The sequence below is a fragment of the Streptomyces sp. B1866 genome, from assembly GCF_031932565.1.
GTDB lineage: Bacteria > Actinomycetota > Actinomycetes > Streptomycetales > Streptomycetaceae > Streptomyces.
The window spans coordinates 1-50,120 of record NZ_JAVSCF010000014.1; the positions used below are offsets into that span (position 1 = coordinate 1).

The window sequence follows — 50,120 nt, forward strand, 5'->3', positions numbered from 1 at the left end:
TCAACGGAACAGACGGCATTCCCAGCGCAACAGCGGTCATGACGCCGACCGGCTTCCGCCGACCGTCTCGCGGGCGGCGCGCAGCGATTCCTTGAGGGAGTCCATGGTGGCCAGGACGGCGGTCGGCTCGTAGCCGCAGTGCGCCATGCAGTTGTCGCAGCGCGGGTCCTTGCCGCGGCCGTACTTGTCCCAGTCGGTGTCCTCCACCAGCTGGCGGTAGGTGGGCACGTAGCCGTCGCTCATCAGGTAGCAGGGGCGCTGCCAGCCGAAGAGGGAGTAGTTGGGGATGCCCCAGGCGGTGCACGGGAAGTCGGCCTTGCCCTCCAGGAAGTCCAGGAAGAGCGGGCTGTGGTTGAGCCGCCAGCGGCGGCGGTTGCCGCCGGCGAACGCCTTCTTGAACAGCTCGCGGGTCTGCTCGACGCCGAGGAAGTGCTCCTGGTCGGGCGCCTTCTCGTAGGCGAAGGCGGGCGAGACCATCATCTCGTCCACCTGGAGGTCGTCGTTGAGGTAGTCGAGCACCTCGATGATGGTCTGCGGGGTGTCGGTGTTGAAGAAGGTGGAGTTGGTGGTGACCCGGAAGCCGCGCCGCTTGGCCTCCTTGATCGCCTCCACGGCCTCGTCGAACACGCCCTCCTTGGCCACCGACTCGTCATGCCGCTCGCGCAGCCCGTCGATGTGCACCGTGAAGGCGAAATACGGGGAAGGCGTGAACTTGTCCAGCTTCTTGCGCAGCAGCACGGCGTTGGTGCACAGGAACACGAACTTCTTCCGCTCCACCAACTGCCGCACGATCTCGTCGATCTGCGGGTGCATCAGCGGCTCGCCGCCCGCGATGGAGACCATGGGCGCGCCGGACTCCAGCACCGCGCCCACCGCCTGGGCGACCGGCATGCGCTGCTTCAGCACGCCGGCCGGGTGCTGGATCTTGCCGCATCCCTCGCACTTGAGGTTGCACGCGAAGAGCGGTTCGAGTTCCACGATCAGCGGGAACTTGTCGCGCTTGCGGACTACTTTCTGGTTGAAGAGATACGTCGCGACCCGGATGGTCTGACGAAGCGGCATGGCCATCTAGCTCACCTCCTGGGGAGCGGCAGGGAACGGTGCCAGTGGACAAGGGCGGGAAGCACTGCGCGTAGCACCCGAAAGGCGGATATACCGCCGCGCAGTGTTCCGATACGGATAAGTTCATGTTCAGGAGCGTCCACGACCACCCGGACGGCCGCAACCCGGCGGGCGCCGGCTGCCACGGCCGTACGGAGCACCACGGCGGACTCCATGTCCACCGCGAGCGCGCCGGTGGCCCGCAGCGCCGCCCGCTCGGCGCCCCGTACGACGTGGTCGGAGCAGGCCAGCGGACCAGTGTGGACGGTCCCGCCGGGACGGGCGCGCGCCACGCCGGACAGGGCCTCGGCCAGCACGTCACCGCCCGTGCAGGGGGTGGCGCCCACGGCGTCCCGGGTCTCCGCGGCGACCACCAGGTCGCCCGGGCGCATGCCCGGGTCCAGCCCGGCGCAGAAGCCGGTGGCGACGACGTCCGGGACGGGTCCCGGCGCGGCCGCCGGGTCCAGCGTGCGGGTCACGGCCCGCTGCGCCGCTCGGGGGCCCATGCCGGTGCGCAGCACGGTCACGCCGCCTCCGGCGGGACCGGGGCCGGGGCCGCCGCGCAGGGCCAGCCGCTCGATGCCGAGCGCGCAGGTGATCAGCAGCGGTGGGAGGGTGCCGGGGTGCGGGCGTGGTGCCTGGGGCATTCAAGCGCTCCGCGGCGCGGTCGCCGCCGCCGGCTCGCCGTGGACGTACCGTCCCAGCGCCGTGACGGGGAAGACCTGCCGGTACAGGTGGTAGTTCAGGGAGAAGTCCCACGGGAAGCCGGTGCCGGTGAAGTACGGCTCGTCCCAGGAGCCGTCCGGCTGCTGGGTCTCCACCAGCCAGGCGACGCCGCGCTCGACCGCCTTGCCGTCCCGCTCCCCCGCCGCCAGCAGCGCCATCAGCGCCCACGCGGTCTGGGAGGCGGTGGAGGCGCCGCGGCCGGCCCACTCCCGGTCGGGGTAGGAGCGCTGGTCCTCGCCCCAGCCGCCGTCCTCGTTCTGCACGCTCTCCAGCCAGGCGACGGCGCGGCGGACCGCCGGGGAGGCGGGCGAGATACCGGCCGCGACCAGGGCGGGCACCACGGCTCCGGTGCCGTAGACGTAGTTGGTGCCCCAGCGGCCGAACCAGGCCCCGCCGGGCTCCTGCTCGTCCAGCAGCCAGGCCACCCCGCGCCGGGTGCGCGGGTCCAGCGACCGGCCCTCGTAGGCGAGCATCTCGACCACGTGGGCGGTGACGTCGGCGGACGGCGGGTCGATGACCTCGCCGAAGTCGCAGAAGGGCAGCCGGTTGGGCAGCGGGCTGGTGTTCTCCGCGTCGAAGGCGGCCCAGGCGCCGTTCTTCGACTGCATGCCCAGCGTCCAGCGCACCCCGCGGGCCACGGCCTCGTCCACCCGCGCGGAGTCGGGGTGGCGCACCCGGCGCAGCGCGAGGATGACCTCGGCGGTGTCGTCGATGTCGGGGTAGTTGTCGTTGTGGAACTCGAAGGCCCAGCCGCCCGGCGGCAGGTCCGGCCGGCGCACCGCCCAGTCCCCGGGCCGCCGCACCTCCTCGGCCAGCAGCCAGTCCGCGGCCTTCACCAGCGCCGGGTGGTCGGGCTCGACGCCGGCGTCGGCGAGCGCGACGGCCGCGAGGCAGGTGTCCCAGACCGGGGACTGGCAGGCCTCGATCATGCGGCTGCCGTCCTCGCGCCAGACCGCGTACCGGTCCAGGGACGCAAGGCCCTCCCGCAGCACGGGGTGGTCCAGGTCGTACCCCAGCAGGTGCAGGGCGATGATCGAGTAGACGGCGGGCGGCTGGATGCCGCCCCAGCAGCCGTCGTTCTCCTGCCGCTCGATGATCCAGCGCGCGCAGGACTTCAGCGCGGCGCGGCGCAGCGGGCGGATCGCGACGCCGCGGTAGGCGCGCAGCGCCTTGTCCAGCCGCTGGAAGGCGCCGTCCCAGGTGGCGGCGGGCGCGAGCGGACGCGGCGGGTTCGGCCGCGCCGGGTCGGCGTGCAGCTCGTCCAGGGTGAAGGGGGCGGGGCGCACCGGGCGCTTCGCGGAGACGACGGTGAGCGGCACGATGGTCTGGCGGGCCCAGCATCCGAAGTCGTAGATGTTGAGCGGGAACCACGGGGGCAGGAAGATCAGCTCGGGCGGCAGCTCGGGCGTGTCGTCCCACTTCCACCAGCCGAACAGGGCCAGCCAGATCCGGGTGAAGACGCGGGCGGCGGCGATGCCGCCCTGCTCGCGCACCCACGCGGCGGCCGGGGCCATGTGCGGGGCGTCCGGCGCGTCCCCGGCGAGCCGCAGGGCCGCGTACGCCTCGACGGTGGCGGACAGCTCGGGCGGGCCGCCGTAGAAGGTGGCCCAGGTGCCGTCCGGGCGCTGCCGGGAGCGGATGTGGCGGGCGGCGGCGTCGAACGTGGCGGGGTCGCGCAGGCCGAGGAACTGACGGAGCATCAGGTCCTCGGCGTCCATGGTGACGTTGGTCTCCAGATCGCCCTTCCACCAGCCCTGCTCGTCCTGGCGGGACAGCAGGTGGTCGACGGCGCGCGCCGTCGCCTCGCGGGCCGCGTCGAGCGTGCCGGTTCCGTGCGGCTCGGAGGGTCCGACAGCGGTTACTGCCATGTCCTGCCCTTCTGCGGTGTCGCGTGCCTACCGTCGTCGGGTGCGTCTGCCGGCCGGGCGCCCGCGCGGGGCACGCCGGCGAGCCGGACGCGGTGGAGCGGGGACGTCGGCGCCTCACCTCTCCCGTACGACGACGAAGTCGGCCAGCGCCACGAAGCGGTCCCGGACGTCGGACGGCATGTCCACCTCCTGAAGCGCCGCGACGGCGGTCGCGTACTGGCGGCGGGCCTCCTGGGAGGTCCAGTCCCGGCCGCCCGCCTTCTCGATCAACGCCGCGCGGGTGGCGAACTCTTCCTCGTCGAAGTCGGCGAATTCGGCCTCGGTCTTGCCGGCGTCGTCGGCGAGCAGCCGGGCGAGCTGGTCGGAGGCGGCGCCGCCCGCGGCGAGCGCGGCCACCACGGGCAGCGACTTCTTGCGCTGCCGCAGGTCGCTCCAGGCCTGCTTGCCGGTGGCCACCGGGTCGCCCCAGATGCCGAGCGCGTCGTCCACCGCCTGGAAGGCCAGGCCCAGGTGGTAGCCGTAGCGCTCCAGGGTGTCGGCGGTGGCGTCGTCGGCGCCGCCGAGCACCGCGCCGATGGAGGCGGCGCAGGCCAGCAGCGCGCCGGTCTTGTTGCCCTCCATCTCCAGACACTCCTCGACGGTGACCCGCTCGCGGTGCTCGTAGGAGATGTCCTGGGCCTGGCCGTCGATGAGCTTGCGGGTGGCCGTGGTCAGGCGGCGGGCGGCGCGCCCGGCCTCCACCGTGCCCAGCTCCAGCAGCACCTCGTTGGCCAGCGCGAACAGGGCGTCGCCGACGAGGATGGCCTGGGCGGGGCCGTGCACCTTCCAGACGGTGTCCCGGTGCCGGCGCTGCTCGTCGCCGTCCATCAGGTCGTCGTGGAGCAGGGAGAAGTTGTGCACCAGTTCGACGGCGACCGCTCCGGGCACGCCGGTGTCGGGGGCGCGGCCCGCGGCCTCGGCGGACAGCAGGGCCAGCGCGGGCCGTACGGCCTTGCCGCCGTCGCCGGCGACGGGGCGGCCCTGGGCGTCGACCCAGCCGAAGTGGTAGGCCGCGACGGCGTCCATGGGCGGCGCGAGCCTGCTCACGGCGGCGCGCAGCACCGGCGTGGCGAGCGTGCGCCCTCGCTCCAGCAGGGCGGTGACGCCTGCGGTGTCCAGAGCTGGGATCGCCGGGGTCACAGTCTCTCCTCTGTTCTTGGTGATGCTGCTCATGCCGTCGTCTCCTGGAGCGGATCGTGGTGCGGGCGGCCGAGGCGGGCGAGTGCCGCGCCGGCCGCGGACAGGCCGCTGCGCACGGCGCCCTCCATGGTCGCGGGCCAGCCGGTGGCGGTCCACGCGCCGGCCAGGTACAGGCCGGGCGCCCGGGTGGCGGCCTCGGGCCGCAGCCGTCCGACGCCCGGGGTGGGGGCGAACGTCGCGGTGCGCTCCCGGGTGACGAAGAAGTCCCGCACGGCCGCGCCGCGGGCCCGCGGCAGCAGCCGCTCCAGCTCGGGCAGGTAGCGGGCGCGCAGCTCGGCGACCGGCCGGTCGATGTCGTCGTACGCGGCGGACTGGGAGACGGCCAGGTACTGGCTGCCGCCCGCGCCGGGCAGGTCCGCGAGGCCGGAGGCGCCGGTGCGGTCGAAGACCCACTGGACGGGGGTGCCGAGCGCGGCGAAGAACGGGCGGCGCAGCACCGTGCGGTCGTAGACGACGTGCAGGTTCAGGATCGGCGCGGTGCCGATGCGGGTCAGCCGTTCGGGGTCGGCGAGCGCGCCGGCGGGCAGCAGCCCGTGCGCCTCGCGCTGCGGCACGGCCAGGACGACGGTGCGGGCGGTCAGCGGCCCGCCCTCGCCCGGCGCGCCGTCGACGGCGACGCTCCAGCGGCCGTCCGGGCCGCGCGCGAGGGAGGTGGCGCGGGCGCGCAGGGCGCAGGTCACCCCGGCCTTGGTGAGCGCGGCGCGGGCGAGGGTGTCGTGCAGCTCGCCGAGCGGGGCGTGCGCCCAGCCGATGTCGGCGGCGCCGGAGGAGGACAGCAGCCCGGTCTTGAAGACCATGGCGGCCAGGCCCAGCGACACCTCGGGCGCGCGCGCGTTGAGCGTGGCGACGCCGACGAGGTCCCACAGCGCCTCCACGGCGCGCGGTGACTGGCCGTGGCGGCGCAGCCAGCTGGCGAAGTCCACGTCGTCGAGCGCGGGGTCGGCGGGGTCGAGGCGGCCCAGCGCGAGTGCGGCGCGGCCCACCAGGGTCCGCTCGGCCAGCGACAGGTGCGGGTAGGCGGCCAGGCTGCGGCCGAGGTGCAGCGGCGCGGGCCAGGCGGTGCGGCTCAGCCGGCCCAGGCGCCGCCCGGCCGGCGCGTCCGCGTCCAGTACGGGCACGTCGAGCCGGTCCTGCAGCGGGGCGAGGGCGGCGGCGCCCACGCGGTCGAGGAACCACTGGTAGGCGGTGCAGCAGCGCAGGTAGACGTGCTGGCCGTTGTCGACCGACAGGGAGCCGACCGGGGAGGCGCGGCGGAAGGAGAAGGCGAGGCCGCCCAGCCGGGGCCGCCCTTCCAGCAGCGTCACGCGCAGCCCGGCGTCGGCGAGGGCCAGCGCCGCGGCGGTGCCCGCGAGGCCGCCGCCGACGACGACGGCCGCCTCGCCCGGACGGCCTGCCGCGCCGGTGTGCGGGTCGCGGTGGGTGGTGGACGCCGTCACGCGACCGCCTCCCGGGCGGGCGGCGGCCCGGCGGCCGGGCGGCGGGGCGCCCGCGGGGGCGGGGCAGCGGTCCGCGGTGTCACGCGGTCCCCCTCACGGTCGGCGCGGCGGCCTGCCGGGACACGCCGCGGGCGTCGAGCCCGGTGAGGCCGCGCACGGCGACGTACGCCTTCTCGTGGCCGGGCAGCGAGACCCGGCCGCGCAGGACGGCCTCGGGGTCGCGGGCGATGCGGTCCAGGAGTCTGCGGTAGATGCCGGCCATGGCCGCCACGCAGGCGCCGCTGCGCCGGTCCAGCATGGGCAGCAGCCGGAAGCCCTCCTCGAACAGGCCCCGGGCGCGCCGCACCTCGAAGTGCACCAGGCCGGTGAAGTCGGCCTCGGCCGGGACGGTGGCGGCGCCGAAGCCGGCGGAGCAGCCGAACTTGGCGAGGTCGTCGGCCGGCAGGTAGACGCGCCCTGACGCGGCGTCCTCCCGGACGTCCCGGAGGATGTTGGTGAGCTGGAGCGCGAGCCCGAGCGTATCAGCGTACTCAGGGGCGCGCGCGGCGTCGCGCGCGCCGGGTACGGTACCGAACACGCCCAGCGACAGCCGGCCGATGGCGCCCGCCACGCACCGGCAGTACCCGCTCAGGTCGTCCCAGGTCTCGTACGTCCGGCCGGCGACGTCCATCAGCACGCCGTCGATCAGCTCGTCCAGCCCTCCGAGGGGGATCGGGAAGTGCCGCGCCGCGTGCGCCAGGGCGACGGCCACCGGGTCGGTGTCGTCCTCCTCGACCTCGCCGGCGCGGATCCGGTCGAGCAGGGCGCGGGTGGCCGCGAGCCGGGCCCGCTTGGCGTCGGCGCCCAGCGGGCCGTCGCCGATGTCGTCCACGCGGCGCGAGAAGGCGTAGAGCGCCGACATCGCGTGGCGCTTGCCGGTCGGCAGCAGCCTGATGCCGTAGGCGAAGTTGCGGGCCTGCTGCCCGGTCACGGCCTCGCAGTATCGGTACGCCGCGAGCACGGGCGCGGACGCGTACGGAGTGACGTCCACGGTCGGCTCACCCCTCTCTTCGCAGTGTCGCCCCCACCTCGCGCAGCAGGCTGAGCTTGGTGGGCTTGGGCGGTCCGGGGAGTACGTCGTGTCCTGCGGCCGCGATCGCCCGGAGCGCGGCCCGCCCTCCGGCCACGAATCCGGCGAGCAGCAGTCTCAGCCTGCCGTGGACGCTACCCACCAGGGGGGTGCCGTCATTCAGCAGGTCGCGGGCGCGTTCGGCCTCGAACGCGATCAGGGCGCGGACCGGCGCGCCGGCCGTGGGGGCCGCGAGGTCGGCCTCGGTGACGCCGAAGCGCTTCATGTCCTGCGCGGGCAGGTAGACCCGGTCGCGCCCGAGGTCCTCGGCCACGTCCTGGAGGTGCTCGACGATCTGCAGGGCCGTGCAGACCATGTCGGAGCGGCGGACGCGCTCGGGGGTGACGGTGCCGGTGAGGGCGAGGACGAGGCGGCCGACCGGGTTGGCGGACAGGGTGCAGTACTGGAGCAGCTCGTCGTACGTGGCGTACCGCCGCACCCGCTGGTCCTGCCGGTTGGCCTCGATCAGGTCGAAGAAGGGCTCGGGCGGCAGCCGGTGGCGGCGCACGGCCGGGCGCAGGGCGCGCAGCAGCGGGTGGCGGGCCTCCTCGGCCGGGTCCCCGCGCCCGCGTCCGGCCCCGCCGGTGCCCGTGGGAGCGCCGGCCTGGCCACTGTGCCCGGCCTGACTGCCGTGACCGGCCTGGCCGCTCTGGCCGCTCTGGCCGTCGAAGACTCTGCGCAGGTCGGCCTCGAACGCGTCGAGCATGGCGAGCCGGTCGTCGGCCAGTGCCGGGTCCACGCCGAGCAGCCGGGCGTCCGCACCGCCCGGCGCCAGGTCGCCGTCACCGATGTCGTCGACGAGCCGGGCGTAGCCGTAGACCGCCATCAGGCCCGCGCGCCAGGGGCGCGGCACGAAGAACGGTGCCACGGGGAAGTTCTCGCGCGCGGCCTTGTCGAGGACGGCCTGGGCGTGCCGCCGGCTGCCGGCCCTGCCGCTCGACGTGGTTGGGGACCCGCTGCGCTCGTCCTCCGCGGTCACCGCGGACAGCCAGGCATACGGGTGACAACCACGCCTCCCCACGAGACCCTTCCGGGCCCCACGGGAGCGCTGGAGAAGGGCCGTGTAGCCAATGCCGTCACATCCCCCGTTCTACACCGTCTGGCAAGGTCGACACGATGCGGACACGCCGCGCCGACCCGTTGCTCGGGCATGCTGCCTCCGCGCTCTGACAGGGCACAACGACGCTGGTCCGGACGTGTCCGAATGAGCAGCTACAGCTTACGCCTCTTGGTGCACAAACGTGTGGGGAGTTTTCTCCCGCCACACCCGGCGCGGTGCTTCCACACGCCGCGCCGCGCCGCGGTGCGTGCAGATGCCACCGAACAGGCGGGCCCGCGTGCGCCAGTCGGCGCCCGCGCGCCGTCCCGGCGGGTGCCGGACCGTCACGGGACGGACGGTGGGCGAGCGGTGGAGGAGCGGGGACGGAACAGGATGGAACCGGAAAGAAAAGGACGGGCAGAGGAAGAGAAGGTGACGAGAAGAAGACGGGAGAGAGAAAGGGAGAAGAGGGCCGCGGGGAGGCGGGTGACGGCGGAAGGGGACGGACCGGGCCCTACCCGGCGGGCTCGTCGTAGAACTCCTCGATGTCGAGCACCGAGCACAGCCCCCGCAGCTCGAACTCGAAGAAGGGCCTGCCCTCCGCGAGCGCGAAGGACATGTGGCCCAGCGCCTCCATGGAGACGACCCCGTACATGCGGGCCCAGCAGCGGAGCATGACGGCGATGGCGCCCACCGGCATGTCGACGCCGTGACCGGCGCTCATGCTCGTGAGCTGGCGCACCAGCCGGGGGTCGAGCTCGTCCTCCTTGGGGGCGGGGAAGCCGCGCACCCGCCACAGCTCCGAGATCAGCTCGGCGAAGACCGAACCGAAGACCCAGCCCATGGCCCGCTCCGGCTTGGTCTCCTCCCGGCCCAGACCCGGGGCCCACGGGCCGAGGATCAGCCCGAACTCGTGCGGGTGCTTGATGGCCCACACCCGCAGAGCCCGGGCCGCCTCGATCAGCCGCCGGGCGGCCTCCTCCCGGGGCAGCTCCTCGATGACGGAGCGCAGCTGACGGGCCATCTCGGCGAAGATGTCCACCCGCAGCTGGAGGATCAGCGCGTCACGGCTGCTGAAGTAGCGGTAGACGGCCGGCGCGGTCATGCCCATCTCGCGGGCGATGGCTCTGATGGTGACGTTCTCCGGGCCCTCCTGGACCAGGAGCATGCGCGCGACGCCCTTGATCTCGCGGATGGTCGCGATCCGCAGCCGCTCGCGCCGTGAGTACGGCGCGACGTGCGCGTCCCCTTGCGACACACGTCCCCCTCCCTGCCGCCCGACCGCTCGACAACTCGGCGTACGGCCACACGATACAGCGCCTCGGTTTAGTTAACATCGGCAGCTCGGGTTTTCCGGTATCACGACGGCGATCATGGCCGGGACACGTACACCTCCCCGTCGACGACCCGCACCTCGTAGGTCCGCACCGGCTCCGTCGCGGGAGCCTCCAGCGCCTCGCCGGTGCGCAGGCAGAAGGAGGCGAAGTGCCACGGGCACACCACCGTGTCGCCCTCCAGGTCGCCCTCGGACAGCGGCGCCTCCTCGTGGGTGCACTGGTCGCGCACGGCGCGCACCGTGCCGCCGACGTTCGCCAGCAGCACGGCGACGCCGTCCACCTCCACGCTCGTCAGCTCGCCGGGCGGCAGGTCCGCCAGGCTCGCGACGCGGACCCCCGCCCCCGCCGCGTCGCCGCCCGCGGTGCCGCTGTCCACGGTGTCGCTGTCACTTCTCATCACACGCCCCTTCCTACTCGGTACGGGACCGACGCCGCCGCCGCATGCCGCGGCGGGCGACACCTTACGGTCCTCTCCCCTCCGATCCCCGCGGAACCAGTCAGGGATACATGTGGCGCGCCGTCAAGGAATCCGCATGGTGGACAACGTCACGTCCGCCCGGTGACCGGCCAGGCCCTGTCGACAGGCTGTTACCAGCCAGTCGACATCCCCGTACATTCCGGAAAAGGTTGACAGGTCGAGCCGAGATCCCCGTATAGTAAACAATCATAGCGGAGGTAAAAGCGGGTATCCGCATGTCTTCGCCACCCGCGGAGGGGAGGGGGTTCCCATCCGGTCGGGTGAAAGAAAGTAACACACGGGGGGATTCATGCAGGAACTGACGCTGAATGAACTGGTGGACGGCTGCCTTTCCGGAGACCAGGATTCCTGGAACAGGATAGTGGAGCGCTACGCCCCGCTGATCTGGGCGATTGCCCGCTCGCACCGGCTCGGCCCCGCGGACTGCGCGGACGTCAGCCAGTCCACCTGGCTGCGCGTCGTCCAGCATCTGGACAAGCTGCGTTCACCCGAGCGACTGGCGCAGTGGATTTCCACCTCCGCGCGGCGGGAGAGCCTGAAGCACCTGGAGAAGTCCGGTCGCAGCGTCCCGGTCGGCGGCGCCGAGGCGTTCGACCGCCCGGAGTCCACCGCCGACCTGCCGGAGGACGTGGCGCTCGCGCGCGAGCGCGACGACGAGGTCCTGACCGCCTTCTGCGCGCTGTCCCCGAAGTGCCAGGCGCTGCTGGGCCTGCTGGTCACCGACCCGCCGATGTCCTACGACGAGATCGGCGAGACGCTGGGCATGCCGCGCGGGTCGCTCGGACCGGTGCGCGCCCGGTGCCTGGCGCGGCTGGAGAAGCTGCTGGGCGACCAGAGCCAGGGCCGGCTGCGCAAGGACGACGCCGCGCTGGTCTCCCGCATCAGGGCGGCGGGGCTGCGGGCCTTCGCCGTCAGCCGCCGCGCTACGCCCGAGAGGCTTGTGCTGTCCGCTCCGCGGGGGCCGCGTCCCTGCGCTCCTCCCGGGCGCCGTCACAGCGGTCCGCACTCCCGGCCCCACCAGGACGACCGGCGACTTCTGTGAACAGCGCCCTGGCCTGCTGAAGGACGCTGGGCGGTACCGGACCCACGGCCTCGGCCAGGCGTCCCAGCAGCTGCGCCTGCTCGTGATCCATGGCCTGCTCGTGATCCATGGCTACGGCTCCCCTCACCCGGCAGCGGCGTGCGGCCTACCGGACCGGCCGTCCCCGGCCGGTCCGCCTGTTCAATTTACAACATCTCATACGCCGCCACCATTGGTCTCCACATCGTTCACGGTCAGTCCGGCGACGGCCCGGTCGAGCTGCCGCGCGTCCCGCGTGGCGTAGTGCGGAACGTCCGGGCAGGTGGCCCGGGCGAAACCGGTCAGCACCTTCCCGGGCCCCACTTCCACAAAAGCCGTGACGCCGTCCGCCGCCAGCCGCCGGAGAGTCTCCGTCCACCGGACGGAACCGGCGAGCTGGCGGCGCAGGCCGTCCACCGCGGCTCCCGCATCGCGCACATACTCGGCGGTCACATTCGCCACCACCGGAATTCGCGGATCGCGGAATTCGACCTTTTCCAGTCGCGCGCTGAATTCCTCTTCCACATCCCGCATCACACTGCAGTGGAACGGAGCGCTCACGTCCAGCATCACGACTTTCCGCGCCCCGCTCTCCTTCGCCGCCGCGGCCGCCGCGCGCACCGCCGCGACGGTGCCCGAGACGACCAGCTGCTCGGGCTCGTTGTCGTTGGCGATCTCCGCCACGCCGCCGGCCTCGGCGGCCGCGGCCTCGCACAGCGCCCGCACGGTGGGTGCGGGCAGGCCGACCACCGCCGCCATGGCCCCGGGCGCGCGCTCCGCGGCCGCGGCCATCAGCTCGCCCCGGCGCCGTACCAGCAGCAGCGCGTCCCGCCAGTCCAGGACTCCCGCGCACACCAGGGCGGTGTACTCGCCCAGGCTGTGACCGGCGACCACGGCCGGTTCCAGGCCGCGGGCGCGCAGCACGTCGAGCGTGACCAGGCTGGTCAGGAAGACGGCGGGCTGGGTGATCCGGGTGTCGCGCAGCGCCTCGGCCGGGCCCTCCCAGCACATGCGGGCGAGCGGCAGGCCCAGCAGCTCCTCCGCCGGGCGGTAGTAGCGCTCCACCAGCTCCGGGTGGCGCTCGGCCAGGTCCTTTCCCATGCCGACGCGCTGGGACCCCTGGCCGGGGAAGAGGAAGGCGATCACGGCTGACGACTCCTTGACGGGTGCGGTCGATACGGATGTCGGGAGAACGGGACAGGCGGGCGCGGCGGGCCGCCCCGGGCGCGTACGCCACCCGGCGGCGGGTCGGAACGGCGCGCGGACGACGGCGAGGGCCGGGCGCGGCGCCGCGCCCGGCCCTCGCCCGCGATGCCGCTGTCAGGGAAGGGTGAGGAACCTCCCCTGGTGGAAGGCCAGCGGACCGTCCCCGGCCGCCTCGGACGCGGCGGCCAGGTCCACCACCCGCGCCACGAACAGGACGTGGTCGCCGGCCGGAATGCGCTGCTCGGTCCGGCACTCCAGGTGGGCGAGCGCGCCGGTGAGGACCGGCGCGCCGTTGCCCCCGGGGCGGTGCGGGACGCGGGCGAACGCCGCGTGACCCGACGGCCGCCCCTTGGCGGCGAACCGCGCGCCGAGCTCGGCCTGGCCCCGGCTGAGGATGTTGACCGTGAACGCCCCGGCCGCCGCGACCACCGCGGCGGTGCGGGACGCGGCGCCCAGGGAGATCATCACCAGCGGCGGGTCGAGCGACAGCGAGGTGAACGAGTTGACGGTCGTGCCGTGCGGGCCGTCCTCGGCGCACGCCGTCACCACGGTGACGCCGGTGACGAACTGGCCCATGACGTGCCGGAACTGCTGCGGGCCGACGACCGGCGGCCCAAGGCGTGCGGAGGGCATGGGTATGGCGCCCCTTCGTGACGGCGGGTGACGCCCAGGGGCGTCAGGACGAGCAGGACAAGGCGGCGACGCTCGCGGACGGCGTCAGGACGGCGCCGGCGCGGTCCAGTCGACGACCGCTCCCGCGTAGATCCACTTGGTGGACTCCACGCCGACGAGCAGGATCCGGTCGCCGGGGCGGACCCGCCCGGTGCGCCAGGCGTCGTCCAGGAAGAGCGGCACGGCGGCGCAGCCGACCGCGCCCATGGTGGCGAGGCTGTCGACGACCTTCCCGTCGAGGGCCTTCCAGGCGCCGGTGTCCAGGCCGGCCTCGCGCAGCGAGTCCAGCATCCAGCCGACGTTGCCCTCCGGGACCAGGCACAGGTCGAGGGTGTCCACGCTCACGCCCGCGCGCTCCAGAGCGGCGTCCACCGCCTCGGTCACCATGACCGGGGTGAAGTCGCCCGCGCCGACCACGTCGACCCGCAGGTCGACCAGCCGGCGGGCCTTCAGCTGCTCGTGGATGGGCGCGTGGGTGCCCCCGCCGACGGAGTGGATGCCGGGCTTGCGGCCACCGCCGACGCAGGCGGAGGCGGCGGGCATCAGCCCGCCCGGGGCGTCCGAGGCGCGCAGCACCATCGCCCCGGCGCCGTCGCCGAACATGTACAGCGGCATCCGGTCGCGCATCCGGATCGACTGCGGATCCCTGCCGAGGAAGACCGGCGCGAGCACCGGCGAGATGGCCTCGCTGCCGATGACCAGCGCCGTGCGGTGGGTGCCCGCGGACAGGTACATGCGGGCGATGTCCAGCGCCTGCACCACGCCTGCGCCGCCGGAGCGGATCTCCAGGGTGGAGCAGCGGGTCAGTCCGAGCCGGTCCTGGACCAGGTTGACCAGCGGCGGCAGCGGGTAGTCGGGAGTGCCGGTGGCCAGGATCATCAGGTCGACGTCGCCCGGTTCGGCGCCGGCGGCCTCCAGGGCCCGTACGGCGGCCTTGTAGGCCATGTCGGAGTTGTTCTCCCGGTGCTCCCCGGTCTTGGGGTCGATCATCCAGAACCGGCGCTCGATGGACAGGCCTTCGAGCACCTCCTGGGGCAGCGGGCCGGCGAGCCGGGCGATCTCGCTGGTGGGGATCGGATCGCCCGGCTGGTAGCCGCCGGTCCCGACGATGTGGATGGCGGTCACCGCGTGCCCTCTCAGACGGCCGCGGCGGTGGCGCCGGCCTCGACCTGGGCGGCCACCAGGGCGGTGAGGTTGTCGACCGTGAACAGGCCCATCACCTGCGTGGCCTGGAGGCGGCCGGCCAGCTCGTCCACGTCGATCTGCGGCATCACGGTCTTGAGCTGGGCCAGGCCCCGCTCGGTGATGATCTCGTTCTCGTCGCCGAACTCCTCGTCCGGGATACCGCCCTGGACGTACTCGGCGAGCTGGGAGGCCTGGATCCTCACGCCCAGCGACCGCTCCAGGCGGAAGAGGATGTCCAGCAGGTCGATGGACTCGGCGCCGAGCTCGTCGAGCAGCGTGGCCTCGGGAGTGACCTCCTCCGGCTCGGCGCCGACGGCCTCGACGACGGCCTGCTGGACGGCTGCGCTGATCTGGGTACGGTCCATGGGTACGGTCTCCTGTCGGTTGGCGTCGTGGGAAACGTCTGGGATGACGCGTCCGGCAAAAAGTGATGTCGAGTGATATTTCGCCCCTGTGTCGCACACAGCGCCCCGGGGCGTCGTCACTGCGGTGAGGATCGGGCTCGGCGCCGTGCTCACACCCCTACAGATCCGCGGGGCGTCGGCCCGGATACGGGCGTACGGCGGTCAGTTGGGCCGGCCGAGGCCGAGCGCGGTCATGGCGCCGCCGTCCACGGTGACCAGCGAGCCGGTCATGTACGCCGACTCCGGGCCGGCCAGGAAGCGCACCACCTCGGCGATCTGCTCCACCGACCCGAACCGGCGCATCGGGATCTGCCGCCGGATGCCCTTGCCGGTCTGGCCCTCGGTGAGGCCCGCGACCAGGTCGGTGGGCGAGAAGCCGGGCAGGACGGCGTTGACCCGGACGCCGAAGCGGGCGGCCTCCATGGCGCAGCAGCGGGTGAAGGCGTTGACGGCGCCCTTGGACGCGGCGTAGTTGGACTCGCCCACCCAGCCGCGCTCGCCCATGACCGAGGAGACGTTGACGATGACACCCTCGCCCTGCGACATGAAGTGCGGCAGGGCGGCCTTGGTGCAGTTGAAGACGCCGCCGAAGTTGACGCGCATGACGTCCAGCCAGTCGTCGGGCGCCATGGTGTAGATCAGCGCGTCCTTGGCGACGCCCGCGTTGTTGACCAGGATGTGCAGGCCGCCGAGTTCGGCGGTGGTCCGCCGCACCATCTCCTCGGCCGCGGCGTGGTCGGCCACGTCGCCGGGGACGGCCAGCGCGGTCCCGCCGGCCTCCTCGATCGCGCGGACCACCTCCTTGGCCGGGCCCTCGGACGAGCGGTAGTTGACGGCCACGGCCGCGCCGGCGGCCGCCAGCGCCCGGCAGACGGCGGCGCCGATGCCGCGCGAGCCGCCGGTGACCAGGGCGACCTTTCCGCGCAGTGCTCCGGGGCTCGCCGCCGTCAGGGCCGCGGCGTCGGGGCTCGCCGCCGCGGGGTTGGGGGCTTCGGGGTTCATGACTCCTCCTTCGGGTCGCCCGCGGCGACCACCAGTGACACGTGACTGCCGCCCAGCGACGAGCTGTTGACCAGCGCCGGGCCACCCGTGCCCGACCGCCCGGTCCACAGGGCGAGCGCCAGGCACAGCGCGCCGCCCACGCCCATCGGCTCGCCCAGGACGGTCTTGGGCGCGTGCCGGGCCGGGTCGGCGGTGTCGAACACGCGCGCCACCGCCGCCTCCTCGGCCCGGTCGGCCGCCGTGAGGCCGGCGGCCGACAGCCACACCTCGCCGACGCCCTCGGGGCCCAGGCCCGCGTCGTCCAGGGCACGGCGCATGGCCAGCTCCAGGCCGCGGCCGCGCGGATCCCACAGCCGGGCGCGGCTGGCGTCCGAGGCCATGCCCTGGCCGAGCACCTCGCCGAGCACGGTCGCGCCGCGCGCGCGGGCGGCCGACAGCCGCTCCAGGACGAGCGCGACGCTGCCCTCGGCGAGGGTGAACCGGCCGTCCGCGGGCGCGCCGGGCACCCGGGTGGAGGCGGCTCCGGTGGCGGCGTAGGCGCGGGCGACCTGCTCGGTGAGCGTGTCGGTGACCGTGCACACCAGCGCGTCGGCGTGCCCGGCGGACAGCAGGTCGGCGGCGTAGGCCACGGTGGCGGCGCCGGTGGCGTGGCCGGCCGAGACGGTGCTGGTGGGGCCGCGCAGCCCCAGGTGGGTGGCGACCTGGCCGGCGGCCTGGTTGTAGACGGTGTTGGGGAAGACGCTCGGGTCGGCGGCGGCGGGGCCCTCGTCGAACAGGGGCAGGACGAACTTCTCCATCGCCTCCATGGGGCCGGTGCCGGTGCCGAAGACGACGCCGACCCGCTCGTCGGCGGTCAGGCCCGCGTCGGCCAGCGCCTTGGCGGTGGACACCACGCTGAGCACCGCGAGCCGGTCCATGCGCCGCCGCTGGCGGCGGGTGAGGTACGGGGCGATGCCGTCCTCGGGCAGGTCCGCCCGGCCCAGCCGCAGGCCCGCCTCGTGGTGGACCGGCGCGCGGCCGTCACGGACGGCCCGCTCGGCGGCCTCCGCCCCGTCGCCGGCCGGGCCGAGCACGGACACGCCGGTGACCACGACCCGGTCCCAGTCGGGCTCCGGCGGGGTGTGCGCGCCGGGGCGGGTCAGCACCAGGGCGGCGTTGGCCCCGGCGAAGGCGAAGTTGTTGGACAGGGCGGCGTCGGTGCCGGCGTCGATCGGCCGGGCGTGGCCGGGCACGTAGTCCAGCGGGCAGTCCGGGTCGGGGCGGGTGTAGCCGGCGGTGGGTGGCGCGGTCCGCGCGTCGAGGGCGCGGGCGGTGACGATGGCCTCGACCGCGCCCGCCGCGCCCAGCAGGTGCCCGACGACCGACTTGGTGCTGCTGACGGGCGTACGGGCGGCGCTCGGGCCCAGGGCCCGGGCGATGGCCGCGGACTCGGCCGGGTCGTTCTTCGGGGTGCCGGTGCCGTGCCCGTTGACGTAGCCGACGCGCTCGGGCGGCAGCCCGGCGTGGCGCAGCGCGCCGCGGATGGCCTCGGCCGCGCCGGAGCCGTCCGGGCGGGGCGCGGTGACGTGGTAGCCGTCGGCCGACAGGCCGTATCCGGCGACCTCGGCCAGCGGGCGCAGGCCGTGCCGGGCGGCGAAGTCGGTGGCGACCAGCAGGACCATGCCGCTGCCCTCGCCCAGCGACAGGCCCTGCCGGTCGCCCGAGTAGGGCGCGGCCGGTTCGGGCGACAGCGACTCCAGGGCGTTGAACCCGGCGAAGACCACGTCCGACAGCGCGTCCGTGCCCCCCGCGAGCACGGCGTCCGCGCGGCCGCGGCGCACCAGGTCGGCGCCGAGCCCGATGGCGTTGGCGCCGGACGCGCAGGCGGTGTTGACCGCGAGCACCGGGCCGCGCAGCCCGTAGGCGGCCGCGACGCCCTCGGCCAGCGCCTGCGGCGTGGCCAGCAGCGGCAGCCGCGGGTCGGGCGGGGCGCCGCGGCGGGCCCGCTCCAGCCAGGCCCGCGCGGACAGCAGCCCGGCGTTGCAGGTGCCCAGCACCAGGCCGAACCTGCTGGGCTCGACCAGCCCGGCGGGCAGGTCGGCCAGCGCCTCGCCGGCCGCCACCAGGGCCAGGTCCAGCGCCCGCTCGCGGTGGTCCGCGGGCCTGCGGTAGCCGCGCGGCGGGTCGGCGGGCACGTCGACCTCACCGGCCAGTTTGGTGCTCAGGCCCCGCATGTCCAGGTGCTGGACGGGCCGGATGGCGACCCGTCCGGCGAGCGCGCCCTGCCACAGGGCCTCGGCGCCCGCGCCCTGGGACGTCAGCGCCCCGGCCGCGACCACGGCCACCCCCCTGCCGGGCCGCTGTTTCGTTTCGGCTGTCTCGGCCACCGGCCGTTCTCCTCCCGTGGTGATACCGCTGATGTGCTCCGCGGCGCCGCCCGGCCGCTGCCGGCCGGGCCGCCGCGTCGCCCGTACGCCGGTACGGCGCCGGGACGTGACCGCCGCGCCCCCTACGCGGCGGTGAGGGCCAGCGCCACCTGCTGTCCCTCCAGACCGCGCGCGAGCGCCACCGCGCCGCGCACGGGCATCTCCCGGGCCTGCCCGGGCACCCAGTCCAGGCCGGCGCACGCGGGGTCGGGCCGCTGGAGGTTGAGCGTCGGCGGCACGGCGCCGCCGTCGATCGCCAGCGCGCACACGGCGGCGTTGAGCGCGCCCGCGGCGGCGACCAGGTGGCCGGTGGCGGGTTTGACGCTGCTGGCCACCGGGGGGCGCGCCGCGCCCTCGAACACGGTGCGCAGGGCGCGCGCCTCGCTGGCGTCGCCCGCGCGGGTGGCGCAGCCGTGGGTGGCGACGTAGTCGACGCCGCCGGGGTCCGTGCCCGCCTCCTGGAGCGCGTGGCCGACCGCGGCGGCCAGCGGCGCGCCGCTGGGGGCCGGGGTGAGCAGGCGGTCGCTGTCCAGGGTGGAGCCGAAGCCGCGGATCTCGGCGTACACGTGGGCGCCGCGGCGCAGGGCCGCCTGGTACTCCTCCAGCACCAGGAAGGCCGCGCCGTCGCCGAGCACCGAGCCCGACCGGTCCGCGTCGTACGGCCGGAAGGCCTCCGCGCCCAGGTCGTTGCGGGTGCTGAGCACGCCGAGCCCGTCCATCTTGGACGTCACCCACCAGGAGGCCGCGTCGTCGCAGCCGCCGGCCAGCGCGACCTCGGCCTCGCCGCGCCGGATGGCGCGGTAGGCCCGGCCGACGGCGGTGGCGGAGGCGTCGGCGGTGCCGTGGAAGTACGCGTTGGGCCCCTTCAGCCCGTACGCGGCCGACAGGTGGTAGAGCGCCGCCGACTGCAGGCCCTCGACGTAGTACAGCGGGTAGAAGGCCGCGGACGCGCGCTCGCCGAGCAGGCCGTAGTCGGCGCGGCCGTCGGGGCGGCGGGCCGCGAGGCTGCCGCGCAGCAGGTGCTCGGGGTTGGAGATCTCCTTGTTGCCGCCGACGAACGCCGCGGCGCGCTCCGGGTCGTAAGCCCCGAAGTCCAGCTCCGCGTCCCGCACGGCGAGCGCCGCGCCGGCGATGGCCAGTCGGTCGTTGCGGGTGGTGGTGCGCAGGGCGCGGCGGGGCGCGTACCGGGTGGCGTCGAAGTCCTCGATCTCGGCGGCCAGCCGGGTGCGGAAGGAGGCGGGGTCGTAGCCGCGGACGGGGCCGACGGCGCTGTCGCCGGCCAGCAGCCGGGTCCAGGTGTCGCGCCGTCCCTCGCCGAGGGCGGTGAGCAGGCCGATGCCGGTGATCACCACGCGGCGGCCGCGCGGGGGTGCGTCGCTCACGGCCGCTCCTCCCCCGCGGTGCGGGCACCCGCCGTCAGGGCACCGAGAGCCAGGGCGCCGGGCGTCAGGGCGTCGGGCGTCAGGGCGTCGGGCGTCAGGGCATCCGCCGTACGGGGCCCGGGGATACGGGCCTCGGCGCCGACCCGGGTCATGCGCAGCAGCCGCACCGTGGTGACCGGGCGGCCGTCCACCCGCACGGTGCCGGTGCACCGCGCGGTGCCGCCGGCCACCTCGGCGACCTCGACGGTGGTCTCCATGCGGTCGCCGGGGGTGACGTAGTGCCGCCACCGCACCCGGCGGGCCTCGGCCAGCGTCCAGGCCGCCCCGTCGTCGGAGCCGAGGGCGAGGCCGGCGACCGCGGCGAGGGCGTCCAGGATCAGGACGCCGGGCAGGACGGGGAAGCGCGGGAAGTGGCTGTCGAGGATGGCGAGCGTGTGCGGCACGTGCGTGCGGGCGGTGGCCCGCAGCCCGGGCGACACCTCGACGATCTCGTCGAGCGGGGTCATGGGACAGGCTCCTTACGAGGACGGGGTCGCCGGGGCGCCGGGCAGCGCGTCCCCGGGGCCGACGACGAACGAGGCGTTGGTGCCGCCGAAGGCGAAGGCGTTCACCAGCGCCGCGCGCACCGGGCGGCGGCGGGCGGCGTTGGGCACGTAGTCGAGGTCGAGCCGCGGGTCGGGATGGTCGAGGTTGACCGTCGGCGGCACCAGGCCCTCGCGCAGCGCGCCGAGCGCGGCGAGCAGGTTCACCCCGGCCGCGGCGGAGGTGAGGTGGCCGGTCATGGACTTCGGCGAGCTGACCGACAGCGCGTGCGCGTGCGTGCCGAAGACCTTCTTGATGGCCAGCGTCTCGCTCGCGTCGTTGCCGGGGGTGCCGGTGCCGTGCGCGGCCACGTAGTCGACGGCGGACGGGTCGAGCCCGGACTCGGCGAGCGCGTCCTGCATGGCGCCGATGGCGCCGCCGCCGTCGGGCGGGGAGTCGGTGATGCGGTAGGCGTTGAGGGTGGAGCCGTAGCCGAGCAGTTCGCCGTGCACGCGCGCGCCGCGGGCCCGCGCGGTGTCCCAGTCCTCCAGGACGGCCATGACCGCGCCCTCGCCCAGCACGAAGCCGGAGCGCTGGGCGTCGAAGGGGCGGGAGGCGCGGTGCGGCGCGTGGTTCCAGCGGTCGGTGACGGCGCCGAGCAGGGAGAAGCCCACCACGTCCATCCAGGTGGTCAGGGCGTCGAAGCCGCCGGCGACCATCAGCCGGCACTCGCCGTCCTGGATGCGCCGGTAGGCCTCCCCGATGGCGTGCGCGGACCCGGCGCAGGCGGTGCTGACGCTGATCAGCGGGCCCTGGCAGCCGCCGGCCCGGGCGACGGCCGCGGCGCCGACGTTCTGGTCGCGCAGCAGCACGTCGGCGGGCGCCTGGCGGGCCATGCCGCGGTGGCCGGTGGTCTCCATCAGGTGCGACATGTCGACCAGTTCCTGCAGCCCGGGCCGGCCGACCGTGCCGCCGACGGCCGTGCCGCGCCGGTAGGGGTCGATGTCCTGCCAGCCCTCCCCCGCGTCGCGCAGCGCCTCGTGGGCGGCGGCGAGCGCGAACAGGGCGGCGCGGGACAGGTGCCGGCGCTCGCGGGCGTCCGGCAGCACCCGCTCCGGTACGAAGCCGGTGACCTGCCCGGCGATGCGCACCGGGAAGGTGCGGGCGTCGAAGGTCTCCAGCTCCCGTACGCCGCTGCGTCCGGCGGCGAGCGCGGCCCAGGTGGCGGGAGCGTCGAGGCCGACCGGGGTGACCGCGCCCAGGCCGGTGATCGCCACGCGCCTCACGCCGCCGCCTCCGCGGCCGGCCCGGCGACGCGCGCGCCCCGGGTGAGCAGTGCGTACATGCGCTCTACGGCGGCCGGGTCCTCCAGGTCCTCGGTCGGCAGCAGGGCGCACATGATCGCCTCGGCGGTCAGCACCGTGCGGCCGGCCACCTCGACGGTGCCGCTGAGCACGGCCGTGTCGGCGCCGAAGGACTCCACCCGGCCGGCCACCTCCAGCACGTCGCCGGGCCGGACCGCGCCGTCGAAGGCGACGGTGTCGGCGGACAGCAGGGCGGCGCGGCGGCGCAGCCCGGTGGAGCCCATGATCAGCCAGGTGCCCGCCTGGCACAGGGCCTCCAGCACCAGCGGGCGGGGCATCTCCGGGCCGCGGCCCTCGTCGCGCCAGTACTCCTCCTGGTGGGAGGTCAGCTTGCGGGCGCGCACGGCGCGGTGGGGTTCTAGGAGGTCGATGCGGTCGATCAGATGGAAGCGCATGGTGATCCTTGTCAGAGGTCGGCGGGCGGGGCCGGCGCGTCCGCGGGCGGCAGCACGAGGACGGCGTGGGCCAGGGCGTAGTCGCCGGTGTGGCTGAGGGAGATGTCGGCCGACCAGCTGCCCGGCGCCCCGGCCGCCGCGGCGGCGGCTCCGCGCAGGTGCAGCCGGGGCCTGCCGAGGGGTTCGTTGACCACCTCGACGTCGGTCCAGCGCATCCGGGGGCCGAGGCCCGTCCCGAGCGCCTTCAGCGCCGCCTCCTTGGCGGCGAACCGGGCCGCCAGGTGCGCGTACCGGTCGCGCCGGCCCGCGCAGTAGCGGATCTCCCGGAGGGTGAACAGCTCCGACTCGGCCGCCGGGTTGTCCTCCAGCAGCGCCTTCATGCGGGCGACCTTCACCAGGTCGACGCCGACGGTGACGCGCACCGCGCCCGCCCGCACTCCCCCGTGCTCTTCCACCTGGTCCGCTCCCCCTCCGCAGGCCGTCACGGCGGTGCCGTGTTCTCGTCTGGACAGATCCGGGCGGCGGCGCCGCGGATACACCGCGGGGGCCGGCGGAGCGTCAGGTCGCCGGGGCGGCGGCCCGGCGGGGGCGGGAGACGGCGGCCGTGCCGAGGCCGCCGAGGGCCAGCAGCAGGTGGACGAGGTTGTTGGTGAGGTTGTCGGCGAGCAGGAAGGGCTCGGTGGCCGCCAGGGTCACGGTGACGGCCAGATAGCCCGCGCCGAGGCCGGCGGCGTGCATCCAGGCGTTCGGCGTTCCGCTGAGCACCAGGGCCACGGTGCCGATGGCGAGGGCGACGGCGTCGTGCCAGCCGTTGGTCACGAACACGCCGCACAGCGTGTCGTGGTTGGCCGGGTCGCGCAGCGCGCGCGTGCCGACCGCGAAGCTGCGGTTGACGAAGAACCCGGCCAGTCCCCACAGGGCCACCAGCGCGCCGCTGGCCAGCAGGTACCACTGGGCGGGCGTGCGGCTGGTCCGCGGGGCGGCCGCCTGGGGGCGCGCGGGGGTCGTCACACCGTCCTCCTCGTCGGTCGTGGCGCCCCGGTCCGCGGTGCGCTCGTACCGCTACAGATCCGGCCCGGTCCGGCCCGGATACAGGGCCGGGGCGGCGGCGCCGGGCGGCGGCTCCGGGGCCGTGCCGGTGAGCGCGGCGGCGACGATCGGGGCCAGCCAGCGGGCCAGCCCGTCGGGGGCGCGGCGCTGGAGGTAGAGCATGGCGAAGACGGGGCCGGTGACCAGGGCGTGCACCAGGCCGACGTCGGGCGCGGGGGCCAGTTCGCCGCGGGCGACCGCGCGGTCGAGGAGCGCGGCGATGCCGGCCTGCTCGCGGACGACGAACGCCTCGTGGAACCGGTCGGCGAGGGCCGCGGAGGAGCCCACGTCGGCGAGCAGCCCGAGGACCGCGGCCCCGGCGGCGGGCGAGGTGAGGCGGCCGACGATCTCCTCGACGAGGGCGGTGAGGTCCCCGAGCAGGTCTCCGGTGTCGGGCGGCGGGGCCAGGCTGCGGCCGTGCACGGCGGCGGCGAAGACCATCTCCTGCTTGGTCGCGTACCGCCGGTAGATGGCCGCCTTCCCGATGCCCGCCAGCTCCGCCACGGCGTCCACGGTGAGCCCCGCGTACCCGCTGCCGGCCAGCAGCTTCCGGGTCGCGTCGAGGATGGCCTCGTCCACCCGGCCGTCTCTGGGTCGTCCCATCCCCCCATGATACGCTACCGACAGTTCCGGAACTGACAGTTTCGCGAAAGGGGGGCCGTCATGAGCCTCTGGGCGGGCCGGAGCCTGATCCTTCTCAGCGTCGCGCACCTGGTCGGCATGGGCGCGCAGAACACGGCATCTCTCGACGAGTGGTTCGGCGGCGGCCTGTGGGGGCTGTCCCGGCAGGAGTTCGTCCACCCCGACGGCGCGGCGGGCGCGTTCTGGCTCGTCGTCGCGAGCTTCGCGGTGCCGCTGCTGCTGCTCGGCGCCCTCGTCACGCACCTGGCCCGGCGGGGCGTCGTGGTGCCCCAGTCCATCGGCTGGGGGCTTGCGGCGTGGTGCGCCGCGGGGGCGGCGATCCTGGAGCCGGCTCCGCTGCTGCTCGGGCTGGTGCCCGCGGCCCTGCTGATCCGCGACGCGCGCCGCGCCCCGGCGCCGGCCGCCGCTGCCGCGCCGCGGGTGCGGCAGCGGATCTGAAACCACGAAAAGCCTGAAACCACGAAGGGCCTGAAGACACGAAGGGTCTGAAGGCACGAAGCGTCTGAAGGCACGAAGCGTCTGAAGGCACGAAGCGTCTGAAGGCACGAAGCGTCTGAAGGCACGAAACGGCCGGCCGCGCGGGCTGACGGGGGTGCGCGCGGCCGGCCGTCGCACGGCCCGCGGGCCGTGCGGGAGTGGGCGGGGGCGGCCGGCCGCCCCCGCCCGCGCCTCAGTGGCTCACCTGGTCCGCGGCCTTCCGGCGCGCCGTCTCCTCCGGGGCGCCCGGCGCCGCCACGGCCCCGCGCCGGGGCAGGATGGCCACGGCCANGCGCCTCAGTGGCTCACCTGGTCCGCGGCCTTCCGGCGCGCCGTCTCCTCCGGGGCGCCCGGCGCCGCCACGGCCCCGCGCCGGGGCAGGATGGCCACGGCCAGCAGCAGCCCGAGCAGCGCGACGCCGGCGCTCACCAGCATCGCCGCCCGCAGCGCCTCGGTGAAGGCCTCCGACGCGGCGGCCAGCAGCCGGTCGCCCGCGCCGCCGAGCCGTCCGGCGACGGCCGTCGCGCCGCCGATCGAGTCCCGGGCCAGGCCGTCCGCCCCCGGCGGCAGCGGCCCCAGGTCGGGCAGGGAGCCGCGGTAGGAGGTGGCCAGCACGCTGCCGCCCACCGCGATGCCCAGCGCGCCGCCCACCTGCACCGAGCAGTCGGTGACCGCCGAACCGGCGCCCGCCTGGTCGGCCGGGGTCGCCCCCAGGATGGCGTTGGCGCACGGCGGCATCGCCAGTCCCATGCCGACGCCCAGGACCGCGAGCGCCGACAGGGCCAGGCCCTCCGAGGAGGCGTCGGCGGCGGCCAGCATGCCCATCCCGGCGGCCAGCACCAGCATGCCGAGCGCGACCGTGCGCCGGACGCCGACCCGTTCCACCAGCTGCACCCCGATCGGCGCCGCCACGATCAGCGTGCAGCTCGGCAGGAGCCGCAGGCCCGCGCCGATGGGGTCGTGGCCCAGCACGTACTGGAGGTACTGGGTGACCACGAACAGCATGCTGAACAGGCAGAAGTTGATGCACACCACCACGGCGGCGCCGCCCGAGAACGACACGTCGCGGAACAGCGACGCGTCGATCAGCGGATGCGCGGTGCGCCGCTCCCAGGCCAGGAACGCGACGGCCAGCGCCGCGCCCGCGGCGAACAGCGACAGGGTGGTGGCCGACCCCCAGCCCTCGCGCGGCGCCTCGATGATCCCGTAGATCAGCACGCCCAGGGTCGCCACCGACAGCGCGGCGCCGACCAGGTCGAGCCTGCCGCCGCGCAGCGCGCGCGACTCGGGGATCAGCAGGAAGCCGCAGACCAGGGCGAGCACCACCACCGGCACGTTGACCAGGAACACCGAGCCCCACCAGAAGTGGTCCAGGAGCACGCCGCCGATCACCGGCCCCAGCGGGATGCCGATGGCGCTGGACCCGGCCCACAGGCCGACGGCCTTGGCCTGCTCCTCGGCGGGGAAGACGTCCTTGATGATCGACAGCGTGGCCGGCATGATCAGCGCCCCGCCGACGCCCATCCCGGCGCGGGCCGCGATCAGGGACTCGATGTCCGGCGCGAACGCCGCGGCGAGCGAGAAGGCCAGGAAGACCAGCAGGCCGAGCGACAGCATCCGCTTGCGGCCGTACCGGTCACCGAGGCCGCCGCCGAGCAGGAGCAGCCCGCCGAACGGCAGCGTGTACGCGTCGATGGTCCACTGCAGGTCGCGGCCGGAGGCGCCGAGGTCCTGCTGGATGCTCGGCAGCGCGAGGTTGAGGATCAGGTTGTCGAGCCCGATCACGATGATACTGAGACACAGGATGGCCAGGATCTGCCAGCGGCGCCTGTGTGCGGTTGCCCGGTCCACTTCTCGTACGCTCCCTTGCGTTTCAGGACACCCCGGCCCGGTCGCGGCCGAGGAACTCCGGGATCGGGAAGGTCGGCGCGCCGTACATGCGCGTGATCACCGGGGTCGGGGTGACGACGAGTCCGGCGTGCCGCATGAAGGCCGGCCTGAGCTGCTGCATGCCGTGCAGCCTGCGCGAGACCCGCAGGACGTGGCGGACCCGCCGGAAGCGGTCCCGCTCGAACCGGCGCAGCGCCGCCACCGGGTCGGAGTGGCCCTCCAGCCGGCGGGTGAGGACGGCCGCGTCCTCCATGGCGATGCACGCGCCCTGGCCCGCGGTGGGCAGGAACGGGTGCGCCGCGTCGCCGAGCAGGGTCACCCGCCCCGCCCCCCAGTCCGGGTCGGCCGGGCGGTCGCGGGCCTCGTCCCGGTGCATGGACACCGCGGGCGTGGCCTCCACCATGCCGCGGATCGCCTCGTGCCACCCGTCGAGCCGCGGCCGGTCGCGGTTCGGGTCCAGCAGGAACCAGTACGTCCGGCCGTTCGGCAGCGGGAACATGCCCGACGAGCCGGTGGGGCCGAAGTACACCTCGGCCTCGGTCTGCGACGGCGTCAGCAGCCGCGGCACCACGCCCTGCCAGCCCAGCAGGCGGCGGCTTTCGGGCTCCGGCCGGCCGGGCGGCGCGATGGCCGCGCGGACCCGCGACCCGGCGCCGTCCGCGCCGATCACCACGTCGGCGTGCAGCACCTCGCCGTCGGCGAGCGTGACGGTGCCGTCCGGCGACGCGTCGGTCACCTCCGCCCCGTACCGCACCTCGGTGCCCGCCTGCGAGGCCAGGGCCTCCAGCAGCTCGATGCGGGTGACCGCGTAGCCGGGCTCGCCGTACTGCCGCACCAGGGTGCTGGTGAGGTCGATGTCGGCCACCAGCCGGCCGGACCCCAGCCGGTAGCGCAGCCGGGTCATCGACTGGGACACCTCGCACACGGCCTTGTACATCGCCTCGCCGCCCACCTGCCGCAGGGCGAGGAAGGCGTTCGGCCACATCGTCAGGCCGAAGCCCTGGCGCATCTCGTGGGCGCGTTCGAGGACCGTGACCTCGGCTCCGCGCCGGGTCAGCATGCCGGCGAGGGTGAGTCCTCCCACGCCTCCGCCGGCGATGACGACCCGCAATCCGTTGATCATGTCAGCTCCCCACAGTCAGGGCGTAGTCGTGGATGTCGGCCCAGATCAGCACCGGGCGGGCCATCGGCGCCGGCTTGCCCGGCTGCCGCGGCAGCACCCGGCGGCGGGCGGCGTACGGCACCCCGTCCGCCGTCCGGTACGCGTCGGTCAGGTGGCAGGCGCGGGCCCAGTTCCCGAAGACCTCGGCGGTGTAGTCGTGTTCGCGCACCAGGCCGGTCGCCGGGTCGAGCCGGAACCGCTGCTCGGGGCTGTGGGTGGCCAGGTGCCCGGGGAACCGGGCGAGGAGCGCGTGCGGGCCCTCGGCGCGCCACTCCATGTCGTCGCGCAGCAGCAGCGCGGGGAAAGCGAAGTAGTTCCACAGCGCGTAGCCGAGGAAGTACGTCATGTCCAGCGCGTCCCAGCGCACCGCCCGGCGCCCGCCGGGGAAGGCCGCGCGGGCGTCCGCGCGCCGCTCGGCCACCACGCCGTCCCGCTCCAGGCGCACCTCGTGGCCTTCCAGCACGCCGTCGAAGGGGCCGTCCCAGTCGTGCAGGCGGATGTGCTGCCGGGCCACCTCCAGCGTGACCCGCAGCCCGTGCCGGGTCCCGGCGCGGCCCCGCTTCCAGCGGAAGAGCGGCCCGCCGCAGGAGAGTTCGACCTCCACCCGCTCGGCCCGGCGCCAGCGCTCGGCGCCGCCGAACGCCTCCAGGGTGCGCGAGACCAGCCGCTCGTCGTCCACGGTCCGGGTGGCGGTCATCGCGCCGCCTCCCTGGAGTGGGCGGCGATCCGCCGCGGGGCGGTGGCCAGCGTCCCGGCCAGCGCGGCGAACCACGCCAGATGGCCCAGCGGGCCGGTGCCGATCCGCGGTACGACGCCGAACTGGAGCATCATGCCCAGCGCGTCGATCTCCTGCCAGCTCTCCACGATGCGGCCGTCCTCGATGCGGCAGATCACCGTCTGGGTCATCACGAACGGCCGCCCGGTGGCCGGCAGCCCCCGGTAGGCGTTCAGGTGGGTGCCGGTCATCCGGACCCGGCAGGCGACCCGGTCGTCGACCGGGACCAGGTCCTGGATCTCGGCGCGGGCGTCCGGGAAGCCGGTCAGGATACGGCCCAGGAAGCGGGCGTATCCGGCCGGGCCGTGCAGCGGCTCCGGTTCGGCGTGCGGCGGCGAGTGGCCGACGTAGTCCGCGTGGAAGACCTCCTCGCACACGGCGGTGTCCTGCTGGTTGACGCACTCGTCGATCCAGCGGCGCAGCGGCAGGGTGTTCGCCTCCCGCTGCTCCTCGGTCGCCTCGCCGGTGCCGCTCAGGGCGCCGGGGAAGGGCGGGACGTGCTGCCGGGCGGTGCCGCGCCACGGCCACGGCTGGCGCTGCGGCACCCGGTGGTGGACCCTGCGGTGGGCGGTGGTGAGAGCCCAGCCGAGCGCCGAGGCGGGCGTGGAGCCCATCGGGGGCGCGCCGCCGAGGGTGAACAGCGTGCCGGCGGCGTCGATCTCCTGCCACGCCTCGGCGATCTTCGCGCCCGCCGTGCGGAAGACGACGGTCTGCGAGAACTCCACCGTCCGGCCGGTGGCCGGGACGCCCAGCCAGGGCCCGCGGTGGGTGCCGCGGTGCAGGAGCCGGGCCACCACCCGGTCGCCGTGGCCGAACAGGTCGGCCACCTCGGTCAGCAGGTCGGGGAAGGCCCGGTGCAGGCCGGTCAGGTGGTCGCGCAGCCCCTGCGGGCCGCGCGCCGCGGTGCCCAGGCACGGCGGCCCGTGCAGCGCGAAGTCGCCGGTGACCAGCCGGTCGGCCACGGTGAGGCGGCGTGCGTTGCCGCCCTCGTGGACCCAGGCCCACACCGCCTCAAGACCGGCGTCGGCGACGCGTGCCGCGGCGGGGGCGGTCATGCGCCGGCTCCGGTGACGGGGCAGCGGCCCGGGGCCGGCGCCGCGGCGGCGGCGGACCCGCCGGCCGCGGGGCGGGCGGGGGCGGCGGCCGCCCGCGGGGCTCGGCCGCGCGCGGTGACCATGGCGTAGACGCCGTGCTCCTGGCCGAGGGTCAGGCCGGGCCGGGGCACGACGGGGTGGCCGGGCGCCACCGACACCCGGATCCGCTGGGCGGCCATGGCCAGGACGAGCTTCATCTCCTGGAGCCCGAAGACGTCGCCGATGCACTTGCGCGGGCCGCCGGAGAACGGCCACCACGCGTAGCGGTGCGGGCCCTGTTCGCCGAGGGGGATCCAGCGGTCGGGGTCGAAGCCCTCCGGGTTGGGCCAGAAGCCGGGGTGCCGGTGGGTCACGTACGCCGACAGCAGGACCATCGAGCCCTTGGGGATCGCGTACCCGAGCACCGTGTCGTCCTCCAGCGGGGTGCGGGAGATCAGCGACACCGGGGGGTACAGCCGCAGGCACTCGCGCACCACCCGGTCCAGGTACGGCAGCCCGGGCAGGTCGTCCACGCCCGGCACGCGGCCGCCGAGGACCGCGTCCACCTCGGCCTCCAGCCGCCCGGCGACCTCGGGGTGCCGGGAGAGCAGGTACAGCGACCAGGTCAGGCCGGAGGCGACCGTCTCGTGGCCGCCGAACATGAAGGTCATCAGCTCGTTGCGGACCTGCTCGACCGTCATGCCGGTGCCGTCGTCCTCGGTGGCGGTCAGCAGCGCCTCCAGCAGGTCGTCCGGGTGCGGTCCGCGGTCGGCGCGCCGCTCGTCGATGACGCGGTAGATGATCTCGTCGAGCTGCTTCCTGGCCCGTACGAACCGCAGGTTGGCCGGGGTGGGCACGCTCTCCGGGATGCTGACGAGGGTGCCGAACTTGCGGTACGCCTCGCCGATGGCGACCTCGACGGCGTGCGCCATGACCTCGGAGTCGCGCCGCCAGTCGGCGCCGAACAGCGCGCCGCCGAGCACGCCCAGGGCCAGCCGGGTGATGTCGAGGGTGACGTCGACCTCGCGGTGCGCCGCCGCGGCGCCCTCCCAGCGGTCCAGCAGGTCGGCCGCGGCCTCGGTCATGCCGGTGCCGAAGCTGGTGATCAGCCGGCGGTGGAAGGCGGGCTGGCACAGCCTGCGCTGCCGCTTCCACAGCTCGCCCTCGCTGCAGATGAGCCCGTCGCCCACCAGCGCCCGCCAGCGGTCGCTGACGAACGGCGTCTTGGGGAAGTTGCGGTGCTTGTCCTGCAGGATCTCCTTGACGCCTTCCGGGTGGCTGACGAGGTACACCGGGAAGAGCGGTCCGATGCCCTCGAAGCGCACCACGTCGCCGTACTCCCGCCGGCCCTGTTGCAGGGTGTGCAGGATGTCGCGCTGGAAGGCGCGCGCGTTGCCGAGCACCGGCTCGCCGCGGGGGCCGGGGGCCTGCCGGGGCGTCGTCGTCACCATCACGAGGTCTCCTCGACCGGTCGGAGCCACATCCACATCGGGTCGCGCGGGCGCAGGGAGATCGCCGGCTCGGGCACGACGTGCTGGCCCTCCACCAGGTCGAGCCGGAAGCGCTGCGCGATCATGGCGATCACCAGGGGCATCTGGAGCATGGCGAACGAGTCGCCGATGCACTTGCGCGGACCCGCGCCGAACGGCAGGTACGCCATCCGGTGCCGGTCCGCGCTGCGGGCGGGGGTGAACCGCTCGGGCTCGAACCCCTCGGGGTTGTCCCAGAACTCCGGATGCCGGTGGGTCACGTACGGGCACACCACCACCCACCGGCCCGCGGGCACGTGGTAGCCGCCGATCGTGTCGTCCTGTGCGGCGCACCGCATGTAGACGAAGATCGGCGGGAACAGGCGCATGGCCTCCTGGACGACCATGGTGGTGTACGTGAGCTTCGGCAGGTCCTCGACGGTGGGCACCCGGCCCGCGAGCACCTCGTCCACCTCCGCCCGCAGCCGCCGCGCGCTCTCGGGGTTGAGCGACAGCAGGTACCAGGTCCAGGTCAGGGCGGTGGAGACCGTCTCGTGGCCGGCCACGAAGAAGCCGCTCACCTCGTCCCTGATCTGCGCGTCGGTGAACGCCTCGCCCGTCTCGGGGTCGGTGGCGCCCAGCAGCATGCCGACCAGGTCGTCGGAGCCGCCCGTCCGGCGCCGCTCGGTGATCATGGGGTGGAGCACCGAGTTGACCGTGCCGAGCGCGTCGAGGAACCGCCGCCGCCCCTGGGAGGGCACGCGCAGCGGGTCGACCGGGGAGGTCATGCGCCGGTGGGTGAAGGCCAGCGCCCGCTGCACGGCGGGCTCGATCCGGGTGATCGCCTCGGTGAGGTCGGTCTTGAACAGCGCCCGCGCCAGGTTGGCCAGGCTCAGGTGCATCATCTCCGACTTCACGTCCACCGGGCCCGCGTCGCGGCCGCGCCGCTGCCAGCCGTCGAGCAGTTCGGCGGTGGTCGCGGTGAACGTCTCGCCGAACCGGCGCAGCGCGTCGCGGTGGAAGGCGGGCTGGGTGAGCCGCCGCGAGCGCAGCCAGGACGCGCCCTCGGCGGCGACCAGGCCGTCGCCGACGATGGTGCTCAGGCAGCCCTGCACCTTGCGGGGCCGCGGGTAGTGCTTGTGCTGGTCGCGCAGCACGTGCTGCACGTAGTCCGGGTGGGCCAGCAGCTGGATGCGCAGCGGGCCGCGGAAGTTCACGATGTCGCCGTGGTGGCGGAACGCGTCCATGAACGCGGACACGTTGTCCCGCTGGATCTCCCGGATGCTGCCGAGCACGGGGTGTCCCCGCGGGCCGGGGGGCACGAGAGCGGTCGTCATGTGGGGGCCTTTCGCGTGGTCTGGGGCGCCCGGCCGCGGGCGCCCGGCCGCCGGGGTCACAGCGCGAGCTGCGGAACGTCGTCGGGTTTGAAGGTCGGTACGTCGAGTCCGGTGCCGAGGTGGCCGAGGACCTGCCGGGCGGTGTTCATGCCGGAGAGGATCACGCGGAAGGACGCGGGTCCCTCCTCGGTCCAGTGGCCGGAGAGGAAGAGCCCGGGCACGGGCGTGTCGTGCGGCAGCCGCTTGCCGCCGATCTGGTGCGGGCCCATCGCCCAGCCGTACGTGGCACCCTCGTGGTTGCGGGTGTACCGCTGGATGGTCTGCGGGGTGCCGGCCTGCACAAACGTCAGGTGCTTGCGCAGGTCCGGGATCACGGTCTCGAACTCGCCGAGCAGGCTGTCGGCGAAGGCGTCCTTGCGCTCGTGCCAGGACTGTCCGTCGGGCAGCCGCCAGGGCGCCACGGCGGTGGCGATGAGCAGGTGCTCGCCGGGCGGCGCGAGGCCCGGGTCGAGCATGGTCATGATCGACAGCGACATGCCGCCCGGCCGGCCGGCCAGCAGGTCACGCCAGGTGTCCTCGTGGTCCCAGTGCCGGTAGACGAACGTCTCGTGGGCCGGCTGCTGGGCGAGGACGTCCTGGGTGGTCGCCGCGTACACCACGCAGGCCGACATCGACGGCCGCAGCCTGCGCAGCCGCCGCGCGTACGCCCCGGGCAGGTGCTCGGCGCCCACCAGCTCCTCGAAGGTGTGCCGGGCGTCGGCGTTGGAGACCACCACCGGCGCGGTGCACACCTCCCCCGCCGCCGTCCGCACCCCGGCGACCCGGCCGTCGGGGTGCAGCAGGATCCTCTCCACCGGCGTGCCGGTGGCCACCTGCCCGCCGCCGCGCCGTACGGCGGTGACGAAGGCGTCCACCAGCTTCTGGAAGCTGCCCCGGCAGTACGAGGGCCCGTCGATGAGCACGCCGATGAACTGGGAGTAGGCGAAGAACGACAGCTGCGAGGGCGGCGCGCCCATGTACGGCCACAGGGCCGAGCACATGGCCTTCAGCCGCGGGTCGCGCAGGTACTCGTCCATCACCTGCTGGAGCGTGGCCGTCCGGTACTTCATCAGGGTCGGCAGCAGCTCGGCGAGCTGCCCGAGCGCCGAGGGGTCCGTCACCCGCATCGGCGCCTGCGCGGTCTCCAGGAACATCTGGCGGCGCAGCTGGAAGAAGGCCCGGATCCCCTCGGCCTCACCGGGGAAGAGGCGGATGTGCGCCTCCATGAACTCCTCAAGCCCCGTGGGCGCGAACACGCTCCTGTCGGGGAACCGCGCCTCGTAGAGGTGGTCGATGACGGTCAGCTCGCACTGGTCCGCCACGCCCAGCCAGTCCAGCAGCCCCTGCACCATCTCGCCCTCGGCCAGCACGCGGATCGCCGAGTCGAAGGTCCGCCCGTCCCGCTGGAAGGCGTGCGCGAGGCCGCCGACGCCGTCGCTCTGCTCGCACACCAGGACCTTCAGCCCGGAGCGGGCCAGAATGGCGGCAGCGCTGACTCCTCCCAGGCCGCTGCCGACGACGATGACGTCCCACTCTCCCGCTTGCCCCACCTCTTGCACGACAAGGCCCTTCTCCCCGTGGATTCCGCACTGCCCAACAGATCCGGCGGACCGCGGGGCAGATACACCGGGGCGGCTGCGCATCCGGATCCCGCGACGGAGAATCTGTGGCGGAGGGATACGCGTCCGCGCGCGAGCGCGGAGCGGGGGCCGGCGCGCGCGGGCGCGCTCGGCGACGGGGAGGGGAATCATCGGTGGGACACCAGGACAACGCGGCGGAGCGCGACAGCGCGTCGGCGGTCGCGGCCTACTCGGCTCCCGTGCTGGCGGCGTACGACGCCCTCGTACTCGGCGCGGTCTCCCGGTTCGTCTGGCGCTGCCCGGCCGGGGACATGCTCGCGCTGTACGACCGGAACGTCTCCGCCCGGCACCTGGAGGTCGGCCCGGGCACCGGCTACTTCCTGGACCGCTGCCGGTTCCCGGACCCCGGCCCGCAGGTCACCCTGGTGGACCTGAGCCCGACGGTGCTGGCCACGGCGGGCCGGCGGATCGCCCGCTACCGCCCGGCGGCGCTGCGCCGCGACGTCCTGAAGCCGATGGACCTTCAGGGGCGGCGCTTCGACTCGGCGGCGCTGAACTACGTGCTGCACTGCCTGCCGTCGGGCGCGCCGGAGAAGTTCGCGGTCTTCGACCACCTGCTGCCGCACCTGGAGCCGGGGGCGCGGGTGTTCGGCGGCACGGTGCTGGCGCACGGGGTGCGGCACACGCCGCTGTCCCGGTTGCAGATGAACCTGCTGGTGCGGCAGGGGGTCCTCAACAACACCGAGGACTCCCTGGACCTGCTCGCGGAGGCGCTGCGCACCCGGTTCACCCGCCACCGCCTCGCGGTGCACGGCACGGTGGCGCTGTTCGAGGCGGTGGTCTAAGCGGGCTTACGAGCGGGCGCGGGCGACGCCGGTCCGGACGGGAGTGCGGCTCCCGCCCGGACCGGCGCCCGCCCGCCGGTCACGAGCCGGTGTGCGGGCAGGACAGGGGGGCGGCGGAGCCGGCCGGGTGGGCGGCCGGACGGGCGGCCGGGACCGCCGTGCCGCGCTCGCGCGCCCGCACCGTCACCATCACGTCCTTGACGGGGCGCAGCGAGATCACCGGGGAGCCGTACTGGAGGGAGTCCCCGGGGACGCGGCTGAGGCGGAACCGCTGGTTGATCATCGCGACGATGACCCGCAGTTCGAGCAGGGCCATGAAGTTGCCCACGCACTGCCGGGGTCCGGAGCCGAAGGGCAGGTACGCCATCCGCGGCCGCTCCTTGACGGCCTGCGGGGTGAAGCGGTACGGGTCGAAGGCCAGCGGGTTGTCCCAGTGGCGCGGGTTGTGGTGGGACACCAGCGGCGACAGCAGGATCGAGTCGCCGGCGTCGACGTCGTAGCCGCCCAGCTCGTCCGGCTCCACCGCGGCCCGGGGGAAGATCCAGATGGGCGGGTGCATGCGCAGGCTCTCGTCCACCACCATCTTGGTGTACGTCAGGGACTCGGCGGTGGCCGCGTCCGGCGGCGCGCCGCCCAGGACGGTGGCGATCTCCGCGTCCAGCTCCTCCTGGACGTGCGGGTGGTGGGCGACGGACAGCAGCGTCCAGCACAGCGCGACGGCGGTGGTCTCGTGGCCGGCCAGGTAGACCGTGAGGAGTTCGTCCTTGATCTGCTGGGCCGTCCAGGGCCTGCCGGTCTCCGGGTCGGCGGCCTGCTCCATGAGCCCGATCAGCGGCCCCTCGCCGGTCTGCGCGTACTGCCGGCGCACGTCGGCCACGACCCGGTCGAACGCCCGGTGGATGCGGGTGATCTTGCGTTTGCGCTCGGTGGGCACCCAGGACGGCAGCATCTCCGAGGGCACGCCGCGCCGGAACATCACCTCGACCACGTCGTCCACGATGGTCTTCAGCAGCGCGGTGGACGGGTTGATGTCGTAGGCGAACAGCGAGCGGCTGAGGGTGACCAGGGTCAGCTTCAGCATGTCGGTCATCAGGTCGACCGGCTCGCCGGCGGCGGCCTTGCGCTCCCAGCCCTCCAGCATCTCGTTCGTCGCCTGGACGAGGTTGGGGATGATGTCGGCGACGGCGTTCTTCAGGAACACCGGCTGCACGGCCCGGCGGTGGCCGCGCCAGAACTCGCCGTCCGTGGTCAGCAGGCCCTTGCCCATGACGACGCGGAACTGCTCGTACAGCGGGCCGCGCACGTAGTTGCCGTTGTTCTCCACCAGCACGCGCCGCACCGCCTCGGGCTCGGTGACCTGGTGCACGGTGAACGGGCCGAGCTGCATGCGCACGATCTCGCCGTAGTCGCGCTGCAGGCCGAGCAGGAACTCGGCGGTGTTGCGCTTCCAGGGGCCCAGGCTGCCCAGCAGCGGAGCGCCCTTGGGACCGGGCGCGCGGTTCTTCGCGCGGGTCGCGGTGGTCATCGGTGGTCTCCTTGCTGTGGCCGCCCCGGGGCCCGCGGGACCGGGAACTGGCGGCGCACGAATAGGTTGTCGAAGATGACGTCCGGGGCCAGCCTGCGGAAGGCGATCGTGCTGCGGGCGAGGAACCCGACGGTGTAGCGGGAGCGGGGGCGGGGCGCGCGCAGCGCCTTCGCCACCACCGCGGCCACGTCGTCGGCCTGGATGGCGAAGGTGCCGGCCAGGGTCCGGCGGCCGCCGGTGTAGATCGCGTCGAAGTAGTCGGCCAGCTGCCGGTGGAAGGCGCCGTACGGCCCGTCGTCCCCACCTTGCGCGCCCGTACGGTCCGTACCTCCCGAGCCGCCGTCGCCGAGCTGGCCGGCGAACTTGGCGCCGAACTCGGTGGTGCGCACCGGGCCCGGCTCGACGAGCACCACGCGCACGCCGAACGGGGCGGCCTCCAGGCGCAGCGCGTCGCTGAGGGCCTCCACGGCGTGCTTGGTGGCGTGGTAGAAGCCGCCTCCGGGCACGGCGTACCGGCCGAAGATGGACGAGACGTTGACGACGGTGCCCGCGCCGCGGGCGCGCATCGCGGGCAGCACGAGCTGGGTCAGCCGCACCAGGCCGAAGACGTTGGTCTCGAACTGGGCGCGCACCGCCTCCGGGCTCGCGCTCTCCACGGCGCCCGACAGGGCGTAGCCCGCGCTGTTGACCAGCGCGCCGACCGCGCCGTGCTCGGCCTCCACCTTGGCGACGGCGGTCGCCATGCTGTCCTCGTCGGTGACGTCGAGCTGGAGCGTGCGGATGCCCGCCGCCGCGAGGTCCCGCAGCGTCTCGGGCCGCCGGGCGGTGGCGTACACGGCGCGGCCGGCCCCGTGCAGGCGCAGTGCGGTGGCCCGGCCGATCCCCGAGGAGCAGCCGGTGATCAGCACCGGGGTGCCGGCCCCGGAGTCCGGGGCCGGCGTGGTGCGGCGGGTCACGCCTCGGGCGCGTCGAACGCGCCGAGCTGCGTGGCGAGGTCGTAGCTGTCCAGCGCGAACCAGCTCTCGACGATCTTGCCGTCCTCGTTGAAGTCGTCGATGACGATGCCGGAGATCTCGATCTTCCGGCCGCGGGCCGGGATCAGGCCGCCGTAGGGCTCCCCGGTGTGGGTGCCGCGCGCGGTGAACCGGCTGACGACCTTGTCGCCCTCGATGATCCAGTCGTCCACGGTGACGTGCAGGTCGGGGAAGGACGCGAGCTGGAGGCGCACCCACTCCTTCAGGTGCTCCACGCCGTCGTAGCCGTTGGGCGCGGTGCCGTGGCTGATGTGGTCCTTGATCGCCTTGTCGTAGACAGCGTCCAGATTGCCCTTGTTCAGGCACTCCTCGTAGTAGTGCTCCAGCGTGGCCTTGTTCTGCTCGCGGGTGGCCATGTCGTTCCTCCGTTGATCGTCATGTGGTCGTACGGGATGTGTTGCTGGTGGTACTGCTTTCCGCCGGTCAACCGATCGGCCGGCCGGCGGAGCCTTCGGGCGGGCCGGTGAGGCCCGATACCGTCGCCACCGGCTCCGCGGAGCCGGCGTTCGTCACCCGCCACACGCCGAGCGCGGGATCGCCCTCGACCCGGACCGGGCCGGCCGCGGCGGCGTGCAGCGCGATCCGCCCTATGACCAGCGGGTCGACGGTGACCGACAGCCGGTCGCCCTGCATGGCGCACCGGCGCACCACGTTCTCCAGGGCGGCGAGCGGCAGGGCCGTACGGGGCACCTGCGGGGTCGCCCACAGGTCGTTGGGCTCACAGGGCCGCACCTCGACGACCGGCCGCCCGTCGGGGCCGGTGGTCCAGGTCGCCATCGGCACCACGGCGGACCGCCAGTGCAGGAACGGCGGGCCGGAGCGCAGCGTGGTGCTCTGGGCGACGGCGGGGCGCGGCGGCGCGGGGCTGCGGCCCTGGCCGGTCTCGTACACCAGGCGCAGGCTCGCCCGCGGGCCGCCGCCGCCGTCTTCCGCGCGCCGGTAGGTCACGTGCACCACCCAGTCGCGGCCCTGGTAGCCGCCGCGCACCTCGCGCAGCAGGTCCAGGCGCGGGCCGTCCAGGCGCAGCAGCGACAGCGGCACCACGACGTCCTCCAGGCAGCTCAGGCGCAGCGCGGGGAAGTCCTCGGGGACGATCCACTCGGCGGCCCGTACCGCGTTCTCCAGCAGCAGGCCGACCGGCAGCGCGTCGGCGCCGTCGATCTGGAAGTCGCCGAGCACCGGCGCCCAGTCGCGGTGCACGGCGTACCGCGCCGCCAGGCGGACGTGCGGGGTGAACTCGGTGACCTGCCCCAGGTGGAAGATCCGCGGGTACGCCGAGGCGAAGCCGGGCAGCGCCGGGACCACCGGGTAGCCGGTGGCCTGCCCCGGGTCGACGGCCCGGCCCAGCGGTCCGACGAAGGTGACCTCGCCGACCGAGGGCGCGAGCAGTTCGGCCTCCCAGCGCCGCAGGCCGTCGGCCACGTCGATCGCGGCCATGTAGCGCAGGGTGGCCGAGAAGTTGGCGATCAGGCCGATACGGTCCCAGGTGGGCCAGGCCAGGGTCATCACCGGGAAGCCGGCCCGGCGGGCGGCCCAGTTGCCCAGGCGCGCCAGGCCGTCGTTGGCCGCGGCGTACTCCAGCTGGCCGACCATGCCGCCCAGCCGCCCGGTGAGGGAGCCGACGTTGCAGAAGAATGCCAGGTCCAGTTCCCGCACCTCGGCGAAGAGGCTGAGGAAGCCGTCGATCTTGACCTCGACGGTGCGCAGGATCTCCTCGTCGGTCTTCTTCGGCAGCCGGGCCGCGGTGTCCACGCCCGCGTTGTGCACCACGCCGGCGAGCGTGCCGCGCTCGCGGGCGATCAGCTCGCGCACCTGGGCGGGGTCGGTGAAGTCGCAGCGCGCGTACTCCACCGCCAGGCCCTGCCGGCGCGCCGCGGTGACGTTGCCGGCCAGCTCCCACAGGCGGCGGGTGCGGGCCAGGTCGCGGCGGACGTCCGCCGGCGACCGACCGCCGCGGCCGGCCCACGCCTGCTTCTCGTAGGCGCGCCAGCCGGCCTCGTCGGCGCCGAACCACGGCTCGTCGCCGACGGGGAACGCCTCCCGGCCGGTGACCACGACCCGTACGCCGTGCCGTTCGGCGAGCGTACGGGCCAGCTCCCAGCCGATGCCGCGGCCGCCGCCGGAGACCAGCACGGTGTCGCCCGGGCCCAGGGCGGCGGTGGGCGGGCCGACGGGCTCCGCGACGGGCGTCAGCGTCAGCCGCCGCCCGTCGCGGTAGCCGACCTCGATCTCCCCGGGGCGGCCCAGCTCGGCGGCCAGGATGCCGGGCAGGTCCGCGCGGGCGGCCGGGTCGATGTCGACCACGCGCGCGTTGCAGTTGGGGAACTCCCGGTGCAGCGTCTTGGCCAGGCCCGCCCAGATGCCGCCGAGCGGCTGCTCCAGCCGGTCGGCGGGGTGCTGGCCCATGCCGCCGCCCAGGTAGGTGACGGCCAGGTAGTACAGCCGGTCGGCGGCGGTCTCGGCCGCCCAGTCGTCGTACACGCCGCGCAGCGCGGTGACGGTCTCGGTCAGCGCCGCCCGCCAGGTGCCGGCCGTACGCCCGTCGAACGGGCGGCCCGCGCCGGGCCCGGCGGTCAGGTCCACCACGGCGTCCACCGGGCCCAGGGCCTCGGGGCCGCGGCGCACCTGCGCGCCGTGGCCCTTCAGCTCCCGCTCCACGGCGGCGGCGGTCTCCTCGTCGCCGCCCAGCAGCAGCACCCGTAAGGACGCGAGCCGGGCGGGCGGCGGCGCGGCCGGGGGCAGCTCGGTCAGCCGCCACACCATGCGGCTCACCGGCTGCACCGGCGCGTCCTCCGGCACCGGTGCCTCGGCGGGCGGCCGGGGCCAGGCCCGCGGCAGCGGCGGGGTCAGCGCAGACGGCACGGTCATCTCCTTCCTGCCCTTCTTCCGGTCTCGGGCGGTCAGGCCCGGTCGGCGGGCACGGCCTCGCCGGTCCGCGCGTCGACATAGCCGATGAGCGTGGCCTTGAGGTCCTTCATCTGCAGCAGCATCCGGCCGTCCGCGCGGGCGGCCACGAAGCGGTTGCTGACCGCGTCGGCGGCCAGGTCGAAGCCCGGCGGGGTGGCGTACAGCTCGACCGGCTCGCCCGCGGCGGCCAGGGCGTGGTCGCTGGTGTCCTCGTACAGGTCGATGCGGCGGATCGACAGCGGCGCCGCGACCGGCACCAGGTGGCCGTCGACCAGGTCCAGCACGCCGACCCGGGCCAGCCCGTCCAGCAGGATGCTGGGCACGGTGAAGCGGGACCACACCGGGTCGCCCGCGGGGATGGCCGGCGCGTACCGGGCGCGCTTGCCCCGGGGGTGCACGCGGGTGTCCGCGGTGGACACGAACGGGCCGGTCAGCTTCACCGGCGCGCCCGGCTGGTGGTACGGGTCGGGCACCGGCGTCTCGGCGGCCGGCTCCCACGGCTCCCAGCGCGGCGCCTCCGGGAAGGCGTCGTCCAGCAGCACGCGGGCCGTGAAGTGGACCCGGTCCTTCTTCAGCACCCGACCGCCGGGCGCCACCACGTCCTCGGTGATGAGCACCTGGACGACGGTGGCGTCGCCGGGCGCGTCGGCCCGTTCGGCGCGGATGCGCTTGGCCCCGGTCGGCACGTCGCGGTAGACCCGCAGGAAGTGCTCGAACCGCAGGTCCTCGAAGGCGATGACCCGCTTGCCGGGCACCAGGTACCGGGCCGCCTCGGCGGCCAGCTCGGTGACGAACGTCCCCGGCAGCGTGGCCTCGCCGCGCACCGTGTGGTGCGTGAGGTAGGCGTCGGTCTCCAGGTCGAAGGGGCACTCGAAGACCACCGAGGAAGCGTCCCTTGAGACCAGGCGGCGCAGGAAGAAGCCGCCCGGCCGCGGCGCCCGGGGCTCGCCCGCACCCGCGGCCAGGTAGCCGGGGTAGAAGCGCTCGACGGTGGCCCGCTCGGCCTCGCCCAGGTGCACCAGGGAGGGGCGGCGTACGGGCGCGTGCAGTTCCTGGACGAAATGCTGGACTCCCTCGGCGATGGACATGCTGCTGTAGGAGCCGGCCCGCTCGTAGTACGCCTTGGTCAGCTCGTTGGCGCCCATGCCGACGCCCTCCCACAGCGTCCAGCCGATGGTGAACTCCTCGCCGGGCGCGTCCGGCCGGCTCGCGGCGTACGTGGCGGCGCCGGCCAGGAAGTCGTTGGCCGCGGCGTAGTCCGCCTCGCCGAGCTGGCCGAAGTAGCCCAGCAGGGAGCCGAAGTTGCACCACAGGCGCGGCGGCGCGTCGCGCAGCGCCTCCTTGAGGTTGAGGTAGGAGTCCAGCTTCAGGTCGCGGATGGCGGTGAACTCCGCGAAGCTCTTGTCCTTGATGAGCCCCGAGCGCTGGAGTCCGGCCGCGTTGATCAGCAGGTCCACGCGGCCCTGCTCGTCCAGCACCCGGCCGAGCGCGGCGCGCACCGCGGCGCCGTCGCGGGTGTCGCAGGCCAGGTAGGTGACCCGGCCCGGGCCGCTGTGCGCCTCCATCTCGTCGAGGTTGCGGCGCGCCCAGCGGGCGTTGAGCAGCCGGTCGAAGCCGCGGTTGATGTCGGCGACGGTGCGCCCGTCGCGCTTGGCCACCTCGGACCTGATGTAGCCGGACCGGCCCGCCGCGAACTCCTCGTCGGTGCCGGCGAACACCCACGCCGGGTGGCTGTCCAGCGTGTTGCTGCCCAGGACGTAGATGCGCGGCCGGAAGTGCTCGGCGACGGCCTTGACCACCTCGGCGGTGATGCCGCGCGCGCCGCCCGCCACGACCAGCACCGAGTCCCGGTCCAGCACGGCCGGGCCGCCGCCGGACAGGTCGCTCGGCTCGTCGCGCAGCCGGTACACGCGGCGGCTGCCGCCGATGTCGAAGACGACGGGGAAGTCGCGGGCCGCCGCGCTCTCCCGCTCGGCGAGCGCGAGGGCGGCGGGCACGTCCGTACCCGTGGTGAACAGGCCGTACGCCAGGCACGCGTCCCGCTCCAGGGCGGCGGTCTTCAGCAGCCCGGAGAACAGGCCGGTGTACGGGTGCGGCGTGCCGGTGTCCGGGTCGGCCGCGCCCAGCAGCAGCACCGCGAACGAGGAGGCCGGGTCGGCCAGGTCGTCGTACGCGGACTGGAGGGTCAGGTACGCGGCGTCGTGCAGGGCGGTCAGGGCCGCCGGGCGCTCGGTGAGGGCCGTGTCGGGCGGGGCCGAGCGGCCGAGGTCGCTGAGCACCCGCACGTGGCGCACCGCCGGTCCGGCGCCCGCCAGCACCTCGCGGACCGCCTCCGGGGTCACCTCGGCGAGGTGGTGCCAGCCCGGGCGCGGCGCGTCGAGCGGCACGGCGGACAGCACGGTGATCCCGGCGTCCGGACCGGCGGCGGCGGCCAGCGGGCCGGGCGCGTCGGTGAGCACCACGGCGCCGCGCGGCAGGAACGGCACCTGGGCGCGCGCCGCGCGGGCGGGCACCTCGGTGAGCACCGGCACCTGGCGGCGCACCCGCAGCGCAGAGCCGTCGGGCATCGCCGTGTCGGTGGCGAAGGCGGCGGGCAGCGGGAGGCGGCCGGCGGGCCGGGCCGCGGGGGCCTTGGCCCCGTCGGCGCGGGCGCCGGGGGCGGCGGGCCGGTCGCCGCCGGGGATGGTCAGCCGCAGCCGGCCGCCCGCGGCGCTCTCGCTGCCGTCGGTGGCGATGCCCACCACCGTGCCCGCGGGCCGGTGCAGGGCCTTCAGCACCGCCAGGCCGCCCGCCGCGCCGAGGTACCGGGCGTTCTCCGGGGCGGGCGCGCCGCACAGCTCCACGGCGTCCTCGGCGGCCCGCGGACCGCTCAGGGCGGCGTCGGCGAGCTGCTCGTCGACGTACGCGAGGACCTTCAGACCGGCGGCGCGGGCCCGCTCCTCGGTGGTCAGGGCGAACAGGAAGGCGCCTTCGGCCAGTTCGTCGGCCGACGCCGGCAGCAGCTCGCCGATCAGCGACCGGTACTCGGGCAGGTTGTTGCCGTTGATGCCGCCGGCGAGGGCGAAGTCCAGCTCGCCGGTGCGCAGGTAGCGGCTGGCGGAGGTGATGGAGGACAGGGCGGAGGCGAACCCGGAGTCCATCGTCATGTTCGGGCCGTGCAGGTCGAAGTAGTTCGCCACCCGCGCGGAGATGATGTTGGGCATCTGGCCGGGGAAGGAGTCCTCGTTGGACGCCGGGATCATCTCCCGCACCCGGGCGCGCAGCTTCTCCAGCACGGCGGGCACCCGCGTCGAGCGCACGCCGGCGAGGGCTTCCTCGATGTCGTCCAGGTAGCAGCGGTTGGCGTACAGCATGGCCGCGCGGGTGGGGCCCATGTGGCCGACGAACACGCCGGTGTTCAGGGTCTGCTGCTGCCAGAACCCGGGGATCTGGTCGCGCAGCTGGTGGGCGCACTCCAGGATCATCAGCTGGCAGCGGTCCAGGGCGCGGATGGTCTTCGGTGGCAGCCGGACCTTGTTGAACGGCGGCGAGGGGTAGACGTCGCCGAAGGTGGTCCCCGGCCGCGGGCCGCCGTCGAGCCAGCGGGTGACGTCCTCGCGGGTCGCCAGCCCCGGCAGGTGCGCCGACCAGCCGACGATCGCCACCCGGCTGCCGGGGTCGGGCACCTTCCCGGCGGCGGCCGCGGCGGGCTGGTCGGCGGCCGCGGCGCGGTCGGCCGGGCGGTCCTCGGCGACGATCAGGTGGGCGTTGGTGCCGCCGAAGCCGAAGCCGGAGACGGCGGCCAGGCGCGGCCGGTCGGGCAGCTTCCGCCACTCCCGGTGCTCCGGCGTGATCTCCAGGCCGGTCTCGTCCAGCCGGAAGTCCTCGCGGGGCGTGCTGAAGCGGAACTGGCCGGGGATGGTGCCCTCGTGCAGGCCCAGGACGTTCTCGATGAGCGAGACGACGCCCGCGGCCCAGCCGGTGTGCCCGATCAGCGACTTGTTGGACGTGACGGAGGCGGGGCCCCGGGTTCCGTAGTACTCGCGCAGGGTGGTGAACTCGGCGAGGTCGCCGGCCGGGGTGCCGGTGGCGTGCGCGTTGACCCAGCTCACGTCGGCCGCGTCGACCCGGCCCGCCTCCAGGGCGCGCTGGACCGCCAGGCTCTGGCCCGCCGCGTTCGGCGCGTAGATCGCCTTGCCCTTGCCGTCGGAGGAGGAGCCGAACGCGCGCAGCACGCCCAGGATGCGGTCGCCGTCCGCCTGCGCCCGGCTCAGCCGCTTCAGCACCACCAGGGCGGCGCCGTCGGCGAAGATCACCCCGTCGGCGTCCTCGTCCAGCGCGTGCACCCGGCCGCGCTTGGACAGGCCCTGGAGCTTGGAGAACAGCACGGTGCCGCGCGGGGCCAGGCCGAACGCGCCGCCGCACACGGCGATGTCCTGCTTGCCCATCAGCAGGCCCTTGGCGCCGATGTCGATGGCGTACAGCGACGAGGAGCAGGCCGTGTCGACCATGTGCAGCTCGGTGGCGGACGGCAGCAGGCCCTGCATGGCCAGCTCGCCGACCCGGTGCGGCAGGAAGCGGGAGCGGCCCTGGGCGGCGCGCCAGTAGCGGCGCGCGAGGGCGCCCTCGATGTCGGCGCCGAGCCGGGCGCGCTCGGCGTCCGGCAGGCCGGCGCCGTCCAGGATCTCCGCGGTCATGCGGGTCACGCTGTCCAGCACCCCGGCCTCTTCCAGGTGCTGGCTGCCGTCGGGCGTGTAGCCGATGACGAACGAGCAGCGGTCGGCCTTCTCGTGCCGTACGCCGTCCAGGGCCTGGACCAGGCTGTGGCGCAGCCACATGGTGGTCAGCTCGTGGTCGGCCGCGCCGTCCGGCCGCTCCCCGGCGGGCCCGGCCATGCTGTCCACGGAGCCGGGCGCCGGCTGGAAGTCGGTGATGAAGACGCAGTGGTCGGCGTAGGACTTGTCCTCGTCCTCGGTGTCGGCCGAGGTGAAGTTCTCGTACCGCCAGCGGTCCCGGGGGACCTGGACGAACAGCTCCTCGCCGGTGGTGCGCAGCTTCCAGAACTCCTCGGGGCTGTTGGCCCCGGCGACGGTCAGGCCCATGCCGACCACGGCGATGGCGTCCTCGGCGGCCCCGGCGCCGTCCGGCTGCCCGGGGGCGCGCTCGCGGACGGCCAGGGGACGGGGGCGCTCGGCGGGCGACTGCGGCGCGGGCACGGGAGCCGGGGCGAATGCCACAGCCGGTACGGGCGCGCGAGCCGGAGCGGGCGCCTCGGCCCGTACCGCCGGTGCGGCCGCCGGGACCTGAACAGCCGGTGCGGCCGCCGCGACGTCCGGTGCCCGGGTCCCGGCCGCCTGGGTGCCGGACCCGGCCGCGTCGGCGCGGGGGGCCGGCGGCCCGGCGGCGGGAAGCGGCGGCGGCGACATCAGGGCCGCGCCCAGCGACAGCCCGCCGTCGGCGAGCACGACCTGCCCGGTGATCCACCGGGACTGGTCGGAGGCGAGGAAGGCGACGACGTCCGCGAACTCCTCGGGGGTGCCCAGGCGGCCTAAGGGCGTCGCCCGCGCGATCACCTCCTGCATCTCCTGCGCGCGCGGGAACTTGTCCGCCACGTCGCTGGTCAGCATGGCCGCGGACGCGGTGTTGACGCGGACGCCCAGCGGGGCGAACTCCACGGCGAGGTAGCGGGTCGCCGCCTCGGCCGCCGCCTTCGCCGGGGCGCAGGCGGCGTAGTTGGCCATGACCATCTGCGAGCCGCCGAGCGCGGAGACGGTGACGATCGCCCCGCCGCCGTTCCTCGCCATGAGCGGCGCCGCGGCGCGGGCGCAGCGCAGCCCGCCCTTGTAGTTGGTGTCGATCGCCTTGCCGATGTCCTCGTCCGTGACGTCGTCCAGCGGCACCAGCGCGCCGTTGGCCGCGCTGTTGACCAGGATGTCGAGGCGGCCGTGCCGCTTGGCGACCTGGGCGAACATCCGGTCGACCTGCTCCTGGCGGGCCACCGAGGCCCGCGCCAGCTCGATGGTGTGTCCGGCGGCGGCCAGTTCGTCCCTGGTCCGCTTGGCCTGGTCGTGCGAGTGGAAGTAGTTGAGGACGACGTGCGCGCCGCGCTCGGCGAGCGCGCGCACGATCGCCTTCCCGACGCCCTTCGACCCGCCGGTGACCAGGGCCACCTTCCCCGTGAGGTCCTTCATGTGAACGACTGCTCCTTCGAGAGCGTGAGAGGGTGTCAGCTCGCGGCGGGAACCGACTCCCGGGCCCCCTGCTCGTCCAGCTGGCCCAGCACGAAGTCGGTGATCTTGCCCATGGTGTCGTAGTCCGACAGCCGGAACCCGGACTCGCGCGGCGGCAGCCCGTACCGGCTGGAGACGCGGGACAGCAGCTCCACCTGCTTGACGGAGTCGACGCCGAGTTCGGCCTCCAGCTGCACGCCGTCCTCGAACACGTCCTCGGGGTACTCCAGGGCCTCGGCGTACAGGGCGCGCAGCTCGCCGAAGAGGCGGTCGCGGTCGTACCCGGCGGCGGGCGCGGCAGCGGGGGCCGGGGCGGCGGACGCCGGGGCGGCGGGCGCGGTGGCGCGCTCCTTGGCGAACGCCTCCAGCTCGCTGCGCACCAGCGCGGTGACCGCCTGGCCCTGCGCGTCCCAGTACGCGTCGAACACCTCGCGCGGCACCGAGGGCGCCAGCAGTTCGGCCAGGCCCACGGCCTGCACGGGGTCGGCCAGGCCCGCGGCGCGCAGCGACTCCAGGGTGCGGTCCAGGGAGAGCTGGCCCTCGCGCAGCGCCAGGGTCGGCAGGGACAGCACGTCCGGCCCGGTGACGACCCGGCTGATCAGCTTCGACAGCGCGGGCCTGCCGCCCGCCTCGACGAACGCGGTGACGCCCGAGTCGCGCAGGTGCCGCACGGCGGCGGCGAACCGCACCGGCTTGGTGAAGTGCTCGGCGAGCAGGTCCGCGAGGGCGTCGCCGGGCTCGTAGTAGCGCTGGAGGATCGGGGAGTACACCGGCCGGTTCAGCGGGTGCTGGTCCAGCCTGCGGACGTAGCTGGCGAACTCCGGGGCGGCGGGGGCCAGCGCCGGGGTGTGGAAGGGGAACGGCGTGTCGATCTCGATGGCGCTCACGCCCAGCTGCCCGGCGATGGCCACCACCCGGTCCAGGACGCCCGCGGGGCCGCTGACCACGGTCTGCTCGTCGTGGTTCTCGGTGGCGACGGCCAGCAGCGGGTCGTCCAGCAGGTCCAGCAGCTTGGCGGTCCGGTCGGCGCCCGCGCCGAGGGCGACCATGCGGCCGTCGACGCCGCTCTGCCGCTCGATCACCGTGACGCGCTGGGCGACGATGCGCACCCCGTCCTCGACCGAGAACGCGCCGGCCGCGACCAGGGCGGTGATCTCGCCGAGGCTGTGGCCGGCCAGCACGTCGGGCCGCACGCCGCCTTCGGTGAGGATCTCGTACGCCGCCAGGCCCGCGCCGTAGATGGCGACCTGGGAGGCCCACGGGTCGCTGTCGAGGAGGTCGCGCAGGTCGGCCCGGCGCTCGCCGAGGACCATGTCGGAGACGGGGCGCGAGAACAGCTCCTCGGTCACCGCGTCCAAGCGCTCGAACACCCGCCCGACCTGCGGGTGGCGGGTCTGCGCCCGCCGGAGCGCTTCGCCGTCGAACCCGCCCTGGCCGGGGAAGAGGAATGCGGTCGAGAAGCCAACTGAGGGAGTGCTGGGCATGCCGATATCTCCATGGTGAGAGGTCGGAAACGTCACGAAGAACGGGGAGCGGGCGCACCAGCGCCGGGGAGACAGGGAGTCGGCGACGAGAGCCCGCGGGAGCCGGAGGCGAGCGGGCAGGCCGCGGCACGGCCCGGTGGGGCCGGGCGCCGCGCCGGCGCAGGTGCTCAAGGCCCGCGGTCAGCCTGTGGTCAGGTCCGGGGTCAGCCTGTGGTCGGGTCCGGGGTCAGGCCATCGCCTGGGGACGCAGCAGGTACTCCCCCATGATGCCGAGGTTGGCGGCGATGAGCCGGTCGGCGAGCCGGGTGGCGGGCTTGATGTGCCGGGGCGCGCCGCGCAGCAGCCAGCGCACCATCTGCATCTTCCGGCCTGGGGCGCCGCCGGGCGGCACGTGGTCGAACAGGGCGTGGATGTTGGCGGGCGAGTAGAACTCCGCGGGCGGGACGATGGTGGCGAACATGCCGACCATGCCGCTGCCGTGCTCGGGGCTGCGGGCCATCGCGCGGATGAACTCCAGCTCCTCGCGGTTGTAGTCGCTGATCATGGCGTGGTCGCGGGTGTAGCGGTAGTGGCCGGTCACCAGCGCGTCGCGCGCCCGGCCGTACCCGGCGAGCGCCTGGTCCAGGCCGGTGCGCCCGGACAGGCCGCGGTCGGCGGCCTCGGCGAGCATCTCGGCGCCGCGCAGCGCGTCGGTGATGCCGGCCGCGGTGATCGGGTCGCGGGTGTAGCCCGCGTCGCCGACCAGGGCCCAGCCGCGGCCGTGCGGCCGGCGCAGGAAGTTGGGGACCGCGCCGGTCATCCACCGGTCCACCCGCGTGCTGCGGTGCAGGCGGTCGGCGAACTCCGGGTCGATCTCCTCGTAGGCGGCGATGACCGTGCGGTCCCGCTCCGCGTCGTCCGACGCCTTGAAGGTGCCGACCGGCAGCGCGAGGCCGACGATGGTCAGTCCGTCGTGGGTGGGCCAGGTGAAGGCGTGCCGGCCGCGGTCCCGGTAGGTGCGCACCCGGCCGTCGTGCGGCAGGTCGGACCAGTACGACCAGTGGCTCTTGTTGAGCACCGGGTACGACTCGTACTTCTCGGCGCCGACCAGGCGGGCGATGGTGGAGTTCGAGCCGTCGGCGCCCACCACCAGTCTGGCGTGCTCGGTGAAGACGGTCCGGCCGGTGGCGTCCTGGATTTCCGCGCGCACGCCGGTGACCGCGCCCGTGTCGTCCGTCAGCAGATCGCGCACCGCGGTCTCTTCGCGTAACTCGGCGCCGGCCTTGACGGCCCCTTCCAGCACGATCTCGTCGAGCTTCGCGCGCTGCGGCGAGTACGCCTCGCCGACGCCCTCCACGGCGGGCAGCCGGGCCATCAGCTTCGCCGGGCCGCTCTGGAGCCCGTAGGAGTGGATCGGTGGACAGCCGGTGGCCCGCACGGCGTCGAGCAGTCCCCAGCGTTTCAGACGGAGAATCCCGGGCGGGTGGACCAGATTGGTCGCCGCGGCCTTGCCCCCGGGGAATTTCGCTCGGTCGAGAAGGAGCACACGGTATCCGGCCTTCGCCAGGAGCATCGCTGTCGATGCCCCGCTGACCCGCGCCCCCGTAACAATAACGTCGTACATCGCGACCCCCATACCAATCCGACGGTCGGCCCGGCGGCCGGTCGGCTGTATCGGCTGTTTCGCTCCGCCGAATTCTTTGCCTCAGTCACCCGGACGGTACCCGGGTGCCGCTCCCCGCACACGACGCCTTCACTCAGAAATTCGGATGTGCGGGCGGTTCGGTGCGTCCGCCGCCCGGTGACGCGGCCGCGAACCTGCACCTGCGCGCCCCGGCTGAATGGAGGGAATTCCTGTCGAGCGACAGCCATGGCGAGTGGCACAACCACGCTATCCAGCGACCATCTCCCTGGATACTGTACCTTCGTACATGCGCCGATAGATTTGCGCCACGAGGCCCGCCTGGAGCCGCGACTCAACTTGTAATTTTGCAAGGATTCGAGCAACATGAGCCTTGACTGTGCGTTCCGTCACTTGTAGCCGAGCCGAGATCCTGCGGTTCGACCACCCCGCGCCGAGCAGCGCGAACGTCTCTGCTTCCCGGGCCGACAGCAGCGGTACACGCTCCAGCTCCCGCGACCAGTTGGGCACCGGAACGTGGGTCATGGTTGTTTGGCCGTACCCCTTGGACCCCAAGACACTCCCCTTGTGCGTTGCGTCTTTCGTCACGTACAATCCGCGGATTCAGAAGAGTCAGACTGGATTGTCATTCAGATTATCAGGGGCGTGTACCTGGCGGTGTCAAGGATGACAGACGGCATCTCACGAGGCGAGAAAAGGCCCGAGGGAAATGCTGCGCAAGTGTCCTCCGTTTACCGGTTGTTATCACAAATTAACATGATAGTCCGAATCGGCGGGAGGACCGCCGACGCCGGGTACGCCCGATCCGGGCCAGGCCGGCCGCGGCACACCCCCGGTGGCCGCGACGCCGCTCGCCAGACCGCTCGCTGTGACCCGCCACGGCTTCAACACCGGTAACGATCCCCTCACCATCCCGTCCACACCACCGGGACCGCATACTCCTGCCAGTCGCGGCATACTCCTGCCAGCCCACCCGCGTGCCCCGCCTCCCGCCGCGCGGCGAGCAGCGCGGCCCCGCCGCGCGGCGGGGCCG

40 protein-coding genes are annotated in these 50,120 nt (G+C 74.6%); 3 read left to right on the plus strand and 37 right to left on the minus strand.

From position 1 onward, the window contains the following. Positions 1-36 precede the first annotated feature (36 nt). The 9 genes from hpnH to RKE29_RS04290 form a co-directional block, all read right to left on the minus strand. Entirely contained in the window at positions 37-1,068 is a 1,032-nt protein-coding gene (hpnH, locus tag RKE29_RS04250; protein WP_312003653.1) for an adenosyl-hopene transferase HpnH, read from the minus strand. Positions 1,069-1,073: 5 nt separating this feature from the next. Then, positions 1,074-1,748, minus strand: a complete 675-nt coding sequence (locus RKE29_RS04255) for a 1-hydroxy-2-methyl-2-butenyl 4-diphosphate reductase (protein ID WP_312003654.1) — start codon at positions 1,746-1,748, stop codon at positions 1,074-1,076. Beyond that, positions 1,749-3,695 (minus strand): squalene--hopene cyclase, encoded by a 1,947-nt coding sequence (gene shc, locus RKE29_RS04260; protein ID WP_312003655.1) that lies wholly within the window; start codon positions 3,693-3,695, stop codon positions 1,749-1,751. A 114-nt stretch (positions 3,696-3,809) separates the two neighbouring features. Beyond that, a complete protein-coding gene (locus tag RKE29_RS04265) occupies positions 3,810-4,907 on the minus strand; it encodes a polyprenyl synthetase family protein (RefSeq protein WP_312003656.1) in 1,098 nt (365 codons plus the stop codon). Continuing rightward, positions 4,904-6,370: a hydroxysqualene dehydroxylase HpnE gene (gene hpnE, locus RKE29_RS04270; RefSeq protein WP_312003657.1), complete on the minus strand. Its 1,467-nt coding sequence runs from the start codon at positions 6,368-6,370 to the stop codon at positions 4,904-4,906. Before hpnE ends, RKE29_RS04265 begins: the two co-directional genes overlap by 4 nt. A 79-nt stretch (positions 6,371-6,449) precedes the next feature. Further along, a complete protein-coding gene (hpnD, locus tag RKE29_RS04275) occupies positions 6,450-7,400 on the minus strand; it encodes a presqualene diphosphate synthase HpnD (RefSeq protein WP_312003658.1) in 951 nt (316 codons plus the stop codon). 7 nt (positions 7,401-7,407) lie between these two features. After that, entirely contained in the window at positions 7,408-8,346 is a 939-nt protein-coding gene (hpnC, locus tag RKE29_RS04280) for a squalene synthase HpnC (protein ID WP_312003691.1), read from the minus strand. 685 nt (positions 8,347-9,031) lie between these two features. Then, positions 9,032-9,775, minus strand: a complete 744-nt coding sequence (locus RKE29_RS04285; protein ID WP_312003659.1) for a TetR/AcrR family transcriptional regulator — start codon at positions 9,773-9,775, stop codon at positions 9,032-9,034. A gap of 113 nt (positions 9,776-9,888) precedes the next feature. Next, positions 9,889-10,251: a non-heme iron oxygenase ferredoxin subunit gene (locus RKE29_RS04290; RefSeq protein ID WP_312003660.1), complete on the minus strand. Its 363-nt coding sequence runs from the start codon at positions 10,249-10,251 to the stop codon at positions 9,889-9,891. 370 nt (positions 10,252-10,621) lie between these two features. Between RKE29_RS04290 and RKE29_RS04295 the strand changes: the two genes are divergently transcribed. Then, positions 10,622-11,374, plus strand: a complete 753-nt coding sequence (locus RKE29_RS04295; RefSeq protein ID WP_312003661.1) for a sigma-70 family RNA polymerase sigma factor — start codon at positions 10,622-10,624, stop codon at positions 11,372-11,374. A 195-nt stretch (positions 11,375-11,569) separates the two neighbouring features. Here the strand turns inward: RKE29_RS04295 and fabD are convergent, their stop codons facing one another. The 13 genes from fabD to RKE29_RS04360 all read right to left on the minus strand — a co-directional run bounded on the left by fabD (position 11,570) and on the right by RKE29_RS04360 (position 23,621). Beyond that, on the minus strand, positions 11,570-12,538 hold the full coding sequence (fabD, locus tag RKE29_RS04300) for an ACP S-malonyltransferase (RefSeq protein WP_312003662.1): 969 nt from the start codon (positions 12,536-12,538) through the stop codon (positions 11,570-11,572). 174 nt (positions 12,539-12,712) lie between these two features. Next, positions 12,713-13,231: a flavin reductase family protein gene (locus tag RKE29_RS04305; RefSeq protein WP_312003663.1), complete on the minus strand. Its 519-nt coding sequence runs from the start codon at positions 13,229-13,231 to the stop codon at positions 12,713-12,715. Between the two features lie 84 nt (positions 13,232-13,315). Then, positions 13,316-14,395 carry a 3-oxoacyl-[acyl-carrier-protein] synthase III C-terminal domain-containing protein gene (locus RKE29_RS04310; RefSeq protein WP_312003664.1) on the minus strand — a complete coding sequence of 360 codons (1,080 nt, stop codon included), beginning with the start codon at positions 14,393-14,395 and terminating at the stop codon, positions 13,316-13,318. Positions 14,396-14,406: 11 nt separating this feature from the next. After that, positions 14,407-14,820, minus strand: coding sequence for an acyl carrier protein (locus RKE29_RS04315; RefSeq protein ID WP_312003665.1), 414 nt, complete (start codon positions 14,818-14,820; stop codon positions 14,407-14,409). 201 nt (positions 14,821-15,021) lie between these two features. Continuing rightward, positions 15,022-15,861 carry a 3-oxoacyl-ACP reductase family protein gene (locus RKE29_RS04320; protein ID WP_312003666.1) on the minus strand — a complete coding sequence of 280 codons (840 nt, stop codon included), beginning with the start codon at positions 15,859-15,861 and terminating at the stop codon, positions 15,022-15,024. After that, positions 15,858-18,227, minus strand: coding sequence for a beta-ketoacyl-[acyl-carrier-protein] synthase family protein (locus RKE29_RS04325; RefSeq protein WP_312003667.1), 2,370 nt, complete (start codon positions 18,225-18,227; stop codon positions 15,858-15,860). The genes RKE29_RS04320 and RKE29_RS04325 overlap by 4 nt, the downstream gene beginning before the upstream one ends. 122 nt (positions 18,228-18,349) lie before the next feature. Next, positions 18,350-19,648 carry a beta-ketoacyl-[acyl-carrier-protein] synthase family protein gene (locus tag RKE29_RS04330; RefSeq protein ID WP_312003668.1) on the minus strand — a complete coding sequence of 433 codons (1,299 nt, stop codon included), beginning with the start codon at positions 19,646-19,648 and terminating at the stop codon, positions 18,350-18,352. Continuing rightward, positions 19,645-20,154, minus strand: coding sequence for a hypothetical protein (locus RKE29_RS04335; protein ID WP_312003669.1), 510 nt, complete (start codon positions 20,152-20,154; stop codon positions 19,645-19,647). The genes RKE29_RS04330 and RKE29_RS04335 overlap by 4 nt, the downstream gene beginning before the upstream one ends. A 12-nt stretch (positions 20,155-20,166) precedes the next feature. Next, positions 20,167-21,456, minus strand: coding sequence for a beta-ketoacyl-[acyl-carrier-protein] synthase family protein (locus RKE29_RS04340; protein WP_312003670.1), 1,290 nt, complete (start codon positions 21,454-21,456; stop codon positions 20,167-20,169). Next, positions 21,453-21,929 carry a hotdog domain-containing protein gene (locus tag RKE29_RS04345; protein ID WP_312003671.1) on the minus strand — a complete coding sequence of 159 codons (477 nt, stop codon included), beginning with the start codon at positions 21,927-21,929 and terminating at the stop codon, positions 21,453-21,455. The genes RKE29_RS04340 and RKE29_RS04345 overlap by 4 nt, the downstream gene beginning before the upstream one ends. A gap of 11 nt (positions 21,930-21,940) precedes the next feature. Then, entirely contained in the window at positions 21,941-22,384 is a 444-nt protein-coding gene (acpS, locus tag RKE29_RS04350) for a holo-ACP synthase (protein ID WP_312003672.1), read from the minus strand. 103 nt (positions 22,385-22,487) lie between these two features. After that, a complete protein-coding gene (locus RKE29_RS04355) occupies positions 22,488-22,940 on the minus strand; it encodes a DUF4383 domain-containing protein (RefSeq protein WP_312003673.1) in 453 nt (150 codons plus the stop codon). Positions 22,941-22,991: 51 nt separating this feature from the next. Continuing rightward, positions 22,992-23,621, minus strand: coding sequence for a TetR/AcrR family transcriptional regulator (locus RKE29_RS04360; RefSeq protein WP_312003674.1), 630 nt, complete (start codon positions 23,619-23,621; stop codon positions 22,992-22,994). Positions 23,622-23,681: 60 nt separating this feature from the next. Here RKE29_RS04360 and RKE29_RS04365 point away from each other — a divergent pair, with 60 nt between their 5' ends. After that, positions 23,682-24,098: a DUF6463 family protein gene (locus tag RKE29_RS04365; protein WP_312003675.1), complete on the plus strand. Its 417-nt coding sequence runs from the start codon at positions 23,682-23,684 to the stop codon at positions 24,096-24,098. A gap of 336 nt (positions 24,099-24,434) precedes the next feature. Here the strand turns inward: RKE29_RS04365 and RKE29_RS04370 are convergent, their stop codons facing one another. From RKE29_RS04370 to RKE29_RS04400, 7 genes are read right to left on the minus strand one after another with little or no spacing between them, the layout of a single operon-like run. Continuing rightward, positions 24,435-25,988: an MFS transporter gene (locus RKE29_RS04370; RefSeq protein ID WP_312003676.1), complete on the minus strand. Its 1,554-nt coding sequence runs from the start codon at positions 25,986-25,988 to the stop codon at positions 24,435-24,437. 22 nt (positions 25,989-26,010) lie between these two features. After that, a complete protein-coding gene (locus RKE29_RS04375) occupies positions 26,011-27,150 on the minus strand; it encodes an NAD(P)/FAD-dependent oxidoreductase (protein ID WP_312003677.1) in 1,140 nt (379 codons plus the stop codon). A gap of 1 nt (position 27,151) precedes the next feature. Next, entirely contained in the window at positions 27,152-27,886 is a 735-nt protein-coding gene (locus RKE29_RS04380; protein WP_312003678.1) for a hypothetical protein, read from the minus strand. Continuing rightward, entirely contained in the window at positions 27,883-29,019 is a 1,137-nt protein-coding gene (locus tag RKE29_RS04385) for an ester cyclase (RefSeq protein ID WP_312003679.1), read from the minus strand. Before RKE29_RS04385 ends, RKE29_RS04380 begins: the two co-directional genes overlap by 4 nt. Further along, on the minus strand, positions 29,016-30,488 hold the full coding sequence (locus RKE29_RS04390; protein ID WP_312003680.1) for a cytochrome P450: 1,473 nt from the start codon (positions 30,486-30,488) through the stop codon (positions 29,016-29,018). Before RKE29_RS04390 ends, RKE29_RS04385 begins: the two co-directional genes overlap by 4 nt. Then, positions 30,488-31,843 (minus strand): cytochrome P450, encoded by a 1,356-nt coding sequence (locus RKE29_RS04395; RefSeq protein ID WP_312003681.1) that lies wholly within the window; start codon positions 31,841-31,843, stop codon positions 30,488-30,490. The genes RKE29_RS04390 and RKE29_RS04395 overlap by 1 nt, the downstream gene beginning before the upstream one ends. 56 nt (positions 31,844-31,899) lie before the next feature. Next, positions 31,900-33,432 carry an NAD(P)/FAD-dependent oxidoreductase gene (locus RKE29_RS04400; RefSeq protein ID WP_312003682.1) on the minus strand — a complete coding sequence of 511 codons (1,533 nt, stop codon included), beginning with the start codon at positions 33,430-33,432 and terminating at the stop codon, positions 31,900-31,902. A 203-nt stretch (positions 33,433-33,635) separates the two neighbouring features. Here RKE29_RS04400 and RKE29_RS04405 point away from each other — a divergent pair, with 203 nt between their 5' ends. After that, positions 33,636-34,307 carry a class I SAM-dependent methyltransferase gene (locus tag RKE29_RS04405; RefSeq protein ID WP_312003683.1) on the plus strand — a complete coding sequence of 224 codons (672 nt, stop codon included), beginning with the start codon at positions 33,636-33,638 and terminating at the stop codon, positions 34,305-34,307. Positions 34,308-34,386: 79 nt separating this feature from the next. Here the strand turns inward: RKE29_RS04405 and RKE29_RS04410 are convergent, their stop codons facing one another. The 8 genes from RKE29_RS04410 to RKE29_RS30760 form a co-directional block, all read right to left on the minus strand. Continuing rightward, positions 34,387-35,832, minus strand: a complete 1,446-nt coding sequence (locus RKE29_RS04410) for a cytochrome P450 (protein WP_312003684.1) — start codon at positions 35,830-35,832, stop codon at positions 34,387-34,389. After that, entirely contained in the window at positions 35,829-36,788 is a 960-nt protein-coding gene (locus RKE29_RS04415) for an SDR family NAD(P)-dependent oxidoreductase (protein ID WP_312003685.1), read from the minus strand. The genes RKE29_RS04410 and RKE29_RS04415 overlap by 4 nt, the downstream gene beginning before the upstream one ends. Continuing rightward, a complete protein-coding gene (locus RKE29_RS04420; protein ID WP_312003686.1) occupies positions 36,785-37,222 on the minus strand; it encodes an ester cyclase in 438 nt (145 codons plus the stop codon). The genes RKE29_RS04415 and RKE29_RS04420 overlap by 4 nt, the downstream gene beginning before the upstream one ends. 67 nt (positions 37,223-37,289) lie before the next feature. Beyond that, positions 37,290-39,728: a KR domain-containing protein gene (locus tag RKE29_RS04425; protein WP_312003687.1), complete on the minus strand. Its 2,439-nt coding sequence runs from the start codon at positions 39,726-39,728 to the stop codon at positions 37,290-37,292. Between the two features lie 38 nt (positions 39,729-39,766). Beyond that, positions 39,767-45,943, minus strand: coding sequence for an SDR family oxidoreductase (locus RKE29_RS04430; protein ID WP_312003688.1), 6,177 nt, complete (start codon positions 45,941-45,943; stop codon positions 39,767-39,769). Positions 45,944-45,978: 35 nt separating this feature from the next. Next, entirely contained in the window at positions 45,979-47,466 is a 1,488-nt protein-coding gene (locus RKE29_RS04435) for an acyltransferase domain-containing protein (protein WP_312003689.1), read from the minus strand. A gap of 226 nt (positions 47,467-47,692) precedes the next feature. Beyond that, positions 47,693-49,081, minus strand: a complete 1,389-nt coding sequence (locus tag RKE29_RS04440) for an NAD(P)/FAD-dependent oxidoreductase (protein ID WP_312003690.1) — start codon at positions 49,079-49,081, stop codon at positions 47,693-47,695. A gap of 255 nt (positions 49,082-49,336) precedes the next feature. Further along, complete coding sequence (locus tag RKE29_RS30760) at positions 49,337-49,612, minus strand: response regulator transcription factor (RefSeq protein ID WP_369016023.1); 276 nt, start codon at positions 49,610-49,612, stop codon at positions 49,337-49,339. Positions 49,613-50,120 lie beyond the last annotated feature (508 nt).

What these genes read in the sequence shown, in the direction of transcription:
- RKE29_RS04420 (WP_312003686.1), bottom strand. Translation starts at nt 37,222, where the DNA reads ATGGCCACCCGCGAGCAGAACAAGGCCACGCTGGAGCACTACTACGAG.
- RKE29_RS04345 (WP_312003671.1), bottom strand. Translation starts at nt 21,929, where the DNA reads ATGCGCTTCCATCTGATCGACCGCATCGACCTCCTAGAACCCCACCGC.
- RKE29_RS04385 (WP_312003679.1), bottom strand. Translation starts at nt 29,019, where the DNA reads ATGACCGCCCCCGCCGCGGCACGCGTCGCCGACGCCGGTCTTGAGGCG.
- RKE29_RS04435 (WP_312003689.1), bottom strand. Translation starts at nt 47,466, where the DNA reads ATGCCCAGCACTCCCTCAGTTGGCTTCTCGACCGCATTCCTCTTCCCC.
- RKE29_RS04255 (WP_312003654.1), bottom strand. Translation starts at nt 1,748, where the DNA reads ATGCCCCAGGCACCACGCCCGCACCCCGGCACCCTCCCACCGCTGCTG.
- RKE29_RS04365 (WP_312003675.1), top strand. Translation starts at nt 23,682, where the DNA reads ATGAGCCTCTGGGCGGGCCGGAGCCTGATCCTTCTCAGCGTCGCGCAC.
- hpnH (WP_312003653.1), bottom strand. Translation starts at nt 1,068, where the DNA reads ATGGCCATGCCGCTTCGTCAGACCATCCGGGTCGCGACGTATCTCTTC.
- RKE29_RS04390 (WP_312003680.1), bottom strand. Translation starts at nt 30,488, where the DNA reads ATGGTGACGACGACGCCCCGGCAGGCCCCCGGCCCCCGCGGCGAGCCG.
- RKE29_RS04305 (WP_312003663.1), bottom strand. Translation starts at nt 13,231, where the DNA reads ATGCCCTCCGCACGCCTTGGGCCGCCGGTCGTCGGCCCGCAGCAGTTC.
- RKE29_RS30760 (WP_369016023.1), bottom strand. Translation starts at nt 49,612, where the DNA reads ATGACCCACGTTCCGGTGCCCAACTGGTCGCGGGAGCTGGAGCGTGTA.
- RKE29_RS04295 (WP_312003661.1), top strand. Translation starts at nt 10,622, where the DNA reads ATGCAGGAACTGACGCTGAATGAACTGGTGGACGGCTGCCTTTCCGGA.
- RKE29_RS04315 (WP_312003665.1), bottom strand. Translation starts at nt 14,820, where the DNA reads ATGGACCGTACCCAGATCAGCGCAGCCGTCCAGCAGGCCGTCGTCGAG.
- shc (WP_312003655.1), bottom strand. Translation starts at nt 3,695, where the DNA reads ATGGCAGTAACCGCTGTCGGACCCTCCGAGCCGCACGGAACCGGCACG.
- RKE29_RS04380 (WP_312003678.1), bottom strand. Translation starts at nt 27,886, where the DNA reads ATGACCGCCACCCGGACCGTGGACGACGAGCGGCTGGTCTCGCGCACC.
- RKE29_RS04320 (WP_312003666.1), bottom strand. Translation starts at nt 15,861, where the DNA reads ATGAACCCCGAAGCCCCCAACCCCGCGGCGGCGAGCCCCGACGCCGCG.
- RKE29_RS04430 (WP_312003688.1), bottom strand. Translation starts at nt 45,943, where the DNA reads ATGAAGGACCTCACGGGGAAGGTGGCCCTGGTCACCGGCGGGTCGAAG.
- RKE29_RS04395 (WP_312003681.1), bottom strand. Translation starts at nt 31,843, where the DNA reads ATGACGACCGCTCTCGTGCCCCCCGGCCCGCGGGGACACCCCGTGCTC.
- RKE29_RS04375 (WP_312003677.1), bottom strand. Translation starts at nt 27,150, where the DNA reads ATGATCAACGGATTGCGGGTCGTCATCGCCGGCGGAGGCGTGGGAGGA.
- RKE29_RS04265 (WP_312003656.1), bottom strand. Translation starts at nt 4,907, where the DNA reads ATGAGCAGCATCACCAAGAACAGAGGAGAGACTGTGACCCCGGCGATC.
- RKE29_RS04440 (WP_312003690.1), bottom strand. Translation starts at nt 49,081, where the DNA reads ATGGGGGTCGCGATGTACGACGTTATTGTTACGGGGGCGCGGGTCAGC.
- RKE29_RS04360 (WP_312003674.1), bottom strand. Translation starts at nt 23,621, where the DNA reads ATGGGACGACCCAGAGACGGCCGGGTGGACGAGGCCATCCTCGACGCG.
- RKE29_RS04410 (WP_312003684.1), bottom strand. Translation starts at nt 35,832, where the DNA reads ATGACCACCGCGACCCGCGCGAAGAACCGCGCGCCCGGTCCCAAGGGC.
- RKE29_RS04335 (WP_312003669.1), bottom strand. Translation starts at nt 20,154, where the DNA reads ATGACCCCGCTCGACGAGATCGTCGAGGTGTCGCCCGGGCTGCGGGCC.
- RKE29_RS04290 (WP_312003660.1), bottom strand. Translation starts at nt 10,251, where the DNA reads ATGAGAAGTGACAGCGACACCGTGGACAGCGGCACCGCGGGCGGCGAC.